The organism is Paenibacillus sp. CFBP13512, from assembly GCF_005233705.1.
Classification (GTDB): Bacteria; Bacillota; Bacilli; order Paenibacillales; family Paenibacillaceae; genus Saccharibacillus; species Saccharibacillus nuruki.
In genome coordinates this window covers 173,015-230,685 of the sequence record NZ_QGAD01000007.1, presented here as the reverse complement: position 1 = coordinate 230,685, position 57,671 = coordinate 173,015, and the positions used below count along the sequence as shown (strand labels likewise).

The 57,671-nt window shown below is 38.2% G+C and carries 54 protein-coding genes (2 of these 54 running past the window's edge); 21 read left to right on the top strand and 33 right to left on the bottom strand.

Annotated features, from left to right (window positions below; all coding sequences use genetic code 11):
- The 4 genes from PaeCFBP13512_RS12735 to PaeCFBP13512_RS12720 form a co-directional block, all read right to left on the bottom strand.
- Positions 1 to 66, bottom strand: the 5' end (the start) of a protein-coding gene (locus tag PaeCFBP13512_RS12735; protein ID WP_137223492.1) for a class I SAM-dependent methyltransferase. It extends 720 nt beyond the left edge of the window; only the first 66 of its 786 coding nucleotides appear in the window; its start codon is at positions 64 to 66; its stop codon lies beyond the left edge, outside the window.
- Between the two features lie 179 nt (positions 67 to 245).
- The gene (locus PaeCFBP13512_RS12730) at positions 246 to 749 is read right to left on the bottom strand and encodes a hypothetical protein (protein ID WP_137223490.1); all 504 of its coding nucleotides are present in this window, start codon (positions 747 to 749) and stop codon (positions 246 to 248) included.
- Positions 750 to 1,000: 251 nt separating this feature from the next.
- Positions 1,001 to 1,645, bottom strand: coding sequence for a FusB/FusC family EF-G-binding protein (locus tag PaeCFBP13512_RS12725; RefSeq protein ID WP_137223488.1), 645 nt, complete (start codon positions 1,643 to 1,645; stop codon positions 1,001 to 1,003).
- 276 nt (positions 1,646 to 1,921) lie between these two features.
- On the bottom strand, positions 1,922 to 2,449 hold the full coding sequence (locus PaeCFBP13512_RS12720) for a DNA topology modulation protein (protein ID WP_137223486.1): 528 nt from the start codon (positions 2,447 to 2,449) through the stop codon (positions 1,922 to 1,924).
- Positions 2,450 to 2,692: 243 nt separating this feature from the next.
- Here PaeCFBP13512_RS12720 and PaeCFBP13512_RS12715 point away from each other — a divergent pair, with 243 nt between their 5' ends.
- Positions 2,693 to 3,295 (top strand): hypothetical protein, encoded by a 603-nt coding sequence (locus tag PaeCFBP13512_RS12715; protein WP_137223484.1) that lies wholly within the window; start codon positions 2,693 to 2,695, stop codon positions 3,293 to 3,295.
- A 28-nt stretch (positions 3,296 to 3,323) separates the two neighbouring features.
- Here the strand turns inward: PaeCFBP13512_RS12715 and PaeCFBP13512_RS12710 are convergent, their stop codons facing one another.
- From PaeCFBP13512_RS12710 to PaeCFBP13512_RS12675, 8 genes are all read right to left on the bottom strand, one after another.
- Entirely contained in the window at positions 3,324 to 3,752 is a 429-nt protein-coding gene (locus tag PaeCFBP13512_RS12710) for a shikimate kinase (RefSeq protein ID WP_137223483.1), read from the bottom strand.
- Positions 3,753 to 3,769: 17 nt separating this feature from the next.
- A complete protein-coding gene (locus PaeCFBP13512_RS12705) occupies positions 3,770 to 4,300 on the bottom strand; it encodes a hypothetical protein (RefSeq protein WP_137223481.1) in 531 nt (176 codons plus the stop codon).
- A 125-nt stretch (positions 4,301 to 4,425) separates the two neighbouring features.
- Positions 4,426 to 4,854 (bottom strand): oxidoreductase, encoded by a 429-nt coding sequence (locus PaeCFBP13512_RS12700; RefSeq protein WP_137223479.1) that lies wholly within the window; start codon positions 4,852 to 4,854, stop codon positions 4,426 to 4,428.
- 323 nt (positions 4,855 to 5,177) lie between these two features.
- Complete coding sequence (locus PaeCFBP13512_RS12695) at positions 5,178 to 6,206, bottom strand: NAD(P)/FAD-dependent oxidoreductase (protein WP_137223477.1); 1,029 nt, start codon at positions 6,204 to 6,206, stop codon at positions 5,178 to 5,180.
- Position 6,207: 1 nt separating this feature from the next.
- Positions 6,208 to 7,182 carry an ABC transporter substrate-binding protein gene (locus PaeCFBP13512_RS12690; protein WP_137223475.1) on the bottom strand — a complete coding sequence of 325 codons (975 nt, stop codon included), beginning with the start codon at positions 7,180 to 7,182 and terminating at the stop codon, positions 6,208 to 6,210.
- Positions 7,183 to 7,278: 96 nt separating this feature from the next.
- Positions 7,279 to 8,973, bottom strand: a complete 1,695-nt coding sequence (locus PaeCFBP13512_RS12685) for a helix-turn-helix domain-containing protein (RefSeq protein WP_241669365.1) — start codon at positions 8,971 to 8,973, stop codon at positions 7,279 to 7,281.
- A gap of 108 nt (positions 8,974 to 9,081) precedes the next feature.
- A complete protein-coding gene (locus tag PaeCFBP13512_RS12680; RefSeq protein WP_069328394.1) occupies positions 9,082 to 9,936 on the bottom strand; it encodes an SDR family oxidoreductase in 855 nt (284 codons plus the stop codon).
- Between the two features lie 199 nt (positions 9,937 to 10,135).
- On the bottom strand, positions 10,136 to 11,176 hold the full coding sequence (locus tag PaeCFBP13512_RS12675; protein WP_137223473.1) for a LacI family DNA-binding transcriptional regulator: 1,041 nt from the start codon (positions 11,174 to 11,176) through the stop codon (positions 10,136 to 10,138).
- A 348-nt stretch (positions 11,177 to 11,524) separates the two neighbouring features.
- Between PaeCFBP13512_RS12675 and PaeCFBP13512_RS12670 the strand changes: the two genes are divergently transcribed.
- The 6 genes from PaeCFBP13512_RS12670 to PaeCFBP13512_RS12645 all read left to right on the top strand — a co-directional run bounded on the left by PaeCFBP13512_RS12670 (position 11,525) and on the right by PaeCFBP13512_RS12645 (position 19,743).
- Positions 11,525 to 12,577 (top strand): 2,3-butanediol dehydrogenase, encoded by a 1,053-nt coding sequence (locus tag PaeCFBP13512_RS12670; protein ID WP_069328396.1) that lies wholly within the window; start codon positions 11,525 to 11,527, stop codon positions 12,575 to 12,577.
- A 412-nt stretch (positions 12,578 to 12,989) separates the two neighbouring features.
- Positions 12,990 to 14,288: a hemolysin family protein gene (locus tag PaeCFBP13512_RS12665; protein WP_137223471.1), complete on the top strand. Its 1,299-nt coding sequence runs from the start codon at positions 12,990 to 12,992 to the stop codon at positions 14,286 to 14,288.
- A 74-nt stretch (positions 14,289 to 14,362) separates the two neighbouring features.
- Positions 14,363 to 15,442 carry a hemolysin family protein gene (locus PaeCFBP13512_RS12660; RefSeq protein WP_069329969.1) on the top strand — a complete coding sequence of 360 codons (1,080 nt, stop codon included), beginning with the start codon at positions 14,363 to 14,365 and terminating at the stop codon, positions 15,440 to 15,442.
- 149 nt (positions 15,443 to 15,591) lie between these two features.
- A complete protein-coding gene (locus PaeCFBP13512_RS12655; RefSeq protein WP_137223469.1) occupies positions 15,592 to 17,247 on the top strand; it encodes a DUF6138 family protein in 1,656 nt (551 codons plus the stop codon).
- Between the two features lie 266 nt (positions 17,248 to 17,513).
- Complete coding sequence (locus tag PaeCFBP13512_RS12650; protein ID WP_137223467.1) at positions 17,514 to 19,049, top strand: methyl-accepting chemotaxis protein; 1,536 nt, start codon at positions 17,514 to 17,516, stop codon at positions 19,047 to 19,049.
- Positions 19,050 to 19,197: 148 nt separating this feature from the next.
- Positions 19,198 to 19,743, top strand: a complete 546-nt coding sequence (locus PaeCFBP13512_RS12645) for a DUF1697 domain-containing protein (RefSeq protein ID WP_137223465.1) — start codon at positions 19,198 to 19,200, stop codon at positions 19,741 to 19,743.
- A 40-nt stretch (positions 19,744 to 19,783) separates the two neighbouring features.
- Here PaeCFBP13512_RS12645 and PaeCFBP13512_RS12640 read toward each other — a convergent pair whose 3' ends face one another.
- The 7 genes from PaeCFBP13512_RS12640 to PaeCFBP13512_RS12610 form a co-directional block, all read right to left on the bottom strand.
- Positions 19,784 to 20,857 (bottom strand): leucine-rich repeat domain-containing protein, encoded by a 1,074-nt coding sequence (locus PaeCFBP13512_RS12640; protein ID WP_137223463.1) that lies wholly within the window; start codon positions 20,855 to 20,857, stop codon positions 19,784 to 19,786.
- Between the two features lie 16 nt (positions 20,858 to 20,873).
- Positions 20,874 to 21,311, bottom strand: a complete 438-nt coding sequence (locus PaeCFBP13512_RS12635) for a DUF6678 family protein (RefSeq protein WP_137223461.1) — start codon at positions 21,309 to 21,311, stop codon at positions 20,874 to 20,876.
- Between the two features lie 60 nt (positions 21,312 to 21,371).
- Positions 21,372 to 22,175, bottom strand: coding sequence for a hypothetical protein (locus tag PaeCFBP13512_RS12630; protein WP_137223459.1), 804 nt, complete (start codon positions 22,173 to 22,175; stop codon positions 21,372 to 21,374).
- 45 nt (positions 22,176 to 22,220) lie between these two features.
- Positions 22,221 to 22,994, bottom strand: a complete 774-nt coding sequence (locus PaeCFBP13512_RS12625) for a hypothetical protein (protein WP_137223457.1) — start codon at positions 22,992 to 22,994, stop codon at positions 22,221 to 22,223.
- Positions 22,995 to 23,169: 175 nt separating this feature from the next.
- The gene (locus PaeCFBP13512_RS12620; protein ID WP_137223455.1) at positions 23,170 to 24,795 is read right to left on the bottom strand and encodes a DUF1593 domain-containing protein; all 1,626 of its coding nucleotides are present in this window, start codon (positions 24,793 to 24,795) and stop codon (positions 23,170 to 23,172) included.
- Positions 24,796 to 25,023: 228 nt separating this feature from the next.
- Positions 25,024 to 25,767: a TerC family protein gene (locus PaeCFBP13512_RS12615; RefSeq protein ID WP_069329978.1), complete on the bottom strand. Its 744-nt coding sequence runs from the start codon at positions 25,765 to 25,767 to the stop codon at positions 25,024 to 25,026.
- Between the two features lie 475 nt (positions 25,768 to 26,242).
- Entirely contained in the window at positions 26,243 to 26,653 is a 411-nt protein-coding gene (locus PaeCFBP13512_RS12610) for a DoxX family protein (protein ID WP_069329979.1), read from the bottom strand.
- Positions 26,654 to 26,868: 215 nt separating this feature from the next.
- Between PaeCFBP13512_RS12610 and PaeCFBP13512_RS12605 the strand changes: the two genes are divergently transcribed.
- Positions 26,869 to 27,399: a helix-turn-helix domain-containing protein gene (locus PaeCFBP13512_RS12605; RefSeq protein ID WP_069329980.1), complete on the top strand. Its 531-nt coding sequence runs from the start codon at positions 26,869 to 26,871 to the stop codon at positions 27,397 to 27,399.
- 170 nt (positions 27,400 to 27,569) lie between these two features.
- Positions 27,570 to 28,199, top strand: a complete 630-nt coding sequence (locus PaeCFBP13512_RS12600) for a YfbR-like 5'-deoxynucleotidase (protein WP_069329981.1) — start codon at positions 27,570 to 27,572, stop codon at positions 28,197 to 28,199.
- Positions 28,200 to 28,265: 66 nt separating this feature from the next.
- On the opposite strand, the gene PaeCFBP13512_RS12595 is transcribed toward PaeCFBP13512_RS12600, so the two are convergent.
- The 4 genes from PaeCFBP13512_RS12595 to PaeCFBP13512_RS12580 all read right to left on the bottom strand — a co-directional run bounded on the left by PaeCFBP13512_RS12595 (position 28,266) and on the right by PaeCFBP13512_RS12580 (position 30,916).
- On the bottom strand, positions 28,266 to 28,727 hold the full coding sequence (locus PaeCFBP13512_RS12595; RefSeq protein WP_137223453.1) for a hypothetical protein: 462 nt from the start codon (positions 28,725 to 28,727) through the stop codon (positions 28,266 to 28,268).
- A gap of 40 nt (positions 28,728 to 28,767) precedes the next feature.
- Entirely contained in the window at positions 28,768 to 30,081 is a 1,314-nt protein-coding gene (locus tag PaeCFBP13512_RS12590; protein ID WP_137223451.1) for a hypothetical protein, read from the bottom strand.
- Between the two features lie 152 nt (positions 30,082 to 30,233).
- The gene (locus PaeCFBP13512_RS12585) at positions 30,234 to 30,545 is read right to left on the bottom strand and encodes a hypothetical protein (protein WP_137223449.1); all 312 of its coding nucleotides are present in this window, start codon (positions 30,543 to 30,545) and stop codon (positions 30,234 to 30,236) included.
- A gap of 155 nt (positions 30,546 to 30,700) precedes the next feature.
- Positions 30,701 to 30,916: a MerR family transcriptional regulator gene (locus PaeCFBP13512_RS12580; RefSeq protein ID WP_241669364.1), complete on the bottom strand. Its 216-nt coding sequence runs from the start codon at positions 30,914 to 30,916 to the stop codon at positions 30,701 to 30,703.
- A gap of 667 nt (positions 30,917 to 31,583) precedes the next feature.
- Here PaeCFBP13512_RS12580 and PaeCFBP13512_RS12575 point away from each other — a divergent pair.
- Together PaeCFBP13512_RS12575 and PaeCFBP13512_RS12570 are read left to right on the top strand one after the other, a co-directional pair.
- Complete coding sequence (locus tag PaeCFBP13512_RS12575; RefSeq protein WP_137223447.1) at positions 31,584 to 34,415, top strand: hypothetical protein; 2,832 nt, start codon at positions 31,584 to 31,586, stop codon at positions 34,413 to 34,415.
- Positions 34,416 to 34,436: 21 nt separating this feature from the next.
- Entirely contained in the window at positions 34,437 to 34,988 is a 552-nt protein-coding gene (locus PaeCFBP13512_RS12570) for a hypothetical protein (protein WP_137223445.1), read from the top strand.
- Between the two features lie 596 nt (positions 34,989 to 35,584).
- Here the strand turns inward: PaeCFBP13512_RS12570 and PaeCFBP13512_RS12565 are convergent.
- Complete coding sequence (locus PaeCFBP13512_RS12565) at positions 35,585 to 36,226, bottom strand: cell wall hydrolase (RefSeq protein ID WP_069329987.1); 642 nt, start codon at positions 36,224 to 36,226, stop codon at positions 35,585 to 35,587.
- A 329-nt stretch (positions 36,227 to 36,555) separates the two neighbouring features.
- On the opposite strand from PaeCFBP13512_RS12565, the gene PaeCFBP13512_RS12560 reads away from it, so the two are divergent.
- Complete coding sequence (locus PaeCFBP13512_RS12560; RefSeq protein WP_137223443.1) at positions 36,556 to 37,437, top strand: PhzF family phenazine biosynthesis protein; 882 nt, start codon at positions 36,556 to 36,558, stop codon at positions 37,435 to 37,437.
- Here PaeCFBP13512_RS12560 and PaeCFBP13512_RS12555 read toward each other — a convergent pair.
- Complete coding sequence (locus PaeCFBP13512_RS12555; protein WP_137223441.1) at positions 37,415 to 38,095, bottom strand: alpha/beta hydrolase; 681 nt, start codon at positions 38,093 to 38,095, stop codon at positions 37,415 to 37,417. The two genes, PaeCFBP13512_RS12560 and PaeCFBP13512_RS12555, sit on opposite strands and share 23 nt — an antisense overlap.
- 92 nt (positions 38,096 to 38,187) lie before the next feature.
- Here PaeCFBP13512_RS12555 and PaeCFBP13512_RS12550 point away from each other — a divergent pair, with 92 nt between their 5' ends.
- From PaeCFBP13512_RS12550 to PaeCFBP13512_RS12525, 6 genes are all read left to right on the top strand, one after another.
- Positions 38,188 to 38,979 (top strand): exodeoxyribonuclease III, encoded by a 792-nt coding sequence (locus PaeCFBP13512_RS12550; protein ID WP_137223439.1) that lies wholly within the window; start codon positions 38,188 to 38,190, stop codon positions 38,977 to 38,979.
- Positions 38,980 to 39,022: 43 nt separating this feature from the next.
- Positions 39,023 to 40,225: a PstS family phosphate ABC transporter substrate-binding protein gene (locus PaeCFBP13512_RS12545; protein WP_137223437.1), complete on the top strand. Its 1,203-nt coding sequence runs from the start codon at positions 39,023 to 39,025 to the stop codon at positions 40,223 to 40,225.
- Between the two features lie 134 nt (positions 40,226 to 40,359).
- On the top strand, positions 40,360 to 41,343 hold the full coding sequence (locus PaeCFBP13512_RS12540) for an ABC transporter substrate-binding protein (RefSeq protein ID WP_137223435.1): 984 nt from the start codon (positions 40,360 to 40,362) through the stop codon (positions 41,341 to 41,343).
- Positions 41,344 to 41,538: 195 nt separating this feature from the next.
- Positions 41,539 to 42,885, top strand: a complete 1,347-nt coding sequence (locus PaeCFBP13512_RS12535; protein WP_137223433.1) for an amino acid permease — start codon at positions 41,539 to 41,541, stop codon at positions 42,883 to 42,885.
- A 71-nt stretch (positions 42,886 to 42,956) separates the two neighbouring features.
- Positions 42,957 to 44,102 carry a VanZ family protein gene (locus PaeCFBP13512_RS12530; protein ID WP_137223431.1) on the top strand — a complete coding sequence of 382 codons (1,146 nt, stop codon included), beginning with the start codon at positions 42,957 to 42,959 and terminating at the stop codon, positions 44,100 to 44,102.
- A 177-nt stretch (positions 44,103 to 44,279) separates the two neighbouring features.
- A complete protein-coding gene (locus PaeCFBP13512_RS12525) occupies positions 44,280 to 45,038 on the top strand; it encodes a YdcF family protein (protein WP_137223429.1) in 759 nt (252 codons plus the stop codon).
- A gap of 108 nt (positions 45,039 to 45,146) precedes the next feature.
- Here PaeCFBP13512_RS12525 and PaeCFBP13512_RS12520 read toward each other — a convergent pair whose 3' ends face one another.
- The 3 genes from PaeCFBP13512_RS12520 to PaeCFBP13512_RS12510 all read right to left on the bottom strand — a co-directional run bounded on the left by PaeCFBP13512_RS12520 (position 45,147) and on the right by PaeCFBP13512_RS12510 (position 47,820).
- Positions 45,147 to 45,794, bottom strand: coding sequence for a nitroreductase family protein (locus tag PaeCFBP13512_RS12520; protein WP_069329996.1), 648 nt, complete (start codon positions 45,792 to 45,794; stop codon positions 45,147 to 45,149).
- 44 nt (positions 45,795 to 45,838) lie between these two features.
- A complete protein-coding gene (locus PaeCFBP13512_RS12515) occupies positions 45,839 to 46,261 on the bottom strand; it encodes a MarR family winged helix-turn-helix transcriptional regulator (RefSeq protein ID WP_069329997.1) in 423 nt (140 codons plus the stop codon).
- Between the two features lie 257 nt (positions 46,262 to 46,518).
- On the bottom strand, positions 46,519 to 47,820 hold the full coding sequence (locus tag PaeCFBP13512_RS12510; RefSeq protein ID WP_161594262.1) for a hypothetical protein: 1,302 nt from the start codon (positions 47,818 to 47,820) through the stop codon (positions 46,519 to 46,521).
- A gap of 143 nt (positions 47,821 to 47,963) precedes the next feature.
- On the opposite strand from PaeCFBP13512_RS12510, the gene PaeCFBP13512_RS12505 reads away from it, so the two are divergent.
- Complete coding sequence (locus tag PaeCFBP13512_RS12505) at positions 47,964 to 48,872, top strand: FUSC family protein (protein ID WP_137223425.1); 909 nt, start codon at positions 47,964 to 47,966, stop codon at positions 48,870 to 48,872.
- Positions 48,873 to 48,942: 70 nt separating this feature from the next.
- On the opposite strand, the gene aspA is transcribed toward PaeCFBP13512_RS12505, so the two are convergent.
- The 5 genes from aspA to thrC form a co-directional block, all read right to left on the bottom strand.
- Complete coding sequence (aspA, locus tag PaeCFBP13512_RS12500) at positions 48,943 to 50,352, bottom strand: aspartate ammonia-lyase (protein ID WP_069330000.1); 1,410 nt, start codon at positions 50,350 to 50,352, stop codon at positions 48,943 to 48,945.
- A gap of 210 nt (positions 50,353 to 50,562) precedes the next feature.
- Positions 50,563 to 51,858, bottom strand: coding sequence for an arsenic transporter (locus PaeCFBP13512_RS12495; protein ID WP_193555952.1), 1,296 nt, complete (start codon positions 51,856 to 51,858; stop codon positions 50,563 to 50,565).
- A 36-nt stretch (positions 51,859 to 51,894) separates the two neighbouring features.
- Positions 51,895 to 53,211 (bottom strand): SMI1/KNR4 family protein, encoded by a 1,317-nt coding sequence (locus tag PaeCFBP13512_RS12490; protein ID WP_137223423.1) that lies wholly within the window; start codon positions 53,209 to 53,211, stop codon positions 51,895 to 51,897.
- Positions 53,212 to 53,382: 171 nt separating this feature from the next.
- On the bottom strand, positions 53,383 to 53,784 hold the full coding sequence (locus PaeCFBP13512_RS12485; protein ID WP_069330003.1) for an RrF2 family transcriptional regulator: 402 nt from the start codon (positions 53,782 to 53,784) through the stop codon (positions 53,383 to 53,385).
- Between the two features lie 242 nt (positions 53,785 to 54,026).
- Positions 54,027 to 55,427 carry a threonine synthase gene (gene thrC, locus PaeCFBP13512_RS12480; protein WP_137223421.1) on the bottom strand — a complete coding sequence of 467 codons (1,401 nt, stop codon included), beginning with the start codon at positions 55,425 to 55,427 and terminating at the stop codon, positions 54,027 to 54,029.
- Between the two features lie 229 nt (positions 55,428 to 55,656).
- Between thrC and PaeCFBP13512_RS12475 the strand changes: the two genes are divergently transcribed.
- Together PaeCFBP13512_RS12475 and PaeCFBP13512_RS12470 are read left to right on the top strand one after the other, a co-directional pair.
- Entirely contained in the window at positions 55,657 to 56,667 is a 1,011-nt protein-coding gene (locus PaeCFBP13512_RS12475) for a BMP family lipoprotein (protein WP_069330005.1), read from the top strand.
- Positions 56,668 to 56,716: 49 nt separating this feature from the next.
- Positions 56,717 to 57,671, top strand: partial view of a methyl-accepting chemotaxis protein gene (locus PaeCFBP13512_RS12470; RefSeq protein WP_137223419.1) — the 5' portion only. It continues 800 nt past the right edge of the window; only the first 955 of its 1,755 coding nucleotides appear in the window; the start codon lies at positions 56,717 to 56,719; its stop codon lies off the right edge, out of view.

The following is a 57,671-nucleotide window of genomic DNA, read 5'->3' as shown; positions in this document are numbered from 1 at the left end:
AGAAAAACCTACAGGCTTACTTAGCTCATATACTTCTGTACATAATTCTCCATAATAATTATACATCGCTTCAGCACCTACTTTATATTGAATTTTGTTTGAAGATTTTACTGTTACATCTCATACTGAACTAAAAAAGCTGATCTTACAAGACCAGCTCCTTGAATTAGATTATCTGTACCGATTATTACTCATATGAACAATCTCATGCTAACTTTTAAAAGATGATTTCTAGCTATTTTTTATCAGCTCGTCCACTGCTTATACCCCATAACTGAAAAATTATTATTCGTGCTATTCACAATAATACGAAAACTTTTATAATTGTTTTTAGGTAGTTTTAAATGTTTTTTCTGGATTTTGGAATAAGGTTGGAACGGTGTTACAAATACAGGTTCCCATCCTTTGTCTGTCTGAGCTTCTAGACTAAAAATAACGACTTCTTTGTTTTGGCCTTCGAAAGGAAACATCGTAAATTGTACATCTGTTATTCCTTCCGCATTGATATTATCCAAAATACGTGGTGTAGAGCTAGCCACGAATGTATAAATAATATAATAATCCAGATCAGGTACAGGATCTCCCGATTGTGGTGGTTCCGGTATAATGATTGGTGCCGCCTGTGCACTGCTAGAAGGCACTTCTGCAAAAACAGTAGACGATTGACCGACAAAAGACCCTGTAGAAACTAGACTTAATGTTAAAGGAATACCCAATAGATTTTTTAAGAAAGGCTTAAAAATTTTCATCATATCTTCCTTTCGTTGGTATAATTTATTTACTTACTACATTTCTCATTTCTTCTGTGCTCTTGATCCTCCTTTTTGTATTATTCAAATCTAATTAAGCTATTTAATTAATTTATTTCATCTGGAATATATCATATTTAGAAATAAATGGATATATATAAAATAGATATTAATAACATTTATTGCTGATAGAGATGAACAACATATAACAAAAAAGCCGCTCCTAAGAGCGACCTTTTCTGGTACTAATATTATTTTCCTACCGAAGAAATAAACTTCTCCAACGGAGCAGTATCTGCAATACTATGGTTGCACTCTTCATCATCTATACAAATATACTGACCTACAGAAGCTATATTATCCGGCGATCCACTCGCTTTGATTTTCACATTGAAAAATCCAAGTTCACGATGTCGATTACAGAACATACAAAACCCTTTTTTATTCATCGAAGTTATCTGTCCCTCAATACCGACCAACCGATCTTGATGCGGATAAACAATATATAGACGATTTGTCGCAATATCTGTCCATCTTAGATATGTTGTATGTGTATAATCGATTACTTCTAGATTAGGTGTTTTGAGCTTTTTCGCTTTTGGGAAAAGCTTCTGAATCTGCTTGAGCGACACTTTTGGAAATGGAATCACATATGCATCCAGTTGTTCTAAATACTTTTCCAGATCATGAGTCGCTTCATAGGTAGATAGCTGTTCCAAAAGACTTTTTTGCTCTGCGGTCAAGTCGTCAAAAGCTTCTATAACGTTAATAACAGCAGTTTCTCTAACGGTTGCTAATACTTTACGATCGGCAACACTTCGCATTGTTTTTAAAAGAAAATCTGCTTGTTTTTTGATCACATTCAATTGATAATTTTGGATAAATGGTGTTTGCATTGCTTTCAGCCCCTTATTATTATTCATCAAATCATAAGGTGCAAAGCCTACGTATACCAAAACACGTTACAACATGGGCGATATCCTTTGTTCTTATCGCGCCCTACACAAAGAAATGCGCCCCGTTTAGGCTTTGCGTAAGGCCTTTGTAGTGAACGAGCAATCTAGCACTGCTACCAACATTGCCACGGTATGACCCCCAATTCAGTAGTATATCCAAATTATAACAGGGAAATGCTAAGAAGGAAAATCAACTTTATATTCCAGATTCTGTAGTTATAACAGATCATTTTCATCATTTTGCAATCGATCTATAAATTGTTGTAACTGCTTCGGATGACGTATAATGATAACTTTTTTATGTTTTCCGACTTGTTCTAGCTTTTCTAACGTTCTCACTCGATTTCTTTTTTTATAATTCCATACCCATTTGATAAATTCGATATCGATTTTTTCCGGGCAATCTTCGTTAAGATCAGGTCTTGTTTTGCCATGATACTGCACTCTTCGCTTCATAATCCGATACATACACAACCATCTAGGCATATCCAAAAAGATAATGACATCAGCTCGCTTAATCCGTATATCTAATGTTCTGGAGTAATTACCATCTATAATCCAACGATCTGTTAACGCAAAATCTTCTACTTTCCGATCCCATTCTGTAGACTCTGTCGCTTGCCAATTAGCTTTCCAGTAATAACGATCTAAATGAATAACAGGTAATTGCCATGCCTGATGAAGCTTTTGCGAAAGAGTCGATTTCCCGGAACCCGAACAACCTATTACTATGACTCGTTCCATCAATTTCACCTCTTTTTTATTCCATACATTGTATTATTTCGCTTATATCTAACTCTATAGATGTAGATATATAAAACTTATATCATTTATTCAATTTTCATTTAAAATTAGTTCTTTTATACTATTTTTTATTGCTGTATTCCTAATCCTTTGATAGTATAAATAAGAATTTGGTTATATTTAACTATTTCACTCTATTAAATACTAATACATTAATATAAAAATGATAGGATGTGCGAAATCATGTTATTTAAAAAGTTAATATTACCTGCTACTGTTATTATTCTCCTTTGTGGCTGTGTTAACCAACAAGAAGATGTACAAGTTACTAACTCAAGTACGGATTCTACATCAACTACTGAGAGCACAACTAAAACACTAGACACAAATAAGCAACAAAATAAAACAGAAACCACTTTGTCTAAACAACAAAAAGAAGATATTAAAAAATATCTGATAACTTATACGCAAGGTATACAGTATATAGGTCAACAAATGCAAGAAGTTGCTACACCTGCTAATATATCTGAAGAAATGACTGAAGATGAGATACTGGCTAATATTCAACCTTATTCAGACAATATTGATAAAAAATTATCCGCTCTTTCATTAATCACTACACCTCAAATCAAGGACACTGATTTGCAAGCTGATGTTATAGCTCTTCGCGATCATGTACTGGTTATAGGTTATACAGGTAAACAAATTATAGATAATCTAAAACGCTACTTAAAAACTGGAGATGAAGCCATTTATAATGACACTATCAAAATGTATGAACAAATGGCTGCTAATCAACAAGAATTTATGGAGCAGGCTAAGGACTTAGGAGATCAACTGAACTAGTCTTAATAGGCTACCTTAACTAGACAGCCTATTTTAGTTTAAACTTTTCTATAATCATGTCTGCCACCGTATCTGCTGATAGATGAGTATTATTGATCCGTAAATAATGTTGCTTTTGTATCTCATCCGGTAATGAGTTGAGTCGATACAGTGTATTTGTTTCAATCAGCTCATTTTCAGACCATTCGGTATTTCGTTTGGTTGGTTTATGTATTAGTCTATTCTCGGTCTTATTTCGCACTTTACGTTCTTCGAGATCCGCTTCTAGTTCCACATAATATACTTCAGCACCCCTAGATCGAAATAGATCAGAAATGTTCTCTATATAATCCCAATCACTTTGCAGATCAATCGACATATGATTATGAAATAATTTAAAGTTCGTTTTAGCTACAAGACTCTGACCGACTGTCATTTTCCCCACTGCTTGCGGACCAAATAAAATTATAAATTTCATAGAAACTCTCCTATTCTTTAGACTTCACTATTACACAGCACACACCCATGACAGGTTAAATAAACATCATGCTTTTCGCATTTTGGATATCCTATTGGAATCGTAGGTCGATTATCACCTTCTTCAATTTCTGTCCATTCTATGTAACTTTCCATATTCACATGTTCCTGAGTAAATACTTCAATCATTGAATAAAATTGTTTTAAAGCACTTATAATAAACTCTTGATGAGGTTCATAACTTAGTTTTTCCCAACCTAGCCCATCTATTGCTCTTAAAATCACTTTCAACATAAAACTTTTTTCTACTGAAAAGTGATCAATCGTCCATGGCATTTCGTCGATATCAAAACTGACTGTTCCCATGCCTACAATCGATTGATCTCTTTGTGCTATCCAGATCATCAGTTCTTTTTCACGGTTGGTGTTAGCCAATATAGAGCCACTAATCGATAACACTTCGATAAAAACAGATGTTAATCCGTTAGACATACCTATAGATTCAACACTATCGTTCAACCCTTGAGGTAACGATATAGAGTTTGACATGTTTTCTCTCCTTTAATCTATCGTCATATCACAAATAAATGTATAAACTGATTAAAAATAATTATCAATTAGCCATTCATTAGTTAATTGGAATACATTCATCGTATACTTCTATCATTATATTGTTATTTAGTCTTACTTATTAATTTCTGATATTGTTCCCATTCAAAATAAAAGGGTTCTATAGGTATAGTTTTATTATCAGGCTCTAGTTTAAAATCTCTCCATATGATCATGTCTGCTTCTCTTTCTATGAGAACAGATATAAAACCACATTCTTCATCCCCGCACCAAGGACAGACCAATATCGGATATCTATAATATAGATAAGGATGCATCTGTTTGAGTAACAAATAATCTAATATTTGTTTTTGATGCTCTTTCCCACCCCATCCTAACACAGGAACCATATCATATTTTTTCAGCATGTTATAAAGAGATTTACCATCGATGACAAAATCAATAAATTCTGTATTTTTATTTCCATCTTTTTGAGGATCGAACTCATCGTATCTCTGTGTAGGATTTAATTGTAAATGATTTATGTTATGCATATATTCTCCTTATTATGTATTTCTTTATTGAGTATATCAGTCCTTTTATCATTTTCAACATGCTGTTTTTGCACAAATAAGATATAAGGATTCTTTTCTATCCATTCATTCGATCTCGACTCTATTAAGAAATTAATATTCACTTTTTTTACTCACTAAAAAAACGAGCTAATCTATAGTCGTTACAGATTAGCTCGTTTATTTTCTTCTATTTCTAATTAGCTTATAATTACTTAGATTATTGTTCTATGCTATTTTGGGTCTATCGTTATTGGGTATACTCACTTCTTCATCCATCATCACACTGTAATTGCTACGCTAACTTACGAACTCACATTTTTATTTTTTTCATAAAAACGTGTATTGTGAGAAGAGACTCCTGCCATATGAGAAGCATCCGGTTCTAGATACAATTTGGCTGCATTTACTGCAAGCACAGCATCGTTAAATGCGCCTGCGATCAGTCTGACTTTGCTTCCATATGTGATACAATCTCCTGCACCAAACACGCCCTCAATATTAGTACGCATACGTGCATCCACAGATACACCGTAATCTTCCCGCTCTAGGCCCCATTCCATTAGATTACCAAAGTTACGATCGTATCCGTGATTGACGATGACTTCATCGACTTCAATATGTTGTCGCTCATCCGTATGCATATGCGCAATTTCCACACTATCTATTTTATCTTGTTCACCATGCAGATGATCTATACGATAAGGTGTGCATACCTTAGCAAAAGATTTCATTTGTGCAACAGGTTGTTCATGTCCTCCAAATTCATCTCGTCGATGCACAACAGTGACTTCTTTGGCTAACCCTGCTAATTCATTTGCCCAATCGACTGCTGAATCTCCACCACCGGAGATCAGTACGCGTTTACCCGCAAATCGAGAAAGATCGGTTACCGTGTAGTGTAGATTGGTCAGTTCATATTGATTGGCACCTTGGATATCTAGCTTCTGAATCTGAGTCATCCCTCTACCAATACACAACACAATAGTCCGTGTATAATGACGTTCACCTGTTTTGGAAGTAAGCATGAGTACTCCATCTTCAAGCCGTTCCAAGTGAGCCACTTCCTGACCAAATACAATAGTGGGTTCAAATGTTTTGGCTTGTCTTTCAAGCGAATCAATAATGTTCTCGCAACGAGTTGGATCAATGCCGCCTACATCCCATACTAATTTTTCAGGATAGGTACGCATAAAGCCACCGAGTTCATGTTTGGCTTCGATAATCTTAGTACGCATTGCTCGCATTCCACTATAGAAAGAAGCATACATCCCCGCAGGGCCGCCGCCAATGATGGTGATATCATAAATATCAAGCTGTTCGATAGGATTCATCTTATTTCACCAACTTTTCGACGACGTTATTCATCAATAACACAGAACCGACAGGTCCTACTCCATGAACAAAGTCACTGGTTTTGAGCGGGAATACATGATCATTTTTGACAGCTGTCAGACTTGCCCATACTTTATTTTCTTTCAATTTTTTCATTGATTCGGTATTATCGTGATCTTTCAAAATACGATCTTCGACAAAAATATAATCGGGATTCATATCAGGTAAAGCTTCCAGTGATATAGGAGAGAACCAATCGGTAGAGTCTTTGATCGCTTCAGGGCTATGTAGACCTAATGTCTGATAAAAGAATGCACTACTATTCGCCGCTTTGGGTCCCATCACACGATAACGCTCTGACTCTACACGTAGAATCAATACCGTTTTGTCGCCAATCGCCTGCTGAATTTGTTCTCTAGCTTGCTTGGCTTTGGCATCGAATGCTGCTAGTACTTGTTTGGACGTTTCTGTTTTATCAAAAATACTAGCTAATTCAGGCATAGCTGTTTTCATTTCACTATCTGCATTGATCGCTACTGTTGGTGCAATTTTAGATAACTCTTCATAGGTGCCAGGCTCCATACCTATTCCAATCCCTACGATTAGATCAGGAGACAAGGATAGTAATTGTTCATAATTATATTGATACTGCTCGGCTTCAATCATTTGAATCCCATTTTTTTCAAAATAAGGAGCACGATAATCTGGTTCTACTTCCGGTACAAAAATCACCATCTGTGGTGGAACACCCATTTCAATCAAATACTCTGCATAGATCGAGCTAAGCACCAGTACATTTTTAGGCTTTTCAGGAACAGTCACTTCTCCAAAATAATCTTTTACTACTTTGGTTGCTGTAGCTTGTTCAGTAGCTGTTGCTGTGTTTGCTTCTTTATTCGAACCGCTAGAACAAGCGGACATCAACACGCTAAATGCTATCAAGATTATTCCCCAACTTAACAAACGACGCGACATAAATGTATCTCTCCTCATATGATAATGATTATTATTATCATATAGTATCAGACAATAACTCTTCCTAACATGGGGAATCGTGCGTATTGATTTGAATTATTGTGCACTATTTTTAGAAGTAGGGTTAAGATGAGTCGTTATTTCATCCAAAATCATCGTGTATCCTTGGATTCCACGTCCTTCTACCCACAGCCTTGTATCCATATCAAATACTTGTTGTTGCTGAACAGCTTTTAACTGTTGCCACACATCACTGTCTATTAACTTGTTCATGCTCTCTTCTGTACTGAACTGCTCTATAATTCGTTTTTCTATAAAAAGATAATCAGGATTGGCTGATAGCAACAGATCGAATGTACACGGATTGAACCATGCTTTACCTTCTTGTAATACCTCTGGCGCACTCAAATCCAACTGATGATACAATAATCGGGCAATCCCCACTGCATCTACACCAAGATAACGATATCCAAACGGTTCTACTCGTAAAACCATAATAGTCGCTTTGGCGTTAATGATCGGTTGTAGCGCTTGTTTGGCGATAGTTATTTCTTGTTCTAACTGGATTTGAAGTTGCTGAGCTTCTGTCTGCTTGTTAAATACAGACGATAATTGTTCCAGTAATGTCATTACATCTATACTCAAGCTTGTAATCAAAGGGGCAATAGCACGTAACTGTTGTCTCACCTCTTCAGACCAGACATTGCCAACCAACAATTCAGGTTCTAATTGCTGAATCTGCCCAATATCTTGCTCATACTGCGCGATCTCTACCATTTTCACAGCATGGGCTTCGAATTTCTTGAACTGATGGGGAGCCAAAAGAATCGGAGTAACAATCACCGCATAAGGGATTATACCAAGGTGAATCATAATGTCTGCACAGGTAGAAGAAAGACAGACTATTCTGCGTGATGACAAGCTGTCAGCATATAGACTTGGCGAAACACCAACCAACTGCTTGAATCGGCGGCTAAAATAATGCGTATCTTCAAAGCCCGACTTTTTGGCAATATCTTGTGAATTGATCTGTGTAAAGATCAGTTGTTCTTGCGCTCGATACATACGAAAAGAAGCTAGATACTCTAGCGGTGACTTCCCGAATCGCTCACTAAATTTACGTGAATAATACCAAGGACTTACTCCTGCAATCTCTGATAACTGCTTACGGGTAATCACTTGATCATAATGAGTCTGCATATATTCAGCAGAACGTATGATTCCTTGAGTCAATGTCTGTTGATCATCGGGTTGATGCATCCTGTCCATATACAGATAATTAAGCAATTCATAGATCATATAGGGATGCTTAATAGATAATTCGTACTGTTGATCTGCTTCTTCTTGACTCAAATGCTGGCTAATATTGGCTAGTATTCCCCCTGTTAATTGTACTTTCTGATACGTTCCTTCTACAGGAACAGACCATGAGTATTCAGTCAAAGTGGGGGTATTATCTGCTATACCATATGTATTAAATTCAAGGCACCAACCTGACAAATCAAGTTGACCTCCTTCAAGCACTTCGATCAACGAGTATGCTTCTACTGCAATTAATTGACCGAATGACACTTGAACACGTTCACCGTTGATTTTCCAGATGGCCTGTCCATCTATAATAAGAATGAATGCTGGATGTATAAAAGAATGATATTCCCCGATCGACATCCATTGATGGGTTAATGCTTGTGTTGATTTCCATTGTACAATCCACTGCTTTTTACCTGACATCACGATTTCCCTCACGATCATTCGTATAAGCTTGACTACTTTAGTATCTTTTAAGCTCATCTTACTTTTTTGTGTATTGTATCATAGCTATCAAAAAATAAGCCTGCTTCTACAGCATTATTCACTGTATCAGCAGACTTATGTGTTGGAATCGATTAATTATTTAAATTAGCTTTGCTTCAAAATATCACGGAATCCTTCGCTAAGTGGTGTATTCGGATGACCCAATACGTTTTGGAAATCCTGACTGTCTACAGCTAGTGAACCTTGACGAATCGCCGTCTGAATACCAACTACAAATGGAAGAGCGTCTACAGGTACGCCAGCTTCTTTCATTACTTGTTCATAAGTTGCATCATCCACTTGTTGAACAGGAATATCTTTGCCACTGACTTCAGCTAAGATCGCTGCTAATTCTTCTTGTGTTAATAATGGACCTGACAATTCATAGACTTTATTATTGTGACCTTCATGAGTTAACACATTAGCTGCTGCTTCTGCATAATCACGACGGATCGCCCAGCCTACTTTACCGGTTCCAGCAGATGTTAACCACGGAGCACCTTGTAATGCAGCTTGAATCGTACCCATTTCATTTTCCAAATACCAGTTATTGCGTAGAATGGCATAGGTGATACCTGAAGCGATTAGCGCATTTTCAGTTTGACGATGATCTTCTGTTAAAAAGAATGTACTTTCTTGAGCATTCGGTGCACTCGTATATGCGATAAAGCTAACACCTGCCGCTTTAGCGGCATCGATTGCAGCTTGTTGCTCTGCTACACGATTACCCGGCGAAGTTGAGATCATCAATAATTTATCGATACCTGCAAATGCGGAAGATAATGTCTCTGGACGAGCAAAATCGCCTTCTCTTACTTCTACACCTTGAGCGCTTAAATGCTCTGCTTTTTTCGGATCACGTACACTTGCAACGACATCACTAGCAGGAACCGTTTTTAATAATTGCTCAATAACCAGTGAACCTAATTGACCTGTAGCTCCAGTAACTAGAAATTTCATAAGCGCAACCTCCATCGTATCTCACATTATTTTTTGATCTGTAATCAACTTGCTTTATTCATCATAATCAATAACGTATGCAATTCATATTACATTCAGCAAAATAAAATAATTTGTTATCTTAAGTACAAATTCATTTATTTACTTTATGTAAGTTAGTATATTTAAAATATAAAGTTTCGTCAAGTAACCAAAAAATTTATACATCACTAGATTTGTTGATATGAGAATAATGATGCGACGCTACACTGGATTCACGCACAATTAAACGAGGTTCAAATTCGACACGGTCATATTCAGTTCTATCAGGTGACTGAATACGTTTGAGTAATAGTTCTGCGGCTAATCTGCCTACTTCATTGCCCATAATCGAGACTGAACTGATCTGCGGAGTTGTGATCGTTGTCCATAAATTATTATCGATTCCTACAATAGCGATATCTTCAGGAACACGCACCCCTAATTCTTTGAAACGATTCACAATACCGATCGCTACCATATCATTTACAGCATAGATTGCATCAGGCATATGTTTGAGATGATAAAAATAATTCGCTGCTTGCCGTCCCGTCTCAAAGGTGAAATCTTCGCCAAAATAAACAAGTGAAGCATCGACCTGCCCCACAGATTGTTCATAAGCAAGATAACGTTCTTCAATCTTGTCTTTGGGTGCGCCTGCATAAGCAATTCGAGTACGTCCAATCTGAATCAGATGCTCCATCACTAACTTGCCTTCTTGCTTGGCAAGACCTACAATATCGGCTTTGAGATCAGAGCTTAGCTTTTTACTATAATTAATAACCGATATCGGGAGACCTGCACGATTAATAAGACTTTCCAGTGATTTGGGATAAGCGAGTGGCATCATCACTAACCCATCCACATGAAGCTTTTTGATGTCACGTAACGTTTCCAGTTCCAGTCTGGCATTTCCAAGTGTATTGATCTGTACCACACGATACCCATGTTGCTTTGCCGCTTGTTCAACTGCCCATGCGATATCAGGAATAATAGCGTTACGAATATCGGGTACCGCAAGCGCAATCTGACGGGTCTGACGAATTTTGAGACTTTGGGCAGACGTATTCGGTGTAAAACCCATTTCATCAATAATCTGTAGTACCCGTGCTCTAGTCGCTTGACTGATCCCTGTACTGTTATTTAATGCCCGCGATACGGTAGCAATACCGACTCCCGCTTGCTTGGCTACATCTTCTATCGTTACTTTTTTTGAAGTCATCTTTAGATCGTCCTTCCTTACCGGAATCGTTTCCATACTCTTTTGAAATTTTTCATCAGTTACATCCATTATATCATGCAGTCTGATCTACAAGTTGTATCAAGGGATAATGCATTACCCGCATGATCTTATTTCGCTATCGGACTCTTCCTTTGATCTAATATAATCTCATATAAAGATTATTCTTATGAAAAAAGAATCTCTTTTTTCAATGATTATCATCACTTTTTATCGCTAAACCATTTGACTTTATGTCAATAATGTGACATTATAATTTTCGGAAACGTTTCCTAAAATATTTTATAATTAACTTTAAAATGATATATCCAGACTAGGGAGATGACAGAAATGCAAGCATTGCGTTGGCATGGTGTTAAAGACTTAAGAGTAGAAACGATCGAAGAACCTCAAGCATCCGCAGGCAAAGTAAAAATCAAAATTGAGTGGTGTGGTATTTGTGGTAGTGATTTGCATGAATACGCAGCAGGTCCTATCTTTATTTCTCAAGGAACAAATCATCCATTAACTCATGAACAAGCCCCTGTCGTTATGGGACATGAATTTTCCGGACAAGTGGTTGAAGTGGGCGAAGGTGTAACCAAAGTGAAGGCTGGTGACCGTGTGGTCGTAGAGCCTATTTTTGCATGTGGTAAATGTACAGCTTGTAAGCAAGGTAAATATAATCTGTGCGAACATATGGGATTCTTAGGTCTTGCTGGTGGTGGCGGTGGTTTCTCCGAATATGTCGCTGCTGATGAACATATGGTTCACAAAATTCCAGATAGTGTGTCTTATGAGCAAGGTGCTCTTGTTGAACCTTCGGCTGTAGCTCTATATGCTGTACGCCAAAGTCAATTAAAAGTCGGTGATCGTGCTGTAGTATTCGGTGCAGGTCCAATTGGATTGTTAGTGATCGAAGCACTTAAAGCATCCGGTGCAGCAGAAATCTATGCTGTTGAATTATCAGAAGAACGTCGACAAACAGCCGAATCTCTAGGCGCTATTGGTCTAAATCCTGCTGAAGTAGATGTCGTTGCTGAAATTCACCGTCTAACCAATGGCGGAGCTGATGTCGCTTATGAAGTAACAGGTGTACCTGTTGTATTAACACAGGCGATTCAATCCACGAAGCTGAGCGGACAGATTATGATCGTTAGTATTTTTGAAAAAGAAGCTCCAATTCATCCAAACCAGATCGTCATGCAAGAGCGCAATATTACAGGTATTATCGGTTACCGTGATGTTTTCCCTGCGGTGATTAGCTTAATGAGTCAAGGCTACTTCTCTTCTGAGAAATTAGTCACCAAACGTATCGCTTTAAATGAAATTGTAGAACAAGGATTTGAAGCATTGCTAAAAGAAAAAAACCAAGTAAAAATTATGGTTTCTCCGAGTCTGTAATCGTTAAGACCTTTATAGAGTCTAATTGAGGAGAACTCATCTACTTTTATTGATATATTTCTATCTCTATTTAAATGATTGATTTTATTCATATTTTATAGACAAAGACCTCTTTTTCGTAAAGAGGTCTTTTTTGCAATAATCACCAAAAATGTGGACAAAATAAGAACCATTACCTGCTACTGTATGCTTGGGGTAAGAACATGATATAATCATAGGAATATAACAAGAGAGGGGGTAGTCCAATTGGGAAGGCGATATTGCAAATGGATCAAGTTACTCAATTAAAGCCAAGTGATGCTGTAATGAATATTCTCGATAGACTACCTGTTCTATACGGATAGCTAGCTCAACACAAATGAATAAGGCTTTTTATACTTTTGGAGGTGAATCCCTTTTTTAAGGGAAATAATTGGACATTATTACGATCATTAATTTACTTATACTTGCTGTTTTAATTGTGTTAACTGCGTTTTTTGTTGCATCTGAATTTGCTGTAGTCAAAATTCGAATGTCTCGAATCGATCAATTGATCGCAGAAGGTAACAAAAAAGCTCATTTAGCTAAAAAAGTAGCAAGCGATCTAGACTATTACCTTTCTGCTTGTCAGTTAGGGATTACAGTAACAGCACTTGGACTTGGAGCGATCGGTAAACCTGCTGTAGAACGGTTAATGTATCCTGTGTTTGACCTATTAAATGTTTCTGCTGCAACAGCTTCGATTGCTTCGTATGCGATTGCTTTTGCTTTAGTCACCTTTTTACATGTCGTTATTGGAGAAATGGCTCCCAAAACGTTGGCGATTCAATTTTCGGAAAAATTGACGTTAATGCTTGCTCCTTCTCTTTACTGGTTCGGTAAAATTATGAATCCTTTTATCTGGGCTTTGAATGGTACTTCACGCGTATTGCTTCGTTCAGTTGGTGTAAAGCCTGCTGGACATGAAGATATCTATTCTGAAAGTGAATTGAAGATTATTATGACTCAGAGTTTTCAAGGCGGCGAGATCAATCAGACTAAGCTAGATTATATGGAAAATGTGTTTTCATTTGACGAACGGGTAACCCGCGATATTATGGTTCCTCGTACTGCTCTGGTTACACTTGATCTTAATATGACAGAAGAACAGATTATTGCGACGCTGGACGAAAATTATTATACTCGTTACCCGGTGACAGAATCCGGTGATAAAGACGTGATCTTAGGCGTAGTTAATGTTAAAAAAATGTTGCCTCATATCGTGGCAGGTCGAGAACATCAATTGCAACAGTTTGTACGCACTCTTCCTTCGGTACAAGAAGCAACCCCTATTCAAGATGCGATGATTCGGATGCAAAAAGAACGTGTTCATATGGCGCTCGTTATTGATGAATATGGTGGTACTTCCGGTGTGATTACAATGGAAGATGTATTGGAAGAACTGGTTGGCGAGATTCGGGATGAATTTGATGATGATGAAGTCGCTGATATTCAACAGATCGATGACCATCAATATCTGATCAATGGACGTACATTATTGAATGAGTTAGAGAAGCAATTCGGGATGACTTTTGAAAATGATGAAGAGATTGATACGATAGGCGGTTGGATTCAGCATTATAAAGGAACCGATGTGCAAGTCGGTGAACAATTAGAAGAAGACGAATCTGTCTGGACGGTTACAGAGAAAGACCATTTACAGATCAAGCAAGTACGACTAAATAAAATATAATCAGATCGGTAGTATATCGTATATTCACAAAATTATAATCACGCGGAGGTGAATCCCTCATCTGAGGGAAATCATTGGACGGAACAATTGGTTTAAATTTATTTTTAGTAGCTGTATTTATTGGCTTAACTGCTTTTTTTGTAGGAGCAGAATTTGCTATTTTGAAAGTCAGAATGTCTCGAATTGATCAATTGATCGCCGATGGTAACAAAAAAGCAGTACTGGCGAAAAAAGTAGCCCATGAACTTGATTATTATTTGTCTGCCTGTCAGTTGGGGATTACGATTACAGCGCTAGTCTTAGGGGCGCTCGGTGAACCGACAGTTGAGAAAATATTGCATCCGTTATTTGATCAATTGAATGTACCTGCTGCGCTATCTACTGTGCTCTCGTATGTAATTGCATTATCTATTATTACATTCTTGCATGTTGTTATCGGTGAATTGGCACCCAAAACATTAGCAATTCAATTTGCGGAGAAAATGACATTATTGTTGGCACCTCCACTGTACTGGTTTGGTAAAATCATGTATCCATTTATCTATATTCTGAATAGTTCGGCAACTTTGTTACTACGTATCTTTGGCATTAAGCCTGCCGGTCATGATTCTGTATATTCTGAAGAAGAATTACGCTGGATTGTGGATCAGAGTTACGAGAGTGGCGAAATTAACAAAACCGAGCTTAGTTATTTGCAAAATATATTTACATTTGATGAGCGTACATTAGAAGAAATTATGATCCCTAAAGCTCAAATCGCTACGCTGGCGAAAGAAATGCCACTTGCAGGTATTATTGAGATACTGGATGAATATGAGTACACTCGTTATCCTGTGATCGACCTGGACGAACCCGATCATTTTATCGGATTTATCAATACCAAAGAATTATTAACGGCTGTAGCCGCAGGTCGTGATTACAAAGTCGCTGACTTTATTCATAAAATGCCCCATTTTCCATCGACTTCTTCAGTGAAAGACGTATTGATCAAAATGCAACAAAGCCGTGTTCATATGGCGATTGCTATAGATCCATCCGGTCACACTGTAGGTCTAGTGACGATGGAAGACATTTTAGAAAAAATTGTCGGTGCGATCCGTGATGAAGCAGATACTAGCGATCTTGTTTTTGAACCGAAAACGACATCATTTTAATGGCATAGTAATATAAGCAGTACCATAAAAGGTCTCTATATCTCATAGAGACCTTTTTCTTTTGTATTCATGAGAGCCATAAGATCATTCAAACGGTACATGGTATAATAAGCAAATCATAATCAGTGATTAATCAAGGAGGTTATACTTTGAATCCACATATTGAACTTTTATTATCCGAAACATGGTCACAGATCGAGTCATTATATCTGAAGGAAAAAAAACGTATCGATGCATTCAAATCATACCATTCATTACAAGCAGGATTACGTGATTATCTCAAAGTTGGTTACCGCAAAGGAACAGCAAGCTATAAGCAAGGCTCCTTTTTTGTAGAGATTGAAGAACCTTTTTCTTGGAGCGATTCAGCCTATACATGGGAAAGTGAAGTCTCTATCGATGAACTATCTTCTAATCTACTCAAAGAAGAATATGCTCCTGCTCTGCAACAACGTCTGTATACGTTATTTATGTCCGATGAATATGGAAGCCATTTTTTTGATTATCGTTTTGAGCTTTGGTTTGAATTTGAAAATGAACAATCCGAGCAATTGTATATACATAATGAGCAATGGATCAACACATCCAAATTAACAACATTGCAACAAGCACTAGATCATTTTATAAAGGATAAAGTAACTTCTGATCTGCCTGTATTACCTAAGGAAAAAGATTTATTTTTCTTTGCCAAATTAATGTTGAATAAAGATATTATCCCTACCGATGTAGAACGTGTTTCTTCTTTATTTGACCAGCTTGATCTGAAATTATTTAACTTTAGAAGTCTGTACAGTGATTGGCAGTCTACATCTACGATGGCTTTACGCTTTTGGGCAAATGAAATCTTTTTACCTACCTATTTCGATGCTGAAAGTGAATATAACACCACATTACATCTCAAATCAGCAGAAAGTCTTCCTATGGTAGATGAAAAAGAGTTAGCGTTGTTTATTTATGCTGCTTTACGTATTGGCAAACAGGATGCCGAACAACGGAAAACATATCTAGAATACGCCGTTCAGTTGCATTCAGAACAAGCTCAACGTTATCTTCGTCAAGGCAGTGGCACGATAGAAAGCGAACGCAAAACCGACCTTTTCCATGGTAAAGCTAATGACATTTTACAATTGATACAGATTAAGCTTACTGCTGAAGATGAACCACATTATCGTGAAGCTCTGACCTATATCTGCGATCTTTTGCGTGCCGATTTCCCACGTGAATATGTACTGAAGTTCAGCAGTAAACAAAAGAACTTTTTACCTATTAAAGGATTAGCTAAGTCTGCATTACATCGCTTTTTCGCTAATGCTTTGCAGTATAAAGAATTGCATCCCTTGATTGCGGAGTATGGTGAATTGGCTTTGCAAGAATTCGCATGGTATAACGATGTTGAAGCTGGCGAGAAATCGGTGATGCCTGGAACGTATGCGATATTAGGTCTAGGGCTATACAGTACCGATTATTCCCCTCTGCTTATCCGTTATATGAAACTGGTGGATACAGAACATCAATCTGCACAAGATCATTATCCAGCGGCTCTAGTAGAAGCTCATGGGATGGATGCCTCATTTGTACCTACATTAATGTCTGTGCTGTTAGCTAGTAGTGAATCGGCTAAACCGCTCAAAGGCTGGGGTGATATTCTGGAGAAAGATGAGCTTATTCTTGCATGGGATACTCAGCTTCAGTCCTTAGAAGATTATCAACGTGATCAGGTATTGTATCTACTCTGTGGCAATTCCGCCAAACAAAAAGCTTTTATGCAAAAAGCAGAGCGTCTTCGTTCTTCAACCCATTCCTAATCAACTTCATATGTATGTATATCTACCTTTTATCTGTGCTGAATTTAGCAGGATGAGAGGTATTTTTTTGTTTTTCTTATTTTTTTCATTTTAGCTATTTAAGTTTGTGCCTTAAGTTCCGATATACTGTTAGTAGTAGAACTTTTGAACTATAAATATAATCAAAAAGTATACATAAATACTAATTTTTATACATAAAAGTAGTGTATCTTTTTATTAAATAGTACTATAGTCGCTACATATACAATTATAAAGGATGGGTATAGATGACTCGCAATGATGAGATTATTTGGCAGAGAAACAAATTAGTAAGTTATATGTTGTGGGCTATTACAGCGATCAGTGCAGCATTAACAGTACTTGTACCGGATTTACTATTTTCTACATTATTATCTGTTCTAGTGACTGGCTTGATTACAGTCGCCAACTTAACTAAAAAAGGGATTCACATTATCCCCTGGGTAGCCACGGTTGCCGTCATCGCAAGTGGCATTTATGTTAGCCGTGATTCTGTAAGTACAGTGCAAGGTATTCTAGTCACTGCTCCACTATTGTTATATCCAAATAGTAAACATTATAATATTTCATTTGGCGCTTTATTATTGTATTACATCATCAAATTAGTCACAGGTACGCAAGCTGATCCTATGGTATTCTTCAACGATATTATCAATATTACGATGTTTATTGTTACAGGTATTATTTTGATCACAGTTTCTCGTATGAACAAAAAGCTATTTACAGCGAGTGAACAACGCCGTAATGAAGTCGAACAATCACAGACCAAAGTAGAAAATATGCTACAACATGTCAAAGAAGCAGTTAACGGTTTGACTGTATTTACCGATCAATTTAAGCAAAAAGTAATCAGTACAGGTTCTATCACTAACGAAGTTACAATGGGATTCAATGAAGTGGCTAAAGGTGTAGAATTTCAAGCTACCAATGTCGCTGAAATCTCTGAATCGCTAGCTATTTCAGATCAACATATTCAGGACGTTGCTTCCTATTCGTTACAGATGAAAGAAGTATCTGCTCATATGGCGACTCGTACAGCGACAGGTAGCACCACAATGGAGCATCTTAATACACAGATGGTTGATCTGTATGAGAAAGTAGATACCACGGCTGAAGATATGAAAAAATTCAGTGAAGAAAGTGCATCCATGACTGTGATTTTAAATGGAATTTCTGATATCGCTCGTCAAACCAATTTGCTAGCTCTAAATGCAGCGATTGAATCGGCACGTGCAGGTGAACATGGTAAAGGATTTGCTGTGGTTTCGGATGAAGTACGTAAGCTAGCTGAACACTCCGGACAATCTGCAACTGATATTGCTTCTATTTTATCAAGCTTACAAGATCGTACCAAGACACTAACCGAGCGATTTGATCATATTCGTAGTTCACTTCAAGAAGGTCGCAATGCAGTGCAGACAGCCGCAGAAGTATTCCGTCATGTGAATACCAATTCTCAACAAGTACTGACTCAAGCTACTGATATTGAAAATAGTTCAGTAACCATGAAGCAATCATCTACTAAAGTGGTCGGAGAAGTTAGCGAAATCTCAAGCCTTACCGAGCAATCTAGTGCAGCTACAGAAGAAATTCTAGCCAGTATGGAAGAACAGCATCAACTGACTCAGAATATGGTGTCTAGCTTTGGTGAGTTGGAACAACTGATCGTAAGTCTGAATACATTAATATCTGAAAGTGATCATGCGGTAGCCCCTACACCGATCTCGTCTAAAGTAGTAGCATCACAATCATCATCGGCACCATTAGCACAATTACCCGCTTAATATCTGGATACAACAAAAAAGGCTGTACTCCTTTATCAAAGGAAGTACAGCCTTTTTGACTTGAATAAATATTCTCTTGTAACCTTGAGATAACACGTTACACTATACATACATCATTATCATTTCTGATACGGAAGAGGTAGAATGTATGATTTATATTGCTTTACTACGTGGTATTAATGTAGGTGGTAACAACAAGATCAATATGAAAGCACTCCAATCTACATTTGAACAAGCAGGTATGCGTCATGTAACTACTTATATCAATTCAGGCAATATTATATTCTCCCACTCTACTCTCACGCATAGTGAACTATCTTCTATTCTAGAGCAAGCTATAACCACAGACTTTAATTTACAGATCAAAGTTATGATTCGAGATATGCAGCAAATGCAGACCGTTCTATCACAAATACCGGAATCTTGGAGCAACGATGATCAGATGAAAAGCGATGTCTTTTTTCTCTGGGACGAGATTGATAACGAATCGATCATAGAAAAGCTTCCTCTCAAAGCTGGTATAGGCACACTGATCTATATTCCGGGAGCGATTCTATTTGCTGTTAGCCGTGAAGATGCTACCCGGAGTCAAATGAATAAATTAGTAAGTTCCAAACTCTATCCATTGATGACCATTCGCAATGTAAATACCACTCGTAAAATAGTTCAGTTGATGCAAGCTGTACAAGAGTAATCCGATTGCAAAAGTCTACAACAGATTGCATCCTGATCTATTAATTCTCATATGGAAATTCAAACCACCAATGTTCATGATGGTGATCGCGTTCTTCCAGTGTATTCTTTTTGTGATAATGGTGTAATAAATGCTGAAATGTATTCATTTTTTTAGCATTTTTCAAATGAGCATATGCTCGTTTCACTGAAGGATTTCTCATTAAGGGTTCATACGCTTCTGGTGCCATTTCCCAAGCTTCCCGATGAATAAATTCGATCAGTGCAGGCGCATATTCTAACGATTGAATATCTTTTAACCCTTTCATGCCGATCAATTCAATTTTTCGTAAACTGTGTAGTTCATCCAGAGTAGGTAATGTTGTGATATGAGGCAAAGCTTCTAAATACAAGTATTGCAAGCCTTGCATAGCAGAAATGAAATGGATATCATCTAATCCTTTAATTTGAGACAGGCGCAGGTATTTAATATGCTGTAGACGAGCAAGGGCTTCAAGCTGACGAGTACCTCCAAAATGAAGATGAAGCGACCATAATAACTTCAAGTCTGTTAGAAAATCCAAATCAGATACAGAAATCGATTGCAATACCAGTTGTTCTAATGTTCTTAATTGACCGATTACTTCGATATGCTTGGGATGACCGTCTATCGAAAGGTACGTTAGCTGTTCAAATCGTGCTAACACTTCCAGATCAGGCTTTTTGGAGGATGTGGAGCCAAGTTCTAATGACTGAAGGTGGGCAGGAATCTGCGACAATAGTTCAAAGCTATCAATTTGTTCACACTGTAGACTGAACTCCTTTAATTGTTGAAGTGTAGCTATCGACTGAAGATGAGCGATCTCTCCTATGCATTCAATAGACAGCTTTGTTACAGTAGGCATATGTTCAAGACATTCAAGATCGCATACTTCATCATAAAATCCATATATTCGCAAAGTCACATCGGAGCGCTTTGCAAATAATAGATCATTTAGATAGGTATACGTATTTGCACCAAGTGGATGATTATATTGAACAATACGGAGTTCAGGCATGTGACAGAGTTCTTTTATTTCTGCTGGAGTCAATTCTTTTGTCACTTCAATAACACCTTCACGAATCTGACTGTACATAGATGTTCACCTCATCTTAATATCCTAGTTGTTCAAATTCTATGGCTGTGGCATACCCGTATATCCAGTAATCCTGTTCTTTTTTCAGATAAGGGATACGTAGTCGTTGTAATAGATTGACCCATTCTGCTTCAATATTTAACAGAGTCGGTTCGGTATACTTTCCTGTATGTTCAAGCAAACGTGGCTTTACTCTTACCCATTCGACATTGTACCAAGCTGTACTCAGACTTTCCCAGTCCCCTAGATAAAATACATCTTGCTCGAACACTAATGGATAAGGTTCTGCTTCTAAAACATACTTGTTCTGAAAAGCAGGAGGAAAACGCAGTTCAAGATAGATCGCTTCTTTGAGCTCATTCCATCTCGTATGATTCATGACAGAAGTTAGTGAACGTTGTTCCACTTCTGCGATAACTTTTTGCTTATGTATCTGGTCTGGATCGGCTTTCATACAGCTATTCCTCCTTTGTCTCTTCCAATCAGTGGATGATAAGGTTCATACTTTATTCGCTTATAAATACGTTCCAAAATAATAATGAAGCATAGAGGAAGAGTACCGATCTTCACCTTGCCATATAGCCACCGAATTGAAGTCGCCAGAACCTCCGCGTAATTTGCGTGGTGTATCTAAAGGAACCAACAACCCTGCATAACCCCATATTTCCATTATCACATCACGTTCATGTTTATTAGCAGGAAAAAGGTCTTTCCAGCGTTTTTCTAATTTGCGTGCGCCTTCATCTTCATTACATTCCTCTATCGCTTGTATCATTTGCTGTAGTATAGCTATATCCTCCGGGGTCACAGTGATGGCAGTATGATCCTGCTCCATAAATAATTTTAGATCCAACCAGCAATACAGCAAGTGATTCAGACGAATTCCACCCCATTTGATCCGTTCAAAATTCAATACATTGATATCTACATCTGTATACTGATCATCTGACATGAGTCGATTAAAATTACAATCTCCACAACTGCTCGTATTCGCATGTACAGCACGTCTTTCTCCATACGTATGCAGTGGAAGGTTATGTGTTAATGCCCAGCTGGATAAGACACTACGAAAATGAGTCTGGCGGGTAGATAAGCTATGTAAAAAGGCGCGAACCACTTGTTCTTTGGTAATCACTTCCTGATGCCATCGGTGTATATCTTGAATGATACTATCATGAGTAATCGTTAACAGATCGAACATCGCTCCTTTACTTTTAGCATAGTCAAATTCTTCACCTGTAAAAGAAGTAGGACGTGGCTTCCATCCTTGCGCTGACCAATACGTTTCTAGTAAAATCTTTTTCGCTTTTTTATCCATTGTGTTCTCCTTTAGATTTCAAATGAATTGTGCTGATCTTTATGGCTAGAGTACGACTGAATTGACAGCACCTTGAGCACATTGTAACAGTGCATGATATAACTGTGCAGAAAGTTGATTGTATGATTGCTCTAATTGACGACTATGCGCGCTATTCGCTGGTTCATCATTCCATGATCCCATACCACCGAATACCCATGCTTTGTATACAGCATTCAGTAGAAGATACGCTTCTTCGGCATAGACTTCAGGTAATTCAAATGTAAGCTTAGGCGCATTCGTAGCATCCGTTAACATCACAATAGCGGGATCAAAAAAGTTCACTTGCCAGAACCTCTGATCTATCTGCTCCGCAAAATCAGAAATTTGTTGTAGTGCATGTTGTAAATGATCTATATATTCACTTAATGGCTTAAATGCATGCTGTGATTGTTTGCTCGCTTCATAAGGTTCTGCTGTATAGGATACGTCCCATGTGACTTTAGCAGGAAGCCGATGAACTTGCCAACTCGGTCGCCATAATGTATCCAGAGCGGTTCCTATCGTTCTGATTCCTATCGGCGTCCCTCCACCTGCGAACCCGCTACTTTGCCAGGATGAAGATGGTGCAGGGCTACTGACTAGCATCAAGCGCTGATACCCTGTTTCTCGTAAATACTCTAGCCATTTGATCCATGTCCAGCTTTGTTCTTGATACTTAAATTGAACATGTATACTTTCATGTTGGGTCAGCTCAGGATGAGTAGCATCAGTTCCTCGTATTAAATACGCATTGCCTAATGCTGTAATCAATAATTGTTGATGCAATTCACCATTCATACCGCATCTCCTTCTATCATTAAGGATCTTAAAGTCGTTATATACACTTAATGCTATTTAAACATGCAAATGATTCTAAATTATTGATCTGTATATTATTACGGCTGGAAAGGTATATTATCGCACAGAATAAGCCCACGATAAACGTGGGCTTGGTCATACTGATCAAATCATTTTATTGTACTGTAATAATCACACGCTGATAATGTTTGAGTTGGTGTTTGCCATGATCTTGTACTTCAGCAATGATATGAATCGTATCGCCTGATTGGGCATCTGTTGGAACGGTGAAGCTTACCGTATTTGTATCTTTACCTGCTAAAGCAATGGTATCTACTTTTTCACCTGTCGCTAATTGTTGATGAAGTCCAAGCTGTAGGTCGCCTGCCATATTCGGTTCTACTTGTTCTGGTGTCCCTTTGAAGTCTTGATACGTATCAGTTTCAAAATATCTCCACCATTGGTATGTCAATTTATCGCCATCAGGGTCTGTTCCTTCGGCATGTAACGTCATTACTTGTCCCGGCATAGCTGTAAGGTCTAATCCTTCTTTAATCGTTAATGTAGGATTATGATTCGCGTCTGCATATTGATCCGCGATAGCCCAATCTGCACGAGCTGCAAAATCATTTTGAATATCATCAAACCAGCGCATTAATGAATATTCAGCTTCATATTGCTTAGTATAGATATCATAATCAAGAACGGTGTTGCGGTACAACGTATCACTTACTTGTCCAAATCGACCACCCCATCCTCCATAGCTAGGATCTTCCATACTACGTAGACCATTATCGATTAGATAGAAGAACGAAGGAGAATCCCCTTCTGAAATAAAATCGTACTTTTTGTACTGTGGATTTTTGGCTAGATACTCTGCACTACCACGTTGTTCTTCTGCAACTTCCCCATCGATCATTTTGCCATCGCCCATCAGTGCATACATATCCAGCAATGTACCATGATCTTTTTGAATATGTTCCACATTCCATGCCCCTTGCAACTTATCGTTTACTTTATCGGTATGCATTTTCCAAGCATACGCAAAATGCCAGAAATTCGATTGGTCATTGATAATACGAATGTTGGGCCACTTTTTGGCAATATAATTGTTATAGCTATCATCTTGATCCAAAATAATATACAAGACTAACTTATCACTTACTTTTTTCTGAATATCTGCCCACTCCGCTGTATCTTTATATTTTTCTTCAATCGATTGGAGTGCTCTTGCTGTCGTATTGGTTCCACCCCATGTCTGTACATATAGATTGCGCTCATCATCGTCTAAAAATAACTGTTCTAGAAATGTAGAGCCTTCGGTTACTTTTTTCATTTCGCCTTTATCTGAAATATTACCGATCTTGGTCACACTGCGAATATAGTCAGGAGTAGGATAACCTTCTGCCTGTTGACTTAAGTTCGGATAAATCTCTTCATAAGCATCCGTCATATCCGATACCCACTGTGTTCCTGTCCAGCGGAAAGGCTTAATTCCCGCTTGTTTGTCTCCTGCATAATGATACATAGAACTGGTTAATACAACGCCTTCCAGATCCATTTCATTCGCATAGAGCAAAAAGCGAATGACCGAGTTCATATCATCCACCTCACCATCGGTAGTGATGACTGTTCGAGCTTTAGACGATTGATTTGGGGCAGGCGTAGCGACTGTAGTCTGTGTATCTGAATTCGTCTGCTGCTTGGTTCCTGCTTGAGGTTGTGCTTGAGTACAAGCCGTTAATATCCATACACATAGTAGACTAACTATTCCCACTTTGAGCCATTTTTCTTTTTTCATGATAAGTCCCCTTTTCTAATTGCTCATCAGATACCATGACTGAGAACGAAAAAAAACCTAAATACATGTAGCACCCCATACGTGTGGGCGATACATATACTTAGGTTTTGCCTGCATTATCAGTCACAATCCGTATCCGTACAATAGCATGTTCATTTCTAAATGTAAACGGTTTATATCTAGATAATAAAAAAAACTCCTCTGTCGTTATGACAAAGGAGTTCTTGATTATACTTTAGCTTTATTTACACGAATACGGTTGATTACAAATGTAATTGCGAATACAACAACCAGAAGAACAAAGAATGTAGCATGTCCCATATGGTAAATACCTGCTGTATCTAGAATCATTTTAAGTCCGATAATAGCGATTAAGATAAATGCTGCATTTTCAAGTTCAGGAATTTTATCCATCAATTTCAGGATAAAGCCAGCAACTAGACGCATCATCAAGATACCCAATAGTCCACCTGCAATTAGAATCCACGGGTTAGGTGATACAGCAAATGCTGCTAGAATGGAATCGATAGAGAATGCGATATCCATCATTTCAACAGTAATGATTGTACGAACAAAAAGGCTCATACCTGTCTTAGCAAGTAATTTCTGTAAACCGCCTTCTTCTTCACCTTCATCATCGCCATCTTTACTTTTGAATTTATCCCAAAAGTGTTTGATCGCGATCCAGAGAAGATAAGCCGCACCGATATATTTGACCCATGCGATCTGCACGAGGTAAATACCGACTCCGATAGCAATGATCCGGAAAACGTAAGCTCCCCATAGACCATACAATAATGCTTTTTTACGTTGATGCGCAGGCAATTTGTTAACGATTGCTGCTAGAACCAACGCATTATCTGCGGATAGCAGACCTTCGATAATGACAAGGGATAAAATAAAGCCCCAGCCTACAGGTGTTGCGAATGCTTCTAAAAATGTACTCATTTCAAACAAATGACTATACGTCATTACCGCACAACCCTCTCTCTTTTTTCTGGTATGTTTAAAAAAATCAGATGAAGAAAGATATGATTCATTCTTCGATCTAGCACACTCTATTTATATTCGTGATTCCTATAAAACCATAAATATACTACATATTTCCTTATTGTCAATCTGCCGACATGAAAAATTATATCATATAAACATGATTAGCCAAGTATAAAAAATGAATATATTCTACTATCATTTTGGGCGAACAAAATAGAGTTAAAGCTGATTGGTTATTCAAATGATCTTTTTTACATATAAGAAATGCAACTTTTTGAATAATACGTTGTAGCCGGGTAAATGGTTTCTTTTTTATTTAAAAAAAGAATATGTATACCTTTTTTTCGAAGATTATGTATATCGGTTAGAAGCTATATACAGCTAAAAACCTCTATAACCATATTGCTATGATCACAGAGGTTTTTGATAAAGATGAGGATTACGCTACATTTAATTAGCGATTCGTTGACGACTTTTTAAATAACAATCCGTCTACTGACCAGCTTCTTGTATTTGCTACAGCTAGATAGAGCGCAATCACAATATAAGCGATATCTAATTCGTAGCCTGCCATTTGACCATTGCCCATTAGACCAGCAGATAACTTCGCTGTAAAAATAGCACCTAACAAAATAATAATAAATACGATTGAGATATAACGTGTCAATAAACCAATAATCAACATAATACCGCCAACCACTTCGATCGTACCTACAACGTAAGCCATAAATCCTGGAATGCCTAGACTTTCAAAAAATCCAGCTACATTTCCAAAGCCCATTTGTACTTTGCTCATACCATGTGCCAGGAACAAAATTCCTAATACGACTCTCATAATAGTTGTAACGACGTTAATTTTCATCATCATACATCTCCTTTTATCTTCTAATAGTTACTTTTATACTGTAACTTTTATTTTGTAACTATAAAGCAATACAAACAGAACTGTCAACAAAAATATTATTATTACCAATAAAATATTTCTATAACTAATAAAAAACAATGGTTTTAGTTGCTATACTTAATTACTTGTTGTTACAATAACTCATAATATAATGTAAAGAAATGCGGGGTTATATAATGAATATAGGAGCTATGATTCGTTCGATTCGGAAGCGTAAAAATATAACAATTGCAGAAATATGTAAAGAAACCGGACTATCACAAGGATTCATGAGTCAGGTAGAAACGAACAAAACTTCTCCTTCGATCAATACATTGGAACATATAGCACAGACGCTTCAAGTGCCTTTAAGCTATTTACTCTTACAGCAAGAAGAACGGATGCAAGTGATTCGCAAAGAAGAACGTGAATTGACTTCAAGCGGCCCTGACCAGCTGAAAGTCTCTCATCTGGGTCATACCTCGAATATGCGAATGATGTTAGTGGAAGTTCCTCCAGGAGCTTCGACAGGAGAAGTGCCGATGGCGCACAAAGGAGAAGAAGTTCATCTTGTGGTTAAAGGAACGATTTATGCAGAACAAGGTGAAGATCAATTTGAATTGCATGAAGGCGATTCATTTAGTTGGAATGCTTCTGTCCCTCATCGGGTTAAAAATATCGGGGAAGATACGGCTGTTGTTCTTATTTCAGTGTACAAAGAGAAATAAATTGTAGATCATAACCATTTATTTCATACTGCGTTAATACCCTACTAACATATGAACATTATAATTTAGCTTATCAATACTCTTGCTGAATATTTACATTTTTTTGTGAAATGAATGTAAGTGTTCATCAAAATCTACTACTTTGATGTAGCTAAAGGATGGCTTATATTATGGGAATTCATGCGTATTTTAGATCACTTAATGAATTAGAACGCATTATTCGTTGCCCGGGTAAATTTAAGTTCGAAGAACACAGTGTATCTGCTCATTCATGGAAAGTGGTGCAGTATGCCAAAACACTAGCAGATATTGAAGAAAAGCATGGTGTCACTGTCGATTGGAAAAAGTTATATGAGATTACCAGTAGTCATGATTATGGCGAAATCTTTATTGGAGATATCAAAACACCAGTGAAGCACTCTTCGATGGAACTGCGTAAGCTGATCCAACAAGTCGAAGAAGGCATGGTACAGCATTTTATCGAGGAACATATTCCGGAAGATTTCAAAGCGATATTCCGTCAACAATTACGTGAAGGTAAAGACGAATCCGTTGAAGGTTTGATTTTGGAAGTTGCGGATAAAATGGATCAGGTGTATGAAGCTTTTGCAGAGTTACAACGTGGCAATACGGAAAAAGAATTTATTGTGATGTATCGTAATGCACTGGTCAAAATTAAGCATATCAAACTGCATTGTGTTGATTATTTCCTTGAAGAGATTTTGCCGGATATGGTGAATGAAGAATCATTGTCTCCGATTGATATCAAACGCATTACAGAAGAAGCACTGGCGTTATAATCCAGCACTTCCCCTGCTCTCTTACTTGTATGAGAGTTTTTTGCGTTGTATACATATAGCATTCTATTACGTATAGGTAATACTTATCGAGGAACTAGCAGAACGAGGATCATAAGATGAGCTAATGCTGCCATAGGCTACCTTATATTCGATATAAGGATAGGGCTTAGAGCGCCGAACATCTGGTTCACGTTCTAGTTCTTGGCGGAGCAAAGCATCATGTTCTTGCTTGCGTTGCGACTCTTTCGCTTCCGTCCAATCGTCCCATGATGTACCATATTGATCATCGTCAATACTCATAATTACACTATCCAATACTGAATTTTTAAAACATAATGCTAACGAAAATAGTTTAGAGCAGATAGGAACATTGTGAAAAGAGTACCATACATAACCATTATTCATATCCCGAATTTCTGTAAAATAATCGCTATACCATTGAGATTGTAATACTTCTTCTAACGTCAGTACTGGATATATTGCTCGTTCTTGATTCACCTCTAATTCGCCTGCAATCCAATTGCTCATCAATAGACTCCTTTCTCTATACTGTACATCTTCACTTTGATTACCAGCGTAATGGGATTTGATCTTTCCAAAGAATCCAGCGACTGGTTTCACTTATCGGTGCTGTTCCAATGGTATATTCATCTCTTACTCCACTTTGTAGATCAATCCAATGTGCCATACCGCCATGCGTTCCTACAATTAACCAGTTTTCATCAGAAGATACAACAACACCTACAATCGTACTGCCTACAAAATAACGCCATATTTCTTGTCCATCATGATCGATCAAGCGCAAGTATCCATAAGCATCGCCTACAATATTACCGGACGGCAATGAAGCTCCTGCATAGACACGCATTTCTTGATCCATCAATGGTAATTCGTCTTCTTCGTTGATCTCATCTTGTTGAATGTCTGTAAGATCAACTTTAATGGTGGCTCCATTATAAAAATGACAGGCATTGTACCAGACACTCTTATTGTCTTGTGTAAATAAACTATAATGCGGATAACTGGATGCCGGTTCGAATTTGTGTATTTTCTGCGTATATGTATCTAACAAGCAATGTTCACTCATCTGGCTACCATAAGCAATCCAGCGACTATCTGATGATACTGCGCCATGCGCCATATCCAGTGATATCGTTGTATACTCTTTTCCATACGATTCGATCTCTGCTAATTCAGGCGATAGTAAGACTGCTTGTTCTCCTTCAATTAGATAAATACCATATCCGCTAACTAGCAATACTTTGGTTCCTTGGGCAAATGGAATAATATCGATCAAAGTCTCAACCGGATAGATACTATCGGCGAGCGATTCCCAGCGCGATAATTTCTTTTTCAGCGTCTGTTGAATATGTTCCCAGCTAAAATAAGCGGTATGATCTCCATTTAATACAAGATCGGGGTTATGTACAACACTAATCCCTGCTGCCGTGACTTTGGCTATATATTGCTGGTCAGGAGATATACCTAGTCGAAGAATATTAGGAATTTCGATTAATTGCTCGCTGTTGGCTAAATACAACTTCGTATGCTCGCGTGTATTACCTGCTTGAACAATAGCATAATCCTGAATACATCCGATGGGACATACCGGTTGCAATTGCTCTTCAAAATGAGGCGTAATTGGTGAAGATGCGGGTGGAACTTGTTCATGTAGACGCTCTATATCATCAGCTTGATTAGCCGCTATAATCATTTCCATCACATCAGATGCCAATACCGGACGCTTATCTTCTTCCGGTTCGTCTTGAGGTTCCTGCCAATCACTTGCTATACCGATACGTACAAATTCATTAATAGCATGTGCATACTTTTTACCTTCTTTTCTCCATTGTGATGCTACTTCTGGATGTAACCAATCCATACTACTCATCTCTCTTTCTATTCAGTATTTCTTTATTATCTCAAAGTTCTACTCAAAATAAAAATAGCCCCAACGAGGATTAGGGCTAAATACAATATATATCGATCCTTTTGATAGCAACGACTCACAACGTTTTGTAGCTCGCATTCGATTCACTTGAGGTGCAATCTAGGTTTGGCGTAGTCTTTGAATGCCTGAATAAACAAAGAAGGATCTTCACGAATCATATATGAAAATACACCTTTACGCGTATGCAAATAAAAGAAACCTTCCCCATCGCTAAATGTACGATAAGACATATCAAATACATCCAAAATAGCAAATTCTCGGCGATGAGTCGTTACTCGATCTTGATATAAAATAAGCATCCGTTCATCAATCCAATGCTGTTGTTCCAGTCCATCGCTTTTGCGCTCGATTTTGCGTTCGACTTTGTAATAAGGTTGTACTGCAATTTGATTCATTTCACCCCTCCTTAGCGAGAGAATACAAGTCTATTGTATCTATTACCCAAAGTATTCGGAATGACGAGAACAATATAATCACTTTAGCAGTAATCAAGTGGATACGACGATCAATGATAGCACTGTCGCCATAAACAGATCGAACAACGCGCTGCCTATAAACGAGATGATGCAGGCGAATATAACGGCTTAGTCTGCTTTTGGCTACGATAAAAACTGCCTTGTTTCAGGAATTTTTTCTCCGTGGCAGTTGAGTGGTTTGTATCAGCGCTTCGCTTTTCATCGTTTCGTTCCAGTACGAGTTCTTCGTAATAACGAATCGTTCGTTTAGTAAGTCCCGTCTCTTGGGCGACTTTGTCGATTTCGAACACGTTGATGATGTCCCCTTTTCAAATATGGTAACTTTTATATATTTAATCATATACCTTAATAAATTTAACGTTATTGTTAAATTTAAAACAAATAAAAATTGCACCCGCACTGCGATACGCCAATACAGCAAACCATCCAGATATTTTGTTGGAGCCGTACGATTCAATGCCATTGTTCGGCATCGACTTGAAGCAGGCGATAAACACAGCCAGATAGGTATTGACCCTACACGAAAATGAACCAATGCTCATATACAAATAAAGCAGTCCGATTCCTCCCCTTATCCGGCGGTAAGAGATATCGAACATATGGATCAGCACAAATTCCCGCGATGCGTGGTAATCTCGTGATACAGATCTATCCGGCGCTCCAATGCGCTACTTTCCTTCGCTAACTTTGTGCTACACCTGATAATAAGCTTACGAAGAGCTCCAGTCCAACCATTGCTCCCTCTTGTTTAAACAAATGTTTATATTTTACTTTTGACACAAAAAAACTGCAAAAAATCCTCTCTTTTCAATTTATTTCAATATTAAGTAATTAATTTAGTTATATTTATAATTATATTCTAAATTATGTATTATTTTCCTACCAAACTATGTATTAATAGATTACACTACATCGAGTTCATATACGATTTTCAGATTCAAAAAAGGAGCAAAGTTCATGTCATTGATTAAAAAAGTCGTTTCACTTACGTTAGCTATGCTAATGATTGTGCAGATCGCTAATCTGCCTGTACCGATGATTTCTGCCAGTTATGCAAGTTCATTACCGGATACAACAAATGCCCAAGTCAAAATGATAACCTGGTTGGCAAAACAACAGGATAAACCTGAGTATGAGATGAATATCCAATTTTCACAGAACTATTCCGATTCGTATTTGGGCGAAGTCAAAGGTCATGTAGAAGTAGACAAATTAGCTTCCTCAGACTGGAAAGCTTATCCTTATATCGCTTTATCTAGCACTTATACTATAGGAGAACCCTCTTCTATTCATGGAATATGGACAGATATCAGTAATCCAAGCGATTACAAAATCGCTGTATATGATAAAACAGATATTGAATATTTCAAAAAAGAAGTGTCTTTAAATTCTAATGGTACGTGGGATGCCGGAGAATTGACGCTTCGCGGAAATTTGTCAGTGCATCTTATGACTGCGGATGGAAAAATCGTTTGTAGTTTGGGCGATTCAAAAGTAAATATTAACTCGAAATATCAAGTTTGGGTATATGCCGTATCCGATGTACCTTATGTGCAAGCCAAAATCCCATTACGAAGAGATGGATCGTTTGTTTCCCAGCCGGTGCCTGTATTCAATGCTGACCGCGATATTGTGGATTATTATCCAACAGTACATGAAGGCACAAAAGTAGCTAGTTTGGTGAAAATCGATCATGGAGAAGTAATTACGTCTACAGAAATTCCAATTTATAATCTTGTACGCTCTTTCCAAGTTCCTAACGATGATCCTGATCGAATTGCCAACATCAATAGAAGAAGCTGGATTTATGATGATGCTCTTGCTGTTATCGCTTTTTCTATGGCCGGCAATCAAGACAGAGCATCAAAAATTTTATCATCTTTACAGGTTTTACAGGAAAATGACGGTTCTTTAGAGTTTGCATACGACGTTTATTCAGGCAAACTGGACACGGCTAAAAGATCCGGGGCGATAGCCTGGGTTGGATACGCAGCTGTTGTGTATGAAAAGTATTTCGCCGATTCAACCTATCGTCCCTTTTCCGAAAAAATCGCAAATTATTTACTTACTATGCAAGATAAATCGACTGGAAGTTTTAAAGGTGGCCCCGATGTAAATTGGTATTCGACAGAGCATAATATCGATTGCTATTTCTTTTTTCGAGATTTATATGAATTGAGCAAAAAACCTTATTATTTTGATGCCGCAAAAGCGGTCCGCGATTCGCTTACAAAAAATCATTGGAAGGCATCCGAAAAGCGTTTTTATCAAGGATTAGGAGATGATGCCTATGCTTTGGATACAAGTTCATGGGGAGGGATTTTTGCCCATGCTATCGGCGATGAATCTATGGCACAAGCCTCAATGGATACTACAAATCGATTTTATTTAAGCGGTCAGAGCCTTTCTTCTAGCACTGAAAAAAACTCATACAATACTTCTTTCGTTTCGCAGGCTTCATTATCCGGGTATAAACCTTACTTAAAAAGCTCATCGTATCCCGATGCACCTGATATCGTTTGGTCTGAAGGGACATGGGGAGTCATTGCATTGGGTTTGAGATTGAATCAAGATGTAAGTCCTTTGACTCAATCGATGCTGAATATGCAAGCGGCTAATCCTAGCGGAGCCATGGTTTATTCGAATAAAGGCTATGCTCCTTATCCTTATGAATTTCATGTCTGGTCTTCGGTCGCTGGTACAGCTTGGGGATACATGACACTTAAAAATTTCCGAGGATTCTGGGAAGAAGATTCAGGAACTTTTAAACAAGAGATCGAAGAACGCGAAGCAGAAGAGTTTGCTGAAGAAGTATTTCGGTTCTACTATCCTCCTTCTAGAGGTGATTCACCTTCATCATCTGCAAACACCAAAGTGACACCTGAAGTCGCCCTAGAGGTTTTGAAAAATCTGTCCAAAGGCGAACCCGCGTGGAAGCCGGAACTTTCAAACAATGGAGGTTCGGCATTTTTTGTACTGGAAGGCAACCCCTATACTGGTATTGATAAAACGAAAGATTTTCAAATTGATGTTAAAATCAATATGCCGAAAGATGTGCTTGTTTTTGATGAGACTGCGTTACTTGAGATATATAATAAATATAAAGATGCTTCTAGGACTGAAGCCGAAACAAAAATTAAATCCTATAGATTACAACAAACAGGTAAAGCTATTGATGCAAAATTAAACTCAAAAGAAATGAATTTAGTAGCAAAAACTCAGCATAAAATTGCGGAAAGATTAATGTGGAATGAAGTGGGAGAAAAAGTTAGACTCTCTACATCTAAAGTTGGAGAAGTTATACTAAATGGTAGCCTATTTTCGAAAACAGGAAATGGTAAGTTTGCAATAGTCGCAGATGCTTCGAAAATTCAAGTTGACGGTGGAATTACAAACTTAACCAGACTTATCAAGGAACGCGGAATTGTAGCAGAACCTGCATTGATTGAATCTGCTGAAGCTTTAGCTAAATCGAATCAATGGACGGGAATCGTGAACAATGTTTTTCGTTATGGAGGTAAAGTATTAATTGTAGTAGGCGTAGGAGCTGATATTTACAAGGTTTATGTGGCAGAGGATAAAGTAAAAGCTATCGTTGAATCCACCGGAGGCTGGACAGGAGCAACTGCCTCAGCAACTGCTTTTGCGGCTTGGTGGGCACCTGCGGATGTAGCGGGACCTTGGGCATGGGCGGCACATGGAGTAGGAACGCTTGCAGCAGGAGGCGTGGGCTATTGGGTCGGATCTGAAACTTCGAGAACGATTTATGAACTTGTAGTAGAAGAATAATATGTTGAAAGGAGATTATGTATGCTAAGAAACGATAGAGATACAATTGTAGAGGTTCTTAAATATTTATGCGACGGACTTAGCCCATTCCAAAAAATGGATTCTGTTGAGGATTTTATTAAAATGCATACGGATGTCTACGATACTTTTGGAGACGATTCGTTCGATATTTTAATTGATATTTTATTACATCCTCCCGAGCTAGGACGTATTGATCCGAATGATTTTGAATACGAATTACAAGAAGCTCTTAGCGCGGTTGGACGTAGAAACCCTCGCTATGCTCTAGATACAATCGAGGATCTGCTCGGTATCAAAAGTATACGGCTTGTCCTGATCAATGTGATTGGTGGACTGAAAAATGAAAACGGTTTGTTTCTATTGGAGTCTTTATTGCAGCCGTCGGCAGAATCGGATCTCTTGGCGGAAGATGAACTCATAGGTGTGGCTTGTGCAGTCGATGAGATTAGAGGCGAGAAAGCTGTTGAACTTTTAGCAAAAATGAAAATAAGATATCGCAATCATTCATCTGATCTATTGGAATATATTGAAGATGGGTTAAACGGATATTAGAAGCTTGTTTTAAGTGATGAGGAAAAGCCTAATAGTTCTTCTCTTGAACTATCAACTTAGAGATGATGTCCTTGCTGGGCTTATCTGGATCTGAGAAGCGATTATGCTCATGAATTCCTCTTTTTAGCCTCTGAGCTTCTATGCACGAGCCTTTCCGCTTCCTCAACGTAAAAAAAGCCCTGCCAGTTTGTCAGGCATACGCGGTATCAGCCCGTACAATCGAACGCCCAGACCGAAATAGCTTGGAATCTCAAGTTATTTCGGTCTGGGTGTTTCTATCATTCGTACAATCTCGCAAACAACTTTTTGGGATCGATTCCATGAGGCATCGACCAGTAATTTATGCTGACATTTCGATAATAGAATATTTTCCATTTTGTCATCGATCATCACATCCCTACTAATAAATGTTTAGATGTGATTAGAATAATATTGCCCTTCTTCCACTTAATAACCTATTCATTCAACATTTGGCAAAATAATATATCTTCTACCTACTCATCGACCTGAAGTCTAAAGCAAAAAGCCGCTTTGCTTTTCTACACATATAGAATCAGCAAAACGGCAATTAAATTATATTGTTTATCTCTATTGAATTAGTTCGTAAATGTATGTTGACCTAAAGAAATCACTTTAGGACGGGCAATACTCCAGCTAGACGTTGCAATCTTAGGATTGTAATAGTAAAGTGATCCGTTCGTTGGATCGACACCATTCAATGCTTGTCTTGCTGCATCATAAGCTCTCTGATTCGGTCTCATTCCGTATTGTCCATCTTGCACTGCTGTAAATTGTCCGGGTTGTAAAATAACAGCAGAGATCGAATTAGGGAATTGATTTGATTGCACACGATTCAACACGACTGCACCTACCGCCACTTGTCCACGGAATGATTCTCCACGAGCTTCAGCATAGATAATTTTAGCTAACATATTCAATGAGTGATTGTTGACTTTGCCTGACGGGTTAAGCCTTTTCATGGTTGCAGGGCCTACAACTCCGTCTGCTGTTAATCCATGATCTCTTTGAAAATTTTTAACGGCTTTGCTGGTAATTTGACCGTAATAACCGGTAACGCCAACATGAAAATATCCGCGTGAAGCCAGTTGCTCCTGTACCTGACTTACTTGTTCATTTTGCATACCTTGTGTCAGCATCAATGCATGGGCTGGCGTAGCCACCGTAGCTGTACCGAACAAACATGCACAAGATATAAGAAGAGCGGGTAATTTTTTCATCTTTTGAGATAACCTCCACTTTGATTTTCTGACCGGTTCCATATGCCGGGCTGTCCATCCGAGAGACGTTGATCCGCCTGAATCGAATATACACGCTCCAAACGGAGAATGTAACGCACTAAAGGAGTGGGACTAAGCTGTATTAAAGCATCGGTAGGATTCTAGCATATATTTTTGTGAATAGCAATTTAATTGCTAAAAAGATGAACGCAAACAATATAAAATACATTATTCTAAACTTCTGCTATTACCTTATTACAGTCAAAATCTTTTCTTGAATCACTTTTTACTCATGATATACTTTCGTATATTGAGAAAGGGGATTGAGAATGGATATTGAAGTGTATACTTTAAATGCTTTTTCCTATCAAGAACAAGGCGGTAATCCTGCGGGTGTTGTACTGGATGCCAGTCATTTATCGACCGCACAAATGCAGCATATTGCGCACCAGTTAGGCTTTTCAGAGACTGCTTTTATCCTGCCTTCTACAGTCGCTGATTATTACATTCGTTATTTTACACCGAATCATGAAGTGGATCTATGTGGTCATGCTACGATTGCTAGTTTTTATTTGATGGTGAATCAGCAACATATTCGCCCTGGCAAATATCAGATTGAGACGTTAGCAGGACGATTGGACGTACATATTCAAGATGATCATTATGTATTTTTAACACAGACATTACCTCAATTTGATATCGAAATCGACCCTCATGAGATTGCAGATTCGTTAGGGATTTCTGTATCTGAATTAAGTGTAGATTTACCTGTTCAGATCGTATCTACAGGATTGCGAGATCTGATGATCCCTATTCGTTCGTTAGCTACGTTACAACGCATAGAGCCTAATTTAGAGCAGATCAAAAACATTTCACAAAAGTATGATGTTGTCGGTTATCACTTATTTACACTGGATACAACGGGTGATGCTATTGCACAATGTCGTAACTTTGCTCCACTGTACGATATTCCAGAAGAAAGTGCTACAGGTACTTCTACAGGAGCATTAATATGCTATCTCCATCAGCATAACTCTATTCCAGTCACAGCTACTGCACCTTTTATTTTTGAACAAGGGTATACGATGAATTTACCTTCCCGCCTGCTAACCACACTACAACTGAATACTCAAGGATCGATCGAAAGCGTACAAGTAGGTGGTCTAGCAGCAAACATTCAGAAGTGTTCTATTCATCTACCTGAGGAATAGAGTAAGTGTTGATCCAATTGTGAATAGCTGTAAAACCTAGATGTTTATGTGCTGCATAACAGACCAAATGTCCACTATCTGGTACAATCACCAATTGCGTATCAGAGGTGCCTAGATGTTGGGCTAGATAAGCAGCACTTTTGGGTTTGACTAAATGATCAGCATCCCCCTGTACAATTAGTGCAGGGATTTTGATCTGAGGATAAATAGCGAATGATTCATGAACAATCCGGTAAAATTCGCGTGTCGCTTTGGAAGGCACAACAAAGAAATTGCGAATATAAGCTTTCACCATAGGCCAGCGATATAGTGTACGAATAATCTGCTGTGGATTGAGCGGGAAAACAGGGGTAGACAGCATCGTCAAAGAGCAGATACGATCTGGATATGTAACAGCTAAATGAGCTGCTATTAATGCCCCCGTTGAAAAGCCAATAAGATGTATTTTAGAATATGTAGTTAGCAATAGGTTTAATTGTATTTCAGCACTCTCGATCCAATCATAACGATCAGTGTTACGAAGATCGGTTTTACTGCCACCATGCCCTTTTAACGTAAACATTTTCACTAGATAACCTTGTTGTGCTAAATATTCAGCTAATGGAGATACTTCATGTTCTCCTCCGGTAAATCCGTGGATTAATAAGCATACTTTCATAATGAGCTCCTTTGGTGTTGGTAATGCTAGATTCTTATCATAACTGGTTGTGGTACACTATGAAAAGTCTGACAAAGGAGAATAGCTTACTTATGAAATTAATATCTTGGAATGTAAATGGACTGCGTGCAGCAGTTAAAAAAGGATTTAACGAGTATTTCGACCTTATGAATGCTGATATTTTCTGTATTCAAGAGTCCAAATTACAAGCGGGACAGATTGAAATGGATCACGGAGATCGTTATCATCAATACTGGAATTATGCGGTCAAAAAAGGATACTCCGGTACAGCTATTTTTACTAAAGTGAAGCCTCTATCTGTATATTACGGTATAGAAGAAAATGCTGAAGAAGAAGGTCGTATGATCACACTGGAATTTCAGAATTTTTATCTGGTTAATGTGTATACGCCCAATGCCAAGCGTGATCTGACACGCCTACCGTATCGCTTAGAATGGGAAAATCGGTTCCGACACTATGTTCAGCAATTGGATCAGCTTAAGCCGGTTATTATCTGTGGTGATCTGAATGTCGCTCATCTCGATATTGATGTCAAAAATGCCAAGTCCAATCATGGCAATTCAGGCTTTACGACCGAAGAACGCGGTAAAATGACCGAATTATTGAATGCAGGCTTTATGGATACATTCCGTTATTTCTATCCGGATACGACCGATGTGTATAGCTGGTGGTCGTACATGTCCAAAGTACGTGAACGTAATATCGGCTGGCGTATCGATTATTTTCTAGCTTCTGAACGTCTTGCTCCTTATCTTATCGATGCTTCAATTGATCATCAGATTATGGGTAGTGATCATTGCCCGATTGTGTTAGAGATCAATGATTTTCCAGAGTTGCCCGCACATCATGCTGTACAATCCTAGATTGTAGAATAGAAAAGCAAGCTACGTTAAAGGAGGTTTTGTGTTGAAAGAAGACAAAGCAGATCATTTATTTGCAAGCTTTGGAGCGATTCTGGCGATTTTATTTTTAGCTTTTGTAGGATTGATTGTTGTTGCTTTATTCAGCAATTCACAGCCTTTTTATATTCCGTTTATTTTTGTATTGGCAGGTGCAATGATCATTGCAGTGATTTTGAGTAATATTCAGTCGATTGCTCGTCAGCGATTTTTTCCATTAGCTATCAAAATCAGTCTTGGTTTATTTGTACTAACAGCTGTCGGTTATCATATTCATCGTGCGTATGATCAACATTTAATTGTGAGTGAACAAGATGTCAATGTCGATGATTATCTTCCTTTTGCTGATCATACTAAAGTGGTCACATTAGATAAACCTTCAACCTATACACTATCTGCTCAGGATCAATTACCTGTATTAGATGGTGCAACCGCTCTGTATCCACTTTATTCTGCTTTTGTCAGAGCCGTCTATCCAGCTAACGATTATAAGCCTAATGATAAAAAAAGTAGTGTTCGAATGACAGGAACAGGTCAAGCGTACAAACAGTTAATTCATCATCGTGTAGATATGATCTTTGCCGCAGCTCCATCAAAAGAACAAGAAAAATTAGCTCAAGCTAAAGGATTAAAATTAAATATGCAACCGATCGGACGCGAAGCTTTTGTATTTTTTGTACATAAAAATAATCCGGTACATAACCTAACTTCTGCACAGATCAAGCAAATCTATACAGGTGAAATCACCAATTGGCAACAAGTTGGAGGCAATAATGATCCGATTCGTGCTTTTCAACGTCCTGAAGATAGTGGTAGTCAAGCGATGTTACGGCGCTGGATGGGTGATCAATCACCGATGACTCCAATTGTAGACGATGTAGCATCAGGTATGGGTGGAATTATGGAACAGACTGCTGATTATCGAAATTACAAAAATGCGATTGGATATTCTTTTCACTATTTCGCCACCCAAATGCATGCTAATGCTGATATCCGTCTGCTCGCTGTAGATGGCGTATATCCAGATGAAGCATCGATTCGTAATGAAAGTTATCCTATTATTACTCCTTTTTATGCGATTACAGCTTCGGATCGTACAGCAAAAGATTCAACGGATACAGCGAATCCTAATATTCAACCTTTTTTAAATTGGATCTTGTCCAAGCAAGGTCAACAATTAGTAAGAAAAACAGGATATTTTCCGATCTGATCCTAGGTTAACGTTATATTTCTAAGAAAATGTTGCAAATCTCTTTATTTTTCGTTGTGATGGTATACATTTAAAGCTATACTAGCGATGAGGATGATAATCATTTTCAACAACTTGGTGGAGGGAATATACACATGAACCGTAAGCATACTTACTCGGCAACCCTTATTTTATTATTAAGCGTGGGACTTTTATTAAGTGCTTGTTCTTCAGGCACATCTACACCAGCACCCGCAACAAGTACTGAAAATACAGCAACCACAGAATCGATTCCTACAGAGCGTACATTAACCGATGCAGTAGGAAATGTAGTCAAAGTACCTGCAAATCCACAGCGTGTCTTGGCTTCGTATTTGGAAGATCCTTTAGTGGCTTTGGGAGTAACACCTGTTGCACAATGGGCAATCGGTGAAGGAAATACACAAGGTTATTTGCAAAAACAATTAGCTAACGTTCCTCCTATCGATTCTACTCTTCCTTATGAAGCGGTACTGAATACTAATCCTGATCTGATCTTGATGGATAGCGCCGAAATGGTAGCTGGCGACAAATATGCTCAATACAATCAGATTGCACCGACTTATGTAGTCGGCAAAAAGCAAAATAACGATTGGCGAGAAGAATTGCTCACTATAGGTGATGTACTTGGCAAAAGCAATGAAGCCAAGAAAGTGTTAGTGGATTATGAAGCCAAAGCCAAAAAAGCAAAAGACCAACTGCAACAACAGATTGGTAACGAATCAGCGGCTGCGTTATGGGTGACAGGTAAAAATATCTATGTGGTAAGTCGTAACTTATCCAGTGGAGATGTACTTTATAACGATCTGGGCTTAAAAGCCCCTGTGGTTGTAGAGGAAATTTCCAAATCAGGTGAAGCAAACTGGCAAGCCATTTCGTTAGAAAAATTAACTGATCTGGATGCTGATTATTTATTTTTGATTAACAGTACCGAACAATCTAAAGAAGAAATCACTAGCCCTGCGGTATGGCAAAACATTCCGGCAGTCAAAAAAGGTCATGTCTATGATTTCAGTGCAGATTCAAGCTGGTTGTACACCGGTGCGATCGCTAACGGTCAAATCATCGACGATGTACTGGCAAGTGTACTTCAAAAATAATAAAAAAGAGGAAGCAGAATGATTCTGTTTCCTCTTTTTTTGTCTATCTAGATAGAGTCAAATCGATGTTACTAGCTACCGAGTTAGCAACTACATATTAAATTCATTTCTCATGCTTACATTCTGGTGTAATATAGATAGTCTGAACGAACGATATATATAGAGTGTGTGTATTTATGGAGGAGGATTGGAACGTTGAACGTCAAAGAAGAAGCATCATTACAGAAAAAATTACGTCCACGTCATATTACATTTATGGCTATGGGTGGCGTAATCGGAACAGGGATTTTTAAAGGGAGTTCTGAAACAATAGGGTTAGCAGGACCGGGCGTTATTTTCACCTATATTTTTGCAGGAATATTACTATTAGTGGTCATGGGTGCGATCGCAGAGATGGCTACTGTTTATCCTAATATGAATATGAAAGACTTTATTCGTCAGGCTTTTGGCGAACGATTATCTTTTATTGTAGGCTGGTTGTACTGCTTTATGTGGTTATCGGTCTGCGTAATCGAAGTCATTGCTGCGGGTAGCTTTCTTCAGTACTGGATGCCGGATGTCCCTCTATGGATACTTAGTCTAGCAAGTGCTGTATTTATTTTATTAATTAATACGATGAGTGTCGGCAATCTAGGTGAAGTCGAATTCTGGCTTGCTGGTATCAAAATAGGCATGATTATTGTATTTATCGCTCTAGGAGGTCTACTGTTATTCGGTATTATTCCTAGCGATCCTACACCTTACTTGAGCAATTTTACTGCTCATGGCGGATTTTTCCCTAATGGTTGGACAGCGATTATATCTGCTCTTCTGGTCGTCATGTTCTCGTATGGTGGATCTGAACTGATCGGACTTACGTTAACAGAAACAGAAAATGCTGATAAAATATTGCCTAAAGTGGTGAAAAGCTTTATTTTGCGTGTTGTTTTATTTTATACCTTACCGATTCTAATCATCTGTGGACTGATTCCATGGAATCAACTTAGTGATCAGACCAGTCCATTTGTACAAGTATTATCTTCGACAGGACTGCAAGGTGCAGCTCATATTATGAACTTTATTCTAATTACTGCTGTATTGTCTGCTGCGAACTCCGGAATCTATGGAGCAACTCGGATGTTACATTCACTAGCTACAAATAATGAAGCACCCAAAGCACTTGCCAAAACATCATCCAAAGGAGTACCGATCAACAGTTTGATTTTATGTGCGGTTGTTCTTTTGGGTGGAGCCATGCTTGCTTATGTCGCTCAAGATCAAGTATTTGGTATTTTACTTGCTGTTCCTGGATTTGTGGTGTTGTTAGTCTGGATTAGTATCTGTCTTGCTCAGTTAAAATTAAGAAAAGTCTATCCGATTGAGCCAACATTCCGTATCTGGGGATATCCTTATATCACAGGAATCACTACTCTGTGTCTGGCAGTCATTGCAATATTGTTTATATTTGATGCGAACAATCGAATCAGTATTGGTGCTTGCTTGATCTTCTTAGCTTTTCTGATTGTATGGTCTATCTTTAAGTTCCGCAAATCTGCTCACTAAACAGAATGGAATATGAAAAAAAGATACATTAGACTAAAAATACAATTTACTTGCTGGCAGGTGTCCAACCAATGTATCAATCTTATCTATTCCCTATCGCCTATGCTTTTATTGCTTTTCCATTTGTAGCGGCTTTGTTCACTTTGCCTTTTCTAATCGTGCAGTATCGCAAATATGGTTATATTCACAAAGTACGTGCGATCACGCTATATTTGCTGTTACTATATCTGATGAATGCTTTTTTTCTAGTGATTCTACCGTTACCTTCTTCTCGTCATAATCCAGCTTTAGCGAATGGTGATCTACAATTATTGCCATTGCAATTTGTATATGACTTTTTGAAAGAAACGTCGGTTTCCTTTAGGCATCCATCTACGTACTGGCATATGTTTGTCGAGCGAGCTTTTTTACAAGTGGTATTTAATATTTTACTGACGGTGCCGTTTGGAATGTTTTTACGCTATTATTTTAGAGTTCGCTGGCTAAGTGGATTGATATTATCGTTTATGTTATCGCTCTGGTTTGAAACGACTCAACTCACAGGAATCTATGGTATCTATGATCATGCTTACCGGATATTTGATATTGATGATCTACTTTGTAATACACTTGGTGGTATTCTTGGATTCTTGATTGCCGAATGGATTGCGAAGCGGCTCCCTCGTATTGAACATCTGGATCGCCATATTGATCGTGCCAGTAAACGTGTGTCTTATACGCGTCGTGCTGTGGCTTTTATGATTGACCTAGTTATCTGGTATTTATTGATGATTTTGCTTACTTTGAATGATATTCCTATTCCTTTCTGGATATCGAGTGGTATCTATTACATTCTGATTCCTTATTGGACGCATGGGATTACGGTAGGTAAATGGATTGTTCGTATCTATGTCACTAGCACACGTCCTGATCACTCCAGAGTATCTTTGCTAGCTTTAACGATTCGTTATGGGTTATTGTATTGGGTATTTCTCGGGCTTAACAACATTTTGAGTGATCTAATCGTGTTGCCTGATATTCATACAGTCTGGCGTGCGTTATGTAGCTTATTATTATTTGTGATTGATATTAGCTTTTTGATGCATGTATTAACTCGATTATTTCAAAAAGGTTCGGTTCTATGTTATGAAAAGCTCAGTCATACCAAGCATCATATTCAGTGGCCTGAGCTAGAACTCTCCACTTTTAATGAAGCCGATCAAAAGGTGGATGTATAAACCAATTAAAGACAGCCAAGCATACCCGATCTTTAGGATCAGTATACACTTGAGCTGTCTTTATTTATTACGCTTGTTTTATGATCGATATAACCGTGTTACAATACATCTAATGTTCTAAGTTGATTCCAATGGATTGTGTCTCTGTTGCGCAATAAAGAAGGCGGTTGATCGGTTTTGATTTACATTATCAAATTTTTGTATAGTTTTGTACTCCCTCCCGGACTTTTTATTGTTCTACTATTCGGTATGACGGTCTGGTTGTGGCGAAGTCAATTTAACGTAGCTATGGTTCTGTTAGCAATTACACTATTACTCTACATATCTTCGATTAGCATTGTTAGTAATCTACTGATTGGTAGTCTAGAACGTCAGTATCCACAACCTACGGTAGCTGAACTTCAAGGTGATGTTATTGTAGTGCTTGGTGCTGGAGCTTCTAAAGGTACACCTGATATTGATGGTACAGGTAATATGTATGGTTCAGCAGGTAACCGTCTGATCACAGCCGCACGTCTTCACCGAATTACCGGTTTGCCGATTTTATTTTCGGGTGGACAGGTCTTCTCAGATAGTGGAAATGAAGCTGATATTGCGAAACGCCAGCTTTTGGGCATGGGTGTAGAGGAAAGTAAGCTTATGGTTGAAAATCGCTCGCTTAATACAGCGCAGAATGCTAACAATACGGCTGTGATTTTAAAAGAAAAAGGATTATCTCATCCGATATTGGTCACCTCTGGATTTCATCTTCCACGCTCTGTCATGCAGTTCAAGCGTGTAGGCTTGACCGTTCAACCTTTCCCAACCGATTACTGGGTAAGTCAGCCTTCGTCGATGTATTTCAGCAAATTCTATCCATCAGCAAGCGCTATGTCCTCGACGGCTACAGCGATCAAAGAATATTTAGGTATGTTAGCGGTAAAAATCAAAAACTAACTATCTCTGATTCTAAAACAGTAAAAAACCTCCTAAACACGAATACTGTGCAAGGAGGTTTTTTTGCTGTTTTTGTTATTTATATGATCACATCTACGTTGTAGATGATTATTTCCACTCTGCTACTTTTTCTACAGGAAGACGACCTGAACCGTGACCTTCGCTGTCTGCTTTACCCATAGACAACAACATTACAGGTACATAACGATCTTTTTCCATACCAAATGCTTCAGCAATTTTAGTTTTGTCATATCCACCGATTGCATTCGTGTCATAACCATGAGCACGAGCAACCAACATCAATTGCATTGCTACAAGACCGCTATCGATCAATGCGATATCTTTACGTGCAGCATCAGAAATATTTTCATAATAAGCTTTAGCAAACGGAAGTTGTTGATCTCTTACGTCAGCAGGCATATGACCCGCTTCTACAGCAGCATTAAAGATTTCATCTGCATTTTCTTCATGACGAAGATCACCGAAAATAGCAACAACCGCAGCAGCTGTTTCTACTTGACGTTGGTTAAACATAGCAAGTGGCAACAATGTAGCTTTGGCTTCGTCACTTTCGATAACAAGGAAACGCCAAGGTTGTAAGTTGATTGAAGATGGTGCGCGTGTTGCTTCAGCCAAAATTTCAGTCATTTCTTCACGGCTGATTTTTACAGTTGGATCGTATTTTTTAATTGAACGACGCTCTAAAGCAATTTTGTTAAAATCATTTGTTTTTGTAATTTGGTTTACAGTATTCATTGGGAAAACTCCTTTAAATGTAAGTTGAAATATCAATTTAATCGTTACATCTCACTCATATTTTGATTGAGACGACGCAACATATCCAATAATTGCTCTTGTTCTTTCTCTTCAAAATTCTGTAGCATATCTCCAAGAAATTGTTCTTTTTCTTTGGTGTAGGCTAGAATTTTCTGCCGACCTTCTTCAGTCAATTGCACGAGTGTAAAACGATTGTCTTCAGGACTCATGCGACGTGTCACCATTCCCGATATTTCCAATTGCTTTAAATGTCGAGTGACAGCTGCACTATCAATACCCAGTGTTTTTTGCAAAGAAGTCTGACTGATCTCTTCCACTTGATAAAGCTGATGCAACAATTGTAGGCGCGACGCACTTATGCCAGCACAACGTTCAAATACGCTACTGATCTGACGATGCAGCCCTTGCAACTGGTTAAAAATATCTTCAGACGATGAATGAAGCACAGCGTCCCTCCTTGTCCAAAACCAACCCTTTTATCCAGAACTGCTAGTATATAGCATGTTCTCAATTCAATCACTTCTTATTAATTGACCCGTCAACTATTGAGTACTCAACTAATATAACACATTGTACATATGTTTGCAAATACCATTCTATAAATTAAATTGTGTGAAATAATAAACGGTATTATTTTAATGTGTATAGCAAAAACCGATGTAAGTTTAACACTCACATCGGTTACTTTCAATCTTTGATCCGATTAAGACTTTCCTTTAAGATCAGAAGCTTTCACTTTCAAAATCTTACCTGCCGATTCGGATACAGGCTTGGTGTCTGTTCCCAGTCCGAAATAGAAATCACCGTCTAGTTCTTCAAATGACTTGGCATACGTATCTTGATTGAATTGCAAGATTTGTGTCCATTTGGTTAGATTCTTTGTCATATAAACACGGTTGATATACGAACCGTCTGCTTGCTTTGTATACGTAAGCACATAGGTTTTATTAGGACGTGTGGTAATATCAGTAGGCAATGCATGGGTATCAGGGAATGTCACTGTACGTGCAGGGTCTGCAATATTTTTAGTAACGATTAACGCTTTAGGCGCTAATTGAGCGTCATTGTATACATCGCCTACAATATAAGCAAGTTGCTTTCTAAATACGACTGTTTTGCCCATTTTCATATACGGTGTTTTGCCAGCTGTCTGTACATAGGTCATACCGGGCAACAAATTAGTACCGGATACTTGTTGTTGTGTCACATTAAATTTTTTGTCAATCGCAAGAAGATGGGTCTGATCTCCCCAGATATTGTTATTAGGCATTAAGATAGCAGCTGCATATAATGTTCCTTTAAATTCAAAAAACTTATATGCTCTTGTGCCTAATCCTTTGATCTGAGCGAGTTCTTTCCAATTCTCTCCATTATCGTCTGAAATCAGTACTTTGGGTGCGGTATCTGTACCGATCGCCGCTAGCAATTTCCCATGATAATAAGCCATATCGTATACATGGATACCGTCTGGCAAATTACGATATTTGTTCCATTGACCGCCATCTAGCTTGTAGAAATTACCGAAGCTCCACTGTTCACTTTTGGAATCGTTACCCGGAATATAGAGTTTGCCTTTCAAAATTTTGAAGGTATCGATCTGTTCTTCACTTGTTGCATCTTCTGTGCTTTGTTTGCCTGTTTTTGGATCGGTGTATGTGACTTTTTCCGTTACAAATTGACTGGTTTGAGGATTATAATAGACAATAGGGATCGGCCCTGCATTAGGTGAAGGCTCAGCATTGCTACTATTGCCATGACCCAGATAAATTTTGCCATCAAATACTTGCATATCCCATACATTACGAGCATATGCAGGTGTAGAAAAAGGCTGACCCACTAGCTGTAATTTGGAAGTGACATCTGTACTCTGATCGGCTTTGCTACTGGCGGCACTTACCACTTGTGTAGTAGCAGGTAAAGATAATGGGCTTACACTCACCAGTATCCCAGCACAAGCTGTACAGATAAGAGAGAATTGTATTATTTTCTTTTTGGTAATCATCATTATATTCCTCCACTCAGTTAGTAAACTATATATTTTTAATCGTCCTTATTTAAGGGTATTAAAGCATAGGGTAACGAATATCGACCTCCTTACAGATATGTATCAGGATTCACTATTTTCTAGGAAGGAATCACAGAAATCTTATGAAATTTTTAGTAGGTATGCGTAATCTCAAAACAGCACTGGCTGTTTTTATTTGCATCATTATCTCACAACTTCTGCAATTAGAGTATCCTTTCTACGCAGTGATTGCAACTATCATTGCTATGGAAAATTCGGTAACCAACTCATATACCGTAGGCAAAAACCGAATGATGGGTACACTGGTGGGTGCGGCAATTGGCTTTGTTTTTGCATGGATCGATCCGCATAGTGCCGTCTATTCTGCAATTGGTATCGTGATTGTGATCTATATTTGTAATTTGCTCAAATGGAACAAATCGATCTCGATTGCCAGTATTGTTTTTCTAGCGATTATGCTGAATTTACGCCCCGGGGAAAGCCCTTTTCTGTATGGTATGCACCGTGTCGCAGATACATTGATCGGGATTAGTGTCGCTGTACTGGTTAATTATCTCGTTTTTCCGCCAGATCATGAACGGTCGATGGAGCAGATGCGTAGTGTATTACGTAAACACCTCACCAAGCTCGCTCATGAATTGCTACGTGAAGGTGGAACTATTCATATTAGTCCACTCAAAAAAGATATGGCTAATTTGGAAAAAGCATATGAGACCTATGCTTCTGAATTTCATCTCAAAAAGAATAAGCAGCAAATGTTAGAGCATCTGGAGCAAGAAATCGATGTCTATCACAATACGTACTCTCATATGCGAATGATTCGTCTGCTCACCGATGAATTACCCACTCATCATCATTGGGATCTGCCCGAGCAACATCACAGTCATCTGATGGCTCAACTGCCACTGGATACCTCTTCTCAGCAGATTATTTACAATTACCATGTGAGCTGTATATTGCAAGAAATGAGTACATTGGGGTTATTGATTCCTTCTCATATTGCTCAACCCTTTTCCAGCTCTTCTACATAAATAAGCGATGCCCCTCTGTCTGTAGAGAAAAGGCATCGCTTATTTATTTTATACGACTATAATTATTCTATTATTCTTTGTGCAACAATTGTTCACCAGCAATACCCGGCTCTGTCATTTGATATGGATCTAGAATAATATTCAGTTCTTCTTCGGTCAGTACGTTATACAGCAAGCAAAGCTCACGTACAGGCTTACCTGTCTGAATCGCTTCACGAGCAATACGAGATACCACTTCATAACCTAGATGCGGATTGAGCGCTGTAATCATGCCTACACTGCGTTCTACATACTCACGGCAACGATCCACATTAGCTTGAATCCCATCTATACAATGAAGACGGAAAACGGTAAATCCTTGCTTCATAATTTCTAAAGACTGCAATAAATTATAGACCAATACCGGTTCCATAACATTCAATTCCAATTGCCCTGCTTCTGAAGCTAGACAGATGGTATGATCATTACCAATCACTTGAAAAGCAATCTGGTTAACGACTTCACACATTACTGGATTAACTTTCCCCGGCATAATGGAAGAACCCGGTTGACGAGCAGGTAATACCAATTCGCCTAATCCTGCATAGGGGCCTGAAGCCATTAAGCGAATATCGTTCGCCACTTTAGACATATTCATCATACAGATTTTGAGAGCCGCGGATACTTCTGTATACGCATCGGTATTCTGAGTCGCATCGACGAGATGATCTGATGCAACCACAGGGAATCCACTAATATCAGCCAGTATTTCAGCTACTCGTACGATATAACGTGGATCTGCATTTAGCCCTGTTCCAACAGCGGTTGCGCCCATATTGATATGAAGCAAGTTTTCTTGGGTCGCTTCTACACGGCGAATATCCCGTCCCAATACACGAGCATAAGATTGAAATTCTTGACCCAAGCGAATCGGTACAGCATCTTGCAAATGAGTACGTCCCATTTTGATCACTGTATCGAACTCATCTGCTTTCACTTGAAAAGATTGCTGTAATTCGCGCATCGCTACCAGCAATTTCTCAATCATGGATAATGTAGCAATATGAATCGCTGTTGGAAAAGCATCATTGGTGGATTGCGCCATATTCACATGGTTATTCGGGCTGATATCGACATAGCTTCCTTTGTCTTTTCCCATAATTTCCAGTGCACGGTTAGCAATAACTTCATTCGTATTCATATTAATTGAGGTACCGGCTCCGCCTTGAATCGGATCAACGATAAATTGATCTTGCCATTGTCCAGCAATAATCTCTTCAGCCGCTTGTACCATTGCTTCTCCTTTAGGAGCATATAGACGTGACAATTCCATATTTGCGATTGCTGCGCCTTTTTTGACGATCGCCATCGCACGAATCAATTCAGGATGTAGACGTTGTCCGGTAATAGGGAAATTCTCTACTGCACGCATCGTCTGAATACCATAGTATGCTTCATCGGGAACTTCTTTTGTACCCAAAAAGTCTTTTTCTATTCTCACGCTTCATTCCTCCGACTGTTTGCCTATTGTTAAAAATCTCATAGTTGTTCTACATTGACTATTATATGCTTCTGTTGTTATCTATGCCACCATATACAGTCTTTATTTTGTAAACGTTTACAATATTAATCATAAAAAAAACAGTACCGCTTCTTTGTGAGAAACAGTACTGTTGAAATCGTACGTTTAACCATGCATACAGATGAATGATTATACGACCAATAACCATAAATATAATCCAAGTAACGTAATTAATAATGTCGGAATGGTCAAAATAATTCCGATTTTAAAATAGGTTCCCCATGAGATTTTGATTCCTTTGGTTGCCAGAACATGTAACCATAATAAAGTAGCTAGAGAACCAATCGGCGTTATTTTAGGACCCAGATCGGAACCAATCACATTCGCATACACTAGTGCTTCACGAATCGGTTCTGAGGTTACAGTTGCTTTGATAGCAAGTGCATTGATCAGAACGGTTGGTAAATTATTCATCACTGATGATATAATCGCTGCAATAAAGCCCATACCAATCGTAGCTGCAAACAGTCCTTGGTCGGCTATCTTCTGAATTAAGGTAGCTAACAGATCGGTTAAGCCTGCATTACGTAATCCATAGACTACGACATACATACCGATAGAGAAAAAGACAATCGACCACGGAGCATTTTTAAGTACTTCTTTGACAGGAACAATCGGACTTTTGCGTGCTAGAATTAAGAAAATAATGACAATAACTCCTGCAACAATCGATACCGGAATATTCAAAAATTCACTCACAAAGTAGCCAATTAATAATACAATCAGCACGATCCAGGATAAGCGAAACATCCGTACATCTTTAATAGCATCCATAGGTGGTTTTAAATGAGTACTTTCAAACGTACGAGGAATACTTTTGCGGAAATAAAGATACAATACACCGATACTGGCAATCAGTGCGAATAGATTAGGCACAATCATATGCCCTGCATATTGCATAAATGTAATCCCAAAATAATCAGCAGATACAATATTCACCAGATTACTCACTACTAGCGGTAATGATGTCGTATCTGCGATAAACCCGCCTGCAATAATAAAAGGAAACACTTTACGTTCATCCAGATTGAGTGCACGCACCATCGCCAAAACGATCGGTGTTAAGATCAGTGCTGCTCCATCATTAGCAAATAGTCCAGATACAATAGCGCCCAGAATACCTACATAGATAAACATCCGTACACCGTTACCACGGGAGATATGAGCGACATGCAGTGCTGCCCATTCAAATAACCCTACTCGATCCAAAATCAGCGAGATCAATATAATCCCAACAAAAGCTAGTGTAGCATTCCAGACGATCAGGGTAACATCCCAGACATCATGAAAACTCACTACACCCAATAGAAGCGCAAGTACTGCACCTCCACAAGCAGACCAACCAATCGACAGATTCCGTGGTTGCCAGATCACGAATGTTAATGTGATCACAAAAATAAGACACGACAATATAACCAGAACCACGTAGTTAGCCTCCACTATAAATCATTCTTTATTTACTTATTGAACATTGTATTGATCCAATACTTTCAAAGCTTCTGCGATAATTCGTTTTTCTTTTTTAATTACAGCTTTGTTCATAGCCTGTTCTAATAATACACGCACACTTTCAACTTGTTCAACTCTGTGAAACGTTTGATCTAATTGTACCGATTTGCCCAGTGCTGAAATAGCGATCTGGCGCTGTGCATCATTGCCTTGTAACCACTCTATATAATCTTCACTCTGTGGATTCGAAACGGCAAAGAGCTGATCCCAACCATCGTATGGAAAAGTGACTCGATCTTTGATCCAGTGAATGACTTTGCGACTGTGAAAATTTTTGAGACCGGTATTCGCTTCATACCCATTTAATTTGCGCTCTTTTTCCTTTTCTTTTTCTTCAATCTTTCTCCATATCCGTTCCAAACCTTCATCTTCTGGTAAGCAAATCGCTGTCAGATAGGCAAGAATATATGAATTAATCCGTTGATCTTCAGGTAAATCCCATAATTTGCGCACCCAATCCGCAGCATGATGTCGATTAATTAATCCGGTATATTCGATTAATCCGTCTTTGATAGACTGTGTATGTTCGATCTGAATCCGTTCAAGCCATGCTTGTAATACTTCGTCTGGATGATAATGTGCAAAAGCTTGAACCGTATCATCTTCTATTCCATTTAATTCTGTATAACGAATCAATTGATTTAGATCCTGACTTGCGTCTTCTAACGTAAAATGCAGATAATCATGAATCCATTGTTGCCACTGCTTGGCAGGCTTACTATACAAATTCAATCCACAATTATCGATAAACGGCTGGTACTGCCATTCTTCTGCACCGATACAACTCAGTTCTGTGACTTTATTCAAAAAGTCAGTAAGCGAGACAGCTAGAATATGAAATTCGCCTGTCTCATGTGCCCAGTGGAATACCATTGGACGCTGAGGATTACTATACAGATCCAATACCAGCTCATCGCCATTACCTGCATGGTAAAAGCATAAGTAACGCTTCTGATCAATCTGTTCATCGTCTCCAAAATCGGAAAAATCTATACTTTCTATATCCCAACCCGTATCTCCAGATAACTCAAAAGGAGCCGTTTGAGCATATGAAATATTCCAGTAGACCATGACTCTTTTACCACCATCTTGCAACAGACTTCTTAACTCTTCTGGCAATGTAATCGTTAATTGATGCTCAATATCAGCAATTTCTTGATCTGTAGCTGGTTCCTCCCAGAGCAGTGCAGTGTCTGCTCCTTTTAGCTCCAATTGGTGCAATAATTGCTTCCATTGTTGTTGCCATTCGACTAGATTCTGTTGCAGCATTCCTATATCATCCTTTCTACAGACCCAAATATGTCCTCGTATAACAATGAATATACATAACTTGTAACATATACAGCTTCCTCTTAGTACCCATTTTAATATAGGCTTAACGCAAACAAAAGATCGCAGATATAATTACCTGCGATCTACTGGATCAAAAAGGAGCTTATTTTATATCGTCATCTCCGAATGGATAGACACATCGATCAACTTTTTCTCTTTGAGATAGTGTTCCATCTGACCTTCTGCTTCGAACATCACTCGCTGAATAGCACATTGATCATTGTTATTCAAACAGCCTGTAAATAAAGAATTAACGCCCTCTATAGCATGAATCACTTCCAGAAATGAAATCTCTTCACGCTTTCGTCTTAAGCGATATCCTCCATTTGCTCCTGAAGCCGATTCAATAATGCCTGCTTTGACCAGTTTGGTCAAGATTTTGGATAAATAGGTTGGTGAGACGGAGAAGGTCTCTGCAATTTGTTGCACTCCGATAGGCTTATTCGATTCCTGTTGCACCAGATAGACCATTGTATGCAGTGCATAATTGGTAGCTTTTGAAAATTTCATATTGATCCCTACTTCCTAGCGTTTAGCTCTATCTGTACTCTTTATGATATTGGTCAAAAGCGATTGTATATAATCAAGATGTATGATGTCTTTAATTTTAACGAAGCAAAGAATGATCGTCAATAAAGCTCATTACGTGTACATACCAAAAAACATCCTTTTCTTTATATCTATTCTTCTGGCTGGTGACCTGAACAGAATATAAAGAATACAAGGATGTTTATTCGGTCATATCGTGAGAACTACGCTAATGTGTAAAAGGCTTCTAATTGACGTACAATTTCTGCTGTATCATGTTCAACCACTTCTTGATGTTGCGGTTGGGAGAATAATGCTTTGATTTCGTCAGGGAACTCTTGCTCAATTTCACATAGAATAATGGCTTCATCAAATTTGGCTGGATGAGCAGTAGCTAAAGTAATACAAATCTCATCGTCCCCTTGATATTTCTCATAAGCTGTAATCCCACATGCTGTATGAGGATCAAGTAAATAATCATGATTGCCTTTATATTTCAAAATCGTATCCAGACATTCTTGATTGGAAGCGCCATAAGCCGCAAAGTCACTTTGTACTTTGGCTAGATCTTCGCCTGTCATCACAATTTGTCCTTCGCTTTTGAGAACGTTCATATATTCGGAGACTTTAGTAGCATCTTCACCTACAAAATAATAAAGATAACGTTCAAAGTTACTGGCCACTTGAATATCCATCGAAGGGCTATGTGTACTTCTGAAATCACCCGGTTTGTATTCACCTGTTTGTACAAAACGCTCTAAAATATTATTTTCATTGGTTGCGATAATCAGTTTGTTGATCGGCAATCCCATTTTTTGAGCCAAAAATCCTGAAAAGATATTACCAAAATTACCGGAAGGTACGCTGAAATTAATCTTTTTCAATTGGTGTTGTCCTTGATCAATATGCAAGTAAGCATAGAAGTAATACACCGTCTGCGCTAAAATCCGCAAAAAGTTGATCGAATTAATTGCACGTAGATGATATTCTTTTTTGAAATTGAGATCGCCAAACAACTCTTTAATAATCTTCTGACAATCATCAAAATTACCTTTAACCGATAAGTTGAGTACATTCTGATCATCCACTGTCGTCATTTGTAGCTCTTGGACACGACTTACTTTCTCATGTGGATGTAAGATACAGATTTTGATTCCTTCTTTACCACGCACCCCTTGAATAGCCGCAGCGCCAGTATCCCCAGATGTTGCTCCCAAAATATGAATAATCTCGTTTTGCTTTTTGGATACATAGGAATAGAATTCACCCATAAATTGTAAAGCTACATCTTTGAATGCAAATGTAGGTCCGTGGAACAATTCCATAATATAAAGAGATTCATCAATCTTAGTCACAGGTGTCACTTCAGGATGACGGAAATTAGCATAACTGCGAGACGCTAAATCTTTCAAATCCTCTGCTGGAATCTCATCATTCGTATAGTAAGAAAATATAGTGAGGAATAAATCTACATAACTTAGACTTTTCCATTCATTTAACGTTTCAGGAGCAATCACCGGAATATGCTCGGGTACCATTAAGCCGCCATCATCAGCAAGCCCCATTAATACAGTGTCAATAAATCCTTTTGGTTCTACTTGTCCTCTAGTACTGATATACTTCATGCTTCTCCTCCAGTAATAACGAATTCGTATTTTTATTGTCTATCATACCCTGTCACAGTGTCGCATCCAAGCATTAATTTCAAAAAAACTATTTTGTGCTTAAATAATTATTTTAAATTTAAAGTATTAGGTCGATGGCTATAAAATTTTATAAACGAACTTCTCTCATCAACCGATATAAGAAAGGAAGTTATTTATTTTGGGATTAGAGGGGAATAGGAGAAGTATGATGAGAAAAAAAACGTTTCTATCTGGATTGACTGCTTTAATCGCAATCATGTTATTACTAAGTGCTTGCTCTTCTCAGCAAACAAAAACAGAAGCTGCCACAGGGGCAAACAAAATCAAAGTAGGGATTGTATTATCGGATATTGGCTTAGGTGATCAATCTTATAGTGATGCTGCTTTTCGCGGATTAATAAAGGCACGAAATGAAGAAAGTATTACCTTTGATTATAAAGAAATTTCTCAGACCAAAACGTATGATGAAGCGTTTAACCAGTTAACAAAAGAAAACAGCGATATCATTATTGGACTTGGTTATATCATGAAAGAAAGTCTAGAAAAAGCGGCTAAAGCTAATCCTACCAAACAATTTATTATTGTAGATGAGACTTCAGAGCTACCTAACGTTGCTTCGATCACGTTCAAAGAAGAAGAAGGTAGTTTTTTGGCAGGTGCTGTAGCTGCTATGGCAAGTACATCTGATCGTATTGGATTTTTGGGTGGTGTAGAATCCCCATTATTGCATAAATTCCAATCTGGATTTGAACAAGGGGCTCGCTCTGTAAATTCTAATATTTCTTTTGTAACCAACTACACAGGTGACTTTGGTAATTCAGAACTAGGTGCCAAAACAGCGAAAGAAATGATTGAAAATGAAAATGTAGATGTGATTTATACTGTAGCAGGTTTGACGGGCGTAGGTGCTTTACAAGAAGCACAGACTCAAGGTAAATATGCGATTGGTGTAGATAGCGATCAATTTTTCGTAGCTGAAAAAGCAGTGTTGACTTCGATGATCAAAAATGTCGATGTCGCTTTGTATAGCGCATTACAATCTTTTGCCAAAAACAATAAAACGTTTAAAGAAAAAGACATGGTGTTTGGTCTAACTGGTGATGGTGTAGGCTTAACCGATATTCATGTTATTCAATTAACCGAAGAACAACAAAAACAATTAGAAGATTTAAAGAAAAAATTGATTTCAGGCGAGATCAAAATTGATCTAAATTCTTAATCAATCTAATATAGCTCCTGAATTTAAAAGTAACTACGTGGAGGATCTTATGAAAATACAAGGTAAATTAGTATTAAATGCGATGATTTCGCTGATCGCTTCTTTAATTCTTGTCGCATACATTATTTTTCAACTACTTAATATCAACTCACAAAACAATAATCTCGTTCCAGCTATGCTAAATGTCAAACAGCTAGATGGTAATATGGTACAGACAGGGCAAGCTTTAGCTAACTTCTCTTTTACCATGTCAGCTAGTAATAAATCGAGTGTAAATACTCAATTGACTCAGACGCAAGCAACGATTGATACCCTTTCGAATGGCATGTTACAGACGCCTGAAGAACAAGCACGTCTAGCTTTAATAGTGACTAAATTCAAAGACTTGAGTGACACATCACAACAAGCATTAACAAACGATGATAGCTCAGAAGCCAAGCGTCAAAGTATTCGTATCGAAGGCGTTCAGAACGATATTTATATTTTGAATGAACTTACTCAGACACGGTATGCCGAATATACTAAAGACTTAACACACAGTATTGATCTCACTTGGCAAATCGCTTTATTCGGTGCTATCTTCTTACTGATTGCTGTCGGCGTATTTAACACATGGACAGCACGTAAATTTGCACGTCGTACTCAACAAATGAATATTGCCGCTCAACGAATTGCTGATGGCGATCTAACGATCAAGTTAGCAGAGACTAAAGGTAAAGACGAACTCGATGATCTTAATCGTTCATTCCATATTATGATTGATAACTTGCGTAGTATCGTAACTTCAATTGATCAGGCAGGCGTTCGTGTCGATAATATGGCACAAGATATTGATCGTAGCAATGATGTGATGCAAGAGATTGTGAATCAAGTCGCTACTTCGACAGAAGAATTAGCGATCGGTAGTCAGAAGATTGCGGAAGACTTGAGCACAACAGTTATGGTTGTTGATGATATGCAACAGAAATTTTCATCCAATCTAGAGACGACCACAGAATCTGCGG

Excerpts from the sequence above, each read along its gene's own strand:
- PaeCFBP13512_RS12505 (WP_137223425.1), top strand. The coding sequence starts at position 47,964 with ATGAAATTTTTAGTAGGTATGCGTAATCTCAAAACAGCACTGGCTGTT.
- PaeCFBP13512_RS12725 (WP_137223488.1), bottom strand. The coding sequence starts at position 1,645 with ATGCAAACACCATTTATCCAAAATTATCAATTGAATGTGATCAAAAAA.
- PaeCFBP13512_RS12720 (WP_137223486.1), bottom strand. The coding sequence starts at position 2,449 with ATGGAACGAGTCATAGTAATAGGTTGTTCGGGTTCCGGGAAATCGACT.
- PaeCFBP13512_RS12510 (WP_161594262.1), bottom strand. The coding sequence starts at position 47,820 with ATGATGATTACCAAAAAGAAAATAATACAATTCTCTCTTATCTGTACA.
- PaeCFBP13512_RS12630 (WP_137223459.1), bottom strand. The coding sequence starts at position 22,175 with ATGGATAAAAAAGCGAAAAAGATTTTACTAGAAACGTATTGGTCAGCG.
- PaeCFBP13512_RS12540 (WP_137223435.1), top strand. The coding sequence starts at position 40,360 with ATGAACCGTAAGCATACTTACTCGGCAACCCTTATTTTATTATTAAGC.
- PaeCFBP13512_RS12610 (WP_069329979.1), bottom strand. The coding sequence starts at position 26,653 with ATGATGAAAATTAACGTCGTTACAACTATTATGAGAGTCGTATTAGGA.
- PaeCFBP13512_RS12670 (WP_069328396.1), top strand. The coding sequence starts at position 11,525 with ATGCAAGCATTGCGTTGGCATGGTGTTAAAGACTTAAGAGTAGAAACG.
- PaeCFBP13512_RS12490 (WP_137223423.1), bottom strand. The coding sequence starts at position 53,211 with ATGCTGCAACAGAATCTAGTCGAATGGCAACAACAATGGAAGCAATTA.
- PaeCFBP13512_RS12690 (WP_137223475.1), bottom strand. The coding sequence starts at position 7,182 with ATGTCGCGTCGTTTGTTAAGTTGGGGAATAATCTTGATAGCATTTAGC.
- PaeCFBP13512_RS12685 (WP_241669365.1), bottom strand. The coding sequence starts at position 8,973 with ATGAGCTTAAAAGATACTAAAGTAGTCAAGCTTATACGAATGATCGTG.
- PaeCFBP13512_RS12575 (WP_137223447.1), top strand. The coding sequence starts at position 31,584 with ATGTCATTGATTAAAAAAGTCGTTTCACTTACGTTAGCTATGCTAATG.
- PaeCFBP13512_RS12590 (WP_137223451.1), bottom strand. The coding sequence starts at position 30,081 with ATGGATTGGTTACATCCAGAAGTAGCATCACAATGGAGAAAAGAAGGT.
- PaeCFBP13512_RS12675 (WP_137223473.1), bottom strand. The coding sequence starts at position 11,176 with ATGACTTCAAAAAAAGTAACGATAGAAGATGTAGCCAAGCAAGCGGGA.
- PaeCFBP13512_RS12615 (WP_069329978.1), bottom strand. The coding sequence starts at position 25,767 with ATGACGTATAGTCATTTGTTTGAAATGAGTACATTTTTAGAAGCATTC.
- PaeCFBP13512_RS12600 (WP_069329981.1), top strand. The coding sequence starts at position 27,570 with ATGGGAATTCATGCGTATTTTAGATCACTTAATGAATTAGAACGCATT.
- PaeCFBP13512_RS12485 (WP_069330003.1), bottom strand. The coding sequence starts at position 53,784 with ATGAAATTTTCAAAAGCTACCAATTATGCACTGCATACAATGGTCTAT.
- PaeCFBP13512_RS12520 (WP_069329996.1), bottom strand. The coding sequence starts at position 45,794 with ATGAATACTGTAAACCAAATTACAAAAACAAATGATTTTAACAAAATT.
- PaeCFBP13512_RS12560 (WP_137223443.1), top strand. The coding sequence starts at position 36,556 with ATGGATATTGAAGTGTATACTTTAAATGCTTTTTCCTATCAAGAACAA.
- PaeCFBP13512_RS12475 (WP_069330005.1), top strand. The coding sequence starts at position 55,657 with ATGAGAAAAAAAACGTTTCTATCTGGATTGACTGCTTTAATCGCAATC.
- PaeCFBP13512_RS12715 (WP_137223484.1), top strand. The coding sequence starts at position 2,693 with ATGTTATTTAAAAAGTTAATATTACCTGCTACTGTTATTATTCTCCTT.
- PaeCFBP13512_RS12550 (WP_137223439.1), top strand. The coding sequence starts at position 38,188 with ATGAAATTAATATCTTGGAATGTAAATGGACTGCGTGCAGCAGTTAAA.
- PaeCFBP13512_RS12700 (WP_137223479.1), bottom strand. The coding sequence starts at position 4,854 with ATGCATAACATAAATCATTTACAATTAAATCCTACACAGAGATACGAT.
- thrC (WP_137223421.1), bottom strand. The coding sequence starts at position 55,427 with ATGAAGTATATCAGTACTAGAGGACAAGTAGAACCAAAAGGATTTATT.
- PaeCFBP13512_RS12605 (WP_069329980.1), top strand. The coding sequence starts at position 26,869 with ATGAATATAGGAGCTATGATTCGTTCGATTCGGAAGCGTAAAAATATA.
- PaeCFBP13512_RS12565 (WP_069329987.1), bottom strand. The coding sequence starts at position 36,226 with ATGAAAAAATTACCCGCTCTTCTTATATCTTGTGCATGTTTGTTCGGT.
- PaeCFBP13512_RS12730 (WP_137223490.1), bottom strand. The coding sequence starts at position 749 with ATGAAAATTTTTAAGCCTTTCTTAAAAAATCTATTGGGTATTCCTTTA.
- PaeCFBP13512_RS12555 (WP_137223441.1), bottom strand. The coding sequence starts at position 38,095 with ATGAAAGTATGCTTATTAATCCACGGATTTACCGGAGGAGAACATGAA.
- PaeCFBP13512_RS12705 (WP_137223481.1), bottom strand. The coding sequence starts at position 4,300 with ATGTCAAACTCTATATCGTTACCTCAAGGGTTGAACGATAGTGTTGAA.
- PaeCFBP13512_RS12530 (WP_137223431.1), top strand. The coding sequence starts at position 42,957 with ATGTATCAATCTTATCTATTCCCTATCGCCTATGCTTTTATTGCTTTT.
- PaeCFBP13512_RS12595 (WP_137223453.1), bottom strand. The coding sequence starts at position 28,727 with ATGAGCAATTGGATTGCAGGCGAATTAGAGGTGAATCAAGAACGAGCA.
- PaeCFBP13512_RS12645 (WP_137223465.1), top strand. The coding sequence starts at position 19,198 with ATGATTTATATTGCTTTACTACGTGGTATTAATGTAGGTGGTAACAAC.
- PaeCFBP13512_RS12570 (WP_137223445.1), top strand. The coding sequence starts at position 34,437 with ATGCTAAGAAACGATAGAGATACAATTGTAGAGGTTCTTAAATATTTA.
- PaeCFBP13512_RS12625 (WP_137223457.1), bottom strand. The coding sequence starts at position 22,994 with ATGAATGGTGAATTGCATCAACAATTATTGATTACAGCATTAGGCAAT.
- PaeCFBP13512_RS12680 (WP_069328394.1), bottom strand. The coding sequence starts at position 9,936 with ATGAAATTTCTAGTTACTGGAGCTACAGGTCAATTAGGTTCACTGGTT.
- PaeCFBP13512_RS12650 (WP_137223467.1), top strand. The coding sequence starts at position 17,514 with ATGACTCGCAATGATGAGATTATTTGGCAGAGAAACAAATTAGTAAGT.
- PaeCFBP13512_RS12710 (WP_137223483.1), bottom strand. The coding sequence starts at position 3,752 with ATGAAATTTATAATTTTATTTGGTCCGCAAGCAGTGGGGAAAATGACA.
- PaeCFBP13512_RS12695 (WP_137223477.1), bottom strand. The coding sequence starts at position 6,206 with ATGAATCCTATCGAACAGCTTGATATTTATGATATCACCATCATTGGC.
- PaeCFBP13512_RS12585 (WP_137223449.1), bottom strand. The coding sequence starts at position 30,545 with ATGAATCAAATTGCAGTACAACCTTATTACAAAGTCGAACGCAAAATC.
- PaeCFBP13512_RS12640 (WP_137223463.1), bottom strand. The coding sequence starts at position 20,857 with ATGTACAGTCAGATTCGTGAAGGTGTTATTGAAGTGACAAAAGAATTG.
- PaeCFBP13512_RS12620 (WP_137223455.1), bottom strand. The coding sequence starts at position 24,795 with ATGAAAAAAGAAAAATGGCTCAAAGTGGGAATAGTTAGTCTACTATGT.
- PaeCFBP13512_RS12635 (WP_137223461.1), bottom strand. The coding sequence starts at position 21,311 with ATGAAAGCCGATCCAGACCAGATACATAAGCAAAAAGTTATCGCAGAA.